Annotated in this window: 52 protein-coding genes, 3 rRNA genes and 1 riboswitch (2 of these 56 running past the window's edge); of the genes, 16 read left to right on the top strand and 39 right to left on the bottom strand. The window is 70.9% G+C overall.

Going from position 1 to position 56,430, the window contains the following annotated elements:
- The 11 genes from ACRRSS_RS12300 to ACRRSS_RS12250 all read right to left on the bottom strand — a co-directional run.
- On the bottom strand, positions 1–300 hold the 5' portion of the coding sequence (locus ACRRSS_RS12300; RefSeq protein WP_435971235.1) for an alpha/beta fold hydrolase. Its footprint begins 348 nt before the window's first position; the window shows 300 of its 648 coding nt (coding positions 1–300); the start codon lies at positions 298–300; the stop codon falls past the left edge of the window.
- Positions 297–1,133, bottom strand: a complete 837-nt coding sequence (locus ACRRSS_RS12295; RefSeq protein WP_435971234.1) for a DUF1295 domain-containing protein — start codon at positions 1,131–1,133, stop codon at positions 297–299. The genes ACRRSS_RS12300 and ACRRSS_RS12295 overlap by 4 nt, the downstream gene beginning before the upstream one ends.
- The gene (locus ACRRSS_RS12290; protein WP_435971233.1) at positions 1,130–2,497 is read right to left on the bottom strand and encodes a class I SAM-dependent methyltransferase; all 1,368 of its coding nucleotides are present in this window, start codon (positions 2,495–2,497) and stop codon (positions 1,130–1,132) included. Before ACRRSS_RS12290 ends, ACRRSS_RS12295 begins: the two co-directional genes overlap by 4 nt.
- Positions 2,494–3,504, bottom strand: a complete 1,011-nt coding sequence (locus ACRRSS_RS12285; RefSeq protein ID WP_435971232.1) for a DUF1365 domain-containing protein — start codon at positions 3,502–3,504, stop codon at positions 2,494–2,496. The genes ACRRSS_RS12290 and ACRRSS_RS12285 overlap by 4 nt, the downstream gene beginning before the upstream one ends.
- Positions 3,501–4,757 (bottom strand): NAD(P)/FAD-dependent oxidoreductase, encoded by a 1,257-nt coding sequence (locus tag ACRRSS_RS12280; protein ID WP_435971231.1) that lies wholly within the window; start codon positions 4,755–4,757, stop codon positions 3,501–3,503. Before ACRRSS_RS12280 ends, ACRRSS_RS12285 begins: the two co-directional genes overlap by 4 nt.
- Positions 4,758–4,988: 231 nt before the next feature.
- Complete coding sequence (locus ACRRSS_RS12275) at positions 4,989–5,690, bottom strand: DUF6230 family protein (RefSeq protein ID WP_435971230.1); 702 nt, start codon at positions 5,688–5,690, stop codon at positions 4,989–4,991.
- Positions 5,687–6,289 (bottom strand): hypothetical protein, encoded by a 603-nt coding sequence (locus ACRRSS_RS12270; RefSeq protein WP_435971229.1) that lies wholly within the window; start codon positions 6,287–6,289, stop codon positions 5,687–5,689. The genes ACRRSS_RS12275 and ACRRSS_RS12270 overlap by 4 nt, the downstream gene beginning before the upstream one ends.
- 113 nt (positions 6,290–6,402) lie before the next feature.
- A complete protein-coding gene (locus ACRRSS_RS12265; RefSeq protein ID WP_435971228.1) occupies positions 6,403–6,789 on the bottom strand; it encodes a DUF6114 domain-containing protein in 387 nt (128 codons plus the stop codon).
- Positions 6,790–6,794: 5 nt separating this feature from the next.
- Positions 6,795–7,601 carry a DUF6230 family protein gene (locus tag ACRRSS_RS12260; protein WP_435971227.1) on the bottom strand — a complete coding sequence of 269 codons (807 nt, stop codon included), beginning with the start codon at positions 7,599–7,601 and terminating at the stop codon, positions 6,795–6,797.
- On the bottom strand, positions 7,598–8,260 hold the full coding sequence (locus tag ACRRSS_RS12255) for a DUF6114 domain-containing protein (protein ID WP_435971226.1): 663 nt from the start codon (positions 8,258–8,260) through the stop codon (positions 7,598–7,600). Before ACRRSS_RS12255 ends, ACRRSS_RS12260 begins: the two co-directional genes overlap by 4 nt.
- Before the next feature lie 97 nt (positions 8,261–8,357).
- A complete protein-coding gene (locus tag ACRRSS_RS12250; protein ID WP_351909080.1) occupies positions 8,358–9,038 on the bottom strand; it encodes a DUF6230 family protein in 681 nt (226 codons plus the stop codon).
- Between the two features lie 188 nt (positions 9,039–9,226).
- On the opposite strand from ACRRSS_RS12250, the gene ACRRSS_RS12245 reads away from it, so the two are divergent.
- The gene (locus ACRRSS_RS12245; protein WP_435971225.1) at positions 9,227–9,844 is read left to right on the top strand and encodes a TetR family transcriptional regulator; all 618 of its coding nucleotides are present in this window, start codon (positions 9,227–9,229) and stop codon (positions 9,842–9,844) included.
- 7 nt (positions 9,845–9,851) lie between these two features.
- Here ACRRSS_RS12245 and lepB read toward each other — a convergent pair whose 3' ends face one another.
- Positions 9,852–10,460 (bottom strand): signal peptidase I, encoded by a 609-nt coding sequence (gene lepB / locus ACRRSS_RS12240; protein WP_435971224.1) that lies wholly within the window; start codon positions 10,458–10,460, stop codon positions 9,852–9,854.
- Between the two features lie 103 nt (positions 10,461–10,563).
- Positions 10,564–11,703, bottom strand: coding sequence for an AraC family transcriptional regulator (locus tag ACRRSS_RS12235; protein ID WP_435971223.1), 1,140 nt, complete (start codon positions 11,701–11,703; stop codon positions 10,564–10,566).
- A 267-nt stretch (positions 11,704–11,970) separates the two neighbouring features.
- On the opposite strand from ACRRSS_RS12235, the gene ACRRSS_RS12230 reads away from it, so the two are divergent.
- Entirely contained in the window at positions 11,971–12,372 is a 402-nt protein-coding gene (locus ACRRSS_RS12230) for a Rieske (2Fe-2S) protein (protein WP_435971222.1), read from the top strand.
- Here the strand turns inward: ACRRSS_RS12230 and ACRRSS_RS12225 are convergent.
- Entirely contained in the window at positions 12,359–13,093 is a 735-nt protein-coding gene (locus ACRRSS_RS12225; RefSeq protein ID WP_435971221.1) for a cysteine hydrolase, read from the bottom strand. The genes ACRRSS_RS12230 and ACRRSS_RS12225 overlap by 14 nt on opposite strands.
- Before the next feature lie 78 nt (positions 13,094–13,171).
- Between ACRRSS_RS12225 and ACRRSS_RS12220 the strand changes: the two genes are divergently transcribed.
- Complete coding sequence (locus ACRRSS_RS12220) at positions 13,172–13,639, top strand: pyridoxamine 5'-phosphate oxidase family protein (RefSeq protein ID WP_435971220.1); 468 nt, start codon at positions 13,172–13,174, stop codon at positions 13,637–13,639.
- 185 nt (positions 13,640–13,824) lie between these two features.
- Here ACRRSS_RS12220 and ACRRSS_RS12215 read toward each other — a convergent pair whose 3' ends face one another.
- The gene (locus ACRRSS_RS12215; protein WP_351909094.1) at positions 13,825–14,727 is read right to left on the bottom strand and encodes a LysR family transcriptional regulator; all 903 of its coding nucleotides are present in this window, start codon (positions 14,725–14,727) and stop codon (positions 13,825–13,827) included.
- Positions 14,728–14,800: 73 nt separating this feature from the next.
- Between ACRRSS_RS12215 and ACRRSS_RS12210 the strand changes: the two genes are divergently transcribed.
- Entirely contained in the window at positions 14,801–15,886 is a 1,086-nt protein-coding gene (locus tag ACRRSS_RS12210; RefSeq protein ID WP_435971219.1) for a DMT family transporter, read from the top strand.
- 36 nt (positions 15,887–15,922) lie between these two features.
- Here ACRRSS_RS12210 and ACRRSS_RS12205 read toward each other — a convergent pair whose 3' ends face one another.
- Entirely contained in the window at positions 15,923–17,257 is a 1,335-nt protein-coding gene (locus ACRRSS_RS12205; RefSeq protein WP_435971218.1) for an aminotransferase class I/II-fold pyridoxal phosphate-dependent enzyme, read from the bottom strand.
- Positions 17,258–17,280: 23 nt separating this feature from the next.
- Between ACRRSS_RS12205 and ACRRSS_RS12200 the strand changes: the two genes are divergently transcribed.
- Both ACRRSS_RS12200 and ACRRSS_RS12195 read left to right on the top strand, forming a co-directional pair.
- Positions 17,281–17,964, top strand: coding sequence for a pyridoxamine 5'-phosphate oxidase family protein (locus tag ACRRSS_RS12200; protein ID WP_435971217.1), 684 nt, complete (start codon positions 17,281–17,283; stop codon positions 17,962–17,964).
- 55 nt (positions 17,965–18,019) lie between these two features.
- The gene (locus ACRRSS_RS12195; protein WP_435971216.1) at positions 18,020–18,661 is read left to right on the top strand and encodes an FMN-binding negative transcriptional regulator; all 642 of its coding nucleotides are present in this window, start codon (positions 18,020–18,022) and stop codon (positions 18,659–18,661) included.
- A 67-nt stretch (positions 18,662–18,728) separates the two neighbouring features.
- On the opposite strand, the gene ACRRSS_RS12190 is transcribed toward ACRRSS_RS12195, so the two are convergent.
- The 3 genes from ACRRSS_RS12190 to ACRRSS_RS12180 all read right to left on the bottom strand — a co-directional run bounded on the left by ACRRSS_RS12190 (position 18,729) and on the right by ACRRSS_RS12180 (position 21,682).
- Positions 18,729–19,700 carry a DMT family transporter gene (locus ACRRSS_RS12190; protein ID WP_435975308.1) on the bottom strand — a complete coding sequence of 324 codons (972 nt, stop codon included), beginning with the start codon at positions 19,698–19,700 and terminating at the stop codon, positions 18,729–18,731.
- A gap of 225 nt (positions 19,701–19,925) precedes the next feature.
- Positions 19,926–21,008 (bottom strand): EamA family transporter, encoded by a 1,083-nt coding sequence (locus ACRRSS_RS12185; RefSeq protein WP_435971215.1) that lies wholly within the window; start codon positions 21,006–21,008, stop codon positions 19,926–19,928.
- A 41-nt stretch (positions 21,009–21,049) separates the two neighbouring features.
- Complete coding sequence (locus ACRRSS_RS12180) at positions 21,050–21,682, bottom strand: Clp protease N-terminal domain-containing protein (protein WP_435971214.1); 633 nt, start codon at positions 21,680–21,682, stop codon at positions 21,050–21,052.
- Positions 21,683–21,878: 196 nt separating this feature from the next.
- Between ACRRSS_RS12180 and ACRRSS_RS12175 the strand changes: the two genes are divergently transcribed.
- Together ACRRSS_RS12175 and ACRRSS_RS12170 are read left to right on the top strand one after the other, a co-directional pair.
- Entirely contained in the window at positions 21,879–22,103 is a 225-nt protein-coding gene (locus ACRRSS_RS12175) for a hypothetical protein (protein WP_384119045.1), read from the top strand.
- A 69-nt stretch (positions 22,104–22,172) separates the two neighbouring features.
- Positions 22,173–22,604 (top strand): type II toxin-antitoxin system Rv0910 family toxin, encoded by a 432-nt coding sequence (locus ACRRSS_RS12170; protein ID WP_435971213.1) that lies wholly within the window; start codon positions 22,173–22,175, stop codon positions 22,602–22,604.
- A 69-nt stretch (positions 22,605–22,673) separates the two neighbouring features.
- Here ACRRSS_RS12170 and ACRRSS_RS12165 read toward each other — a convergent pair whose 3' ends face one another.
- Positions 22,674–23,303: a PadR family transcriptional regulator gene (locus tag ACRRSS_RS12165; protein WP_435971212.1), complete on the bottom strand. Its 630-nt coding sequence runs from the start codon at positions 23,301–23,303 to the stop codon at positions 22,674–22,676.
- A gap of 174 nt (positions 23,304–23,477) precedes the next feature.
- Here ACRRSS_RS12165 and ACRRSS_RS12160 point away from each other — a divergent pair, with 174 nt between their 5' ends.
- Positions 23,478–24,287 (top strand): PhzF family phenazine biosynthesis protein, encoded by an 810-nt coding sequence (locus tag ACRRSS_RS12160; protein ID WP_435971211.1) that lies wholly within the window; start codon positions 23,478–23,480, stop codon positions 24,285–24,287.
- Positions 24,288–24,367: 80 nt separating this feature from the next.
- Here the strand turns inward: ACRRSS_RS12160 and ACRRSS_RS12155 are convergent, their stop codons facing one another.
- Both ACRRSS_RS12155 and ACRRSS_RS12150 read right to left on the bottom strand, forming a co-directional pair.
- A complete protein-coding gene (locus ACRRSS_RS12155) occupies positions 24,368–25,150 on the bottom strand; it encodes a CPBP family intramembrane glutamic endopeptidase (protein ID WP_435971210.1) in 783 nt (260 codons plus the stop codon).
- Positions 25,151–25,325: 175 nt separating this feature from the next.
- On the bottom strand, positions 25,326–26,825 hold the full coding sequence (locus ACRRSS_RS12150; protein ID WP_435971209.1) for a glutamate--cysteine ligase: 1,500 nt from the start codon (positions 26,823–26,825) through the stop codon (positions 25,326–25,328).
- Positions 26,826–27,303: 478 nt separating this feature from the next.
- Between ACRRSS_RS12150 and ACRRSS_RS12145 the strand changes: the two genes are divergently transcribed.
- Positions 27,304–27,894, top strand: coding sequence for a hypothetical protein (locus ACRRSS_RS12145; protein WP_435971208.1), 591 nt, complete (start codon positions 27,304–27,306; stop codon positions 27,892–27,894).
- Positions 27,895–28,236: 342 nt separating this feature from the next.
- A complete protein-coding gene (locus ACRRSS_RS12140; protein WP_188266675.1) occupies positions 28,237–28,443 on the top strand; it encodes a DUF5999 family protein in 207 nt (68 codons plus the stop codon).
- A 103-nt stretch (positions 28,444–28,546) separates the two neighbouring features.
- On the opposite strand, the gene gcvP is transcribed toward ACRRSS_RS12140, so the two are convergent.
- A complete protein-coding gene (gene gcvP, locus ACRRSS_RS12135; RefSeq protein ID WP_435971207.1) occupies positions 28,547–31,432 on the bottom strand; it encodes an aminomethyl-transferring glycine dehydrogenase in 2,886 nt (961 codons plus the stop codon).
- Positions 31,433–31,609: 177 nt separating this feature from the next.
- A riboswitch (glycine riboswitch) is annotated at positions 31,610–31,709 on the bottom strand.
- A gap of 112 nt (positions 31,710–31,821) precedes the next feature.
- On the opposite strand from gcvP, the gene ACRRSS_RS12130 reads away from it, so the two are divergent.
- The gene (locus ACRRSS_RS12130; RefSeq protein ID WP_435971206.1) at positions 31,822–32,196 is read left to right on the top strand and encodes a PRC-barrel domain-containing protein; all 375 of its coding nucleotides are present in this window, start codon (positions 31,822–31,824) and stop codon (positions 32,194–32,196) included.
- 56 nt (positions 32,197–32,252) lie between these two features.
- Here the strand turns inward: ACRRSS_RS12130 and ACRRSS_RS12125 are convergent, their stop codons facing one another.
- From ACRRSS_RS12125 to ACRRSS_RS12065, 13 genes are all read right to left on the bottom strand, one after another.
- Entirely contained in the window at positions 32,253–33,656 is a 1,404-nt protein-coding gene (locus ACRRSS_RS12125) for a DNA polymerase IV (RefSeq protein WP_435971205.1), read from the bottom strand.
- Positions 33,657–33,737: 81 nt separating this feature from the next.
- On the bottom strand, positions 33,738–34,403 hold the full coding sequence (locus ACRRSS_RS12120) for a MerR family transcriptional regulator (RefSeq protein WP_435971204.1): 666 nt from the start codon (positions 34,401–34,403) through the stop codon (positions 33,738–33,740).
- Between the two features lie 192 nt (positions 34,404–34,595).
- Positions 34,596–35,069, bottom strand: coding sequence for a bifunctional nuclease family protein (locus ACRRSS_RS12115; protein ID WP_017238433.1), 474 nt, complete (start codon positions 35,067–35,069; stop codon positions 34,596–34,598).
- A gap of 198 nt (positions 35,070–35,267) precedes the next feature.
- The gene (gene ftsR, locus ACRRSS_RS12110) at positions 35,268–36,011 is read right to left on the bottom strand and encodes a transcriptional regulator FtsR (protein ID WP_435971203.1); all 744 of its coding nucleotides are present in this window, start codon (positions 36,009–36,011) and stop codon (positions 35,268–35,270) included.
- A gap of 29 nt (positions 36,012–36,040) precedes the next feature.
- On the bottom strand, positions 36,041–36,982 hold the full coding sequence (locus tag ACRRSS_RS12105) for an FHA domain-containing protein (RefSeq protein WP_435975307.1): 942 nt from the start codon (positions 36,980–36,982) through the stop codon (positions 36,041–36,043).
- An 81-nt stretch (positions 36,983–37,063) separates the two neighbouring features.
- Entirely contained in the window at positions 37,064–37,816 is a 753-nt protein-coding gene (locus ACRRSS_RS12100; RefSeq protein WP_435971202.1) for a DUF881 domain-containing protein, read from the bottom strand.
- Positions 37,817–38,136: 320 nt separating this feature from the next.
- Positions 38,137–38,469: a small basic family protein gene (locus ACRRSS_RS12095; RefSeq protein WP_033211936.1), complete on the bottom strand. Its 333-nt coding sequence runs from the start codon at positions 38,467–38,469 to the stop codon at positions 38,137–38,139.
- Positions 38,466–39,395, bottom strand: coding sequence for a DUF881 domain-containing protein (locus tag ACRRSS_RS12090; RefSeq protein ID WP_435971201.1), 930 nt, complete (start codon positions 39,393–39,395; stop codon positions 38,466–38,468). The genes ACRRSS_RS12095 and ACRRSS_RS12090 overlap by 4 nt, the downstream gene beginning before the upstream one ends.
- 101 nt (positions 39,396–39,496) lie before the next feature.
- Complete coding sequence (locus ACRRSS_RS12085; protein ID WP_351909136.1) at positions 39,497–41,992, bottom strand: mannose-1-phosphate guanyltransferase; 2,496 nt, start codon at positions 41,990–41,992, stop codon at positions 39,497–39,499.
- 116 nt (positions 41,993–42,108) lie between these two features.
- Complete coding sequence (locus tag ACRRSS_RS12080; RefSeq protein ID WP_351909138.1) at positions 42,109–42,717, bottom strand: CDP-alcohol phosphatidyltransferase family protein; 609 nt, start codon at positions 42,715–42,717, stop codon at positions 42,109–42,111.
- 150 nt (positions 42,718–42,867) lie between these two features.
- Positions 42,868–42,984, bottom strand: a 5S ribosomal RNA gene (gene rrf, locus ACRRSS_RS12075).
- A gap of 74 nt (positions 42,985–43,058) precedes the next feature.
- Positions 43,059–46,183, bottom strand: a 23S ribosomal RNA gene (locus ACRRSS_RS12070).
- 288 nt (positions 46,184–46,471) lie between these two features.
- Positions 46,472–47,997: ribosomal RNA gene (locus tag ACRRSS_RS12065) — 16S ribosomal RNA — on the bottom strand.
- The 16S, 23S and 5S rRNA genes sit together here, the layout of an rRNA operon.
- A 681-nt stretch (positions 47,998–48,678) precedes the next feature.
- Here ACRRSS_RS12065 and ACRRSS_RS12060 point away from each other — a divergent pair.
- Together ACRRSS_RS12060 and ptsP are read left to right on the top strand one after the other, a co-directional pair.
- On the top strand, positions 48,679–49,128 hold the full coding sequence (locus ACRRSS_RS12060) for a PTS sugar transporter subunit IIA (protein WP_435971200.1): 450 nt from the start codon (positions 48,679–48,681) through the stop codon (positions 49,126–49,128).
- 80 nt (positions 49,129–49,208) lie between these two features.
- Entirely contained in the window at positions 49,209–50,879 is a 1,671-nt protein-coding gene (gene ptsP / locus ACRRSS_RS12055; RefSeq protein ID WP_435971199.1) for a phosphoenolpyruvate--protein phosphotransferase, read from the top strand.
- A 73-nt stretch (positions 50,880–50,952) separates the two neighbouring features.
- Here the strand turns inward: ptsP and ACRRSS_RS12050 are convergent, their stop codons facing one another.
- Positions 50,953–51,849 (bottom strand): hypothetical protein, encoded by an 897-nt coding sequence (locus ACRRSS_RS12050; RefSeq protein WP_435971198.1) that lies wholly within the window; start codon positions 51,847–51,849, stop codon positions 50,953–50,955.
- 22 nt (positions 51,850–51,871) lie between these two features.
- Positions 51,872–53,158, bottom strand: coding sequence for an MFS transporter (locus ACRRSS_RS12045; RefSeq protein ID WP_435971197.1), 1,287 nt, complete (start codon positions 53,156–53,158; stop codon positions 51,872–51,874).
- Between the two features lie 46 nt (positions 53,159–53,204).
- Here ACRRSS_RS12045 and ACRRSS_RS12040 point away from each other — a divergent pair, with 46 nt between their 5' ends.
- Positions 53,205–54,524, top strand: coding sequence for an aminotransferase class I/II-fold pyridoxal phosphate-dependent enzyme (locus ACRRSS_RS12040; RefSeq protein ID WP_435971196.1), 1,320 nt, complete (start codon positions 53,205–53,207; stop codon positions 54,522–54,524).
- Positions 54,525–54,585: 61 nt separating this feature from the next.
- On the opposite strand, the gene ACRRSS_RS12035 is transcribed toward ACRRSS_RS12040, so the two are convergent.
- The gene (locus tag ACRRSS_RS12035) at positions 54,586–56,232 is read right to left on the bottom strand and encodes a serine protease (RefSeq protein WP_435971195.1); all 1,647 of its coding nucleotides are present in this window, start codon (positions 56,230–56,232) and stop codon (positions 54,586–54,588) included.
- A gap of 122 nt (positions 56,233–56,354) precedes the next feature.
- Between ACRRSS_RS12035 and ACRRSS_RS12030 the strand changes: the two genes are divergently transcribed.
- A protein-coding gene (locus tag ACRRSS_RS12030) for an RNA polymerase sigma factor (RefSeq protein WP_435971194.1) crosses the window boundary here: on the top strand, positions 56,355–56,430 show its beginning. Its footprint extends 695 nt past the window's final position; the window shows 76 of its 771 coding nt (coding positions 1–76); it begins with the start codon at positions 56,355–56,357; its stop codon lies off the right edge, out of view.

Here is a 56,430-nt window from a genome sequence, read left to right as displayed (position 1 = left end):
CCGTTCCCTGAGGCTCGCCAGGGCGGCCTCCGCGTCGCGGGCGGCGTCGGCCCGCGGGCCGTTCCAGCCCCGGTGGCGGTACCGCACCTCCGCGATCAGCACGTTCCGGCCCCGTACCGCACGGGTCACGGCACCGACGAAGGGACGCATCCGCAGCGCGGGAAGGTTGAGGGCGGGCGGCGGCCCGGACCCGTCGGCGCGCCCTCCGTGCAGCACCAGCACGGCCGCCGTGGGCACGGCGGGCACGCTGCGGACGAGCAGCGCGCCCGGGTCGGCGCGTCCGGTGCGGCAGTAGGTCATCGCGAGGTCGCCCCGTCCCCGCTCCGGCGCGGTGGCCGGGGGAAGAACCCGCTCGTGCGCGCGGTGTAGGCCGCGTATCCGGGCCGCTGCGCCATGTGGGCCTCCAGGAGTCGCTTGCCGCTTCCCTTGATGAGCAGGCCGCTCATGACGAGAGGGGAGACGACGGTGAGGGCCGCAGTCTGCCAGGTCGCGCAGGCCGTGAGGTACAGCCCCCACCAGACGAGGAAGTCCCCGAAGTAGTTGGGGTGTCTGGTCCAGGCCCACAGCCCCCGGTCCATGATGAGCCCCCGGTGCGCGGGATCCGCCTTGAATCGGGCGAGCTGCCGGTCGCCCACGGCCTCGAAGCAGAGGCCCACGGCCCAGATCGCGAGCCCTGCCCAGGCCAGGGCGTCGAGCGAGCGGGGCAGGTACGCCGCCGCCTGGACCGGCAGGGAGACGAGCCAGACCAGCGATCCCTGGAGAAGGTAGACGGTGCGCAGGGCGTAGAACGTCAGGTTGCCCGGGGCGCGGGCGAGCATCCGGGCGTAGCGGGGGTCCTCACCGTGGCCACGTCCCCTCCGAGCGATGTGCGCGGCGAGACGTAGTCCCCATACGACGGTCGCCAGGGCGACGGCGGTCCTGCGCCCGTCGTCGCCGTACCCGGCCGAGAGGAACCAGGTCGTCACGGCGACCGCGGCGAAGGCGATGCCCCAGGCGACGTCGACGATCCTGTGCAGGCCCTTCACGGTGCCGATGACGAAGGTCAGCAGCATGACGGCGAGCGCGACCCCGGCGCAGACCGCGAGGTTGAGTTCGAGGGCGCCGGCGTCGAGGCTCTGGGCGAGGACGTTCATGACAGCCTGCCCTCGCGCGCCTCGGCCGGGGTGGGCAGCGGGGTAGGCGCCGGGGTGAGCAGGATCTGCCGTACGTCGAGGTACCGGGCGCGGAATCCGGCCTCCGAGTACGCCAGGTAGAGCTCCCACATGCGGCGGAAGACGTGGTCGAACCCGAGCGCCTCCACCGCCTCGCTCTGCGCGTGGAACCGTTCCCGCCACAGGCGCAGGGTCTCGGCGTAGTGCGCGCCGTAGCCGGTGTCGTGGGTGACCCGCAGTCCCGCGGCGGCGCTCTCGCGGTCGATGGCCTCCCGGGAGGGGATGAGGCCGCCGGGGAAGACGTACGTGCTGATCCAGGTGTGGGTGCGGGCGGTGGCGAGCATCCGCTCGTGGGGCATGGTGATGGCCTGGAGCGCGACGCGTCCGCCCGGGGCGAGGAGGCGGCGCAGGGCGCCGAAGTAGTCGGGCCAGTAGTCGGCTCCGACCGCCTCGATCATCTCGACGCTGACGACGGCGTCGTACTCCCCCTCGATCTCGCGGTAGTCGCGGAGTTCGACGGTCACCCGGTCGGAGAACCCGGCGTCGGCGATCCGCCGGAGGGCGAGCGCGCGCTGTTCGGCGGAGAGGGTGACGGTCAGGACGCGGGCCCCGCGTGCCGCCGCCCGGACGGCCAGCTCACCCCAACCGGTGCCGATCTCCAGGAGGTTGGTCCCGGGACCCACCTCCGCGAGGTCGAGCAGGCGGTCGATCTTGCGGTGCTGGGCGGGGGCGAGGCGCTCGGGCGTGGCGGGGAAGGCGGCGAACACGCCCGAGGAGTAGCTGAGGGTCGGGTCGAGGAACAGGCCGAAGAGCTCGTTGGACAGGTCGTAGTGGCGGTGGATGTTCTCGCGGGCGCCGTCGAGGGTGTTCCGGTCGCGGGCGGGCCTGCGGCGGACCCAGGCGCCGCGGAGCCGGCGCAGGGGGGCGGGAACCAGTTCGTCGACGCGGGAGGCGAACACGGTGAGCAGACCGACGAGGTCGTCGCTGTCCCACTCTCCCGCCATGTACGACTCGCCGAAGCCGATGAGACCGCGGGCGCCGATCCGCCGGTGGAAGGCCGCGGGGTCGTGGAGGGTGAGGGTGGGCTGTGTGCCGCCGTGCCGGGCGGGTGCGGGGATCCGGGGGTGGGCGTTCGGTCGGCCCTCGTACCGGACGCGGATCGGCAGGCGCGAGAAGGCTCGTTCCAGGATCCGCCGGGCGATGGCGGTGCGCGGGGCGGAGGCGCGCGGGAGGCGCGCCACCTCGGGCCATCGCGCCGGGTCGACGGTGACGGGGCCGGCGGAGTCGGCGGTGGGTTCGCCGTGCGCGGCGCCGGTGGGACGGGAAGAGGGGAGGGAGAGCGTCACGACATGCCTTCTCGGGAGGACAGGGGGCGGACCGGGGTCGGGTTCTGGGCCTGGGGTGAGGTCGTCGGTGCCGAAGGCGGCACACACGCCGGGTCCGGTGGACGCGGTCGTACGCGAAGTCCCTTGAGGTAGAGGCGGATTCCGTGCAGCCGGATGCCGAGCGAGACGGCGGCGGTGGACCACGGCCTGCGCAGCGCGATGCCCAGCAGGGCGCGCGCCGTCGCGGGGCGGTGGTGTCCCCGGACGGTGGCGGTCAGGGGCCGGGTGCCGTCGTCGTGGCACAGCTGGACGGTGACGTCGAGGCGGTCGTCGGGGAGCGGCAGTCGCATCCGGTACCAGCCTTCGACGTCGAAGAAGGGCGAGACGTAGAACTCCTTCGCCACGGAGACGACCGACGAGGCAGCCGCGGCAGACGAGGCCGCCTCGGCCGGTGTGCGGGGCGAGGACGGCGTACCGGATGAGGACGCCGTACCGCCGGAGGAGGCCGACGTACTGCCGGACGAGGCCGACGTACGGCCGGGCGCGGCCGGCGCGTCACCGGACGCCGCTCCCGTACCGCCGCTCCTCAACAGGTAGCAGTGGCGCCCCCCGTACGTGTTGTGCACCTCGGCGACGACACAGACCGGGCGGCCGGCCCGGTCGTGGCACCAGTACAGGGTCAGCGGGTTGAACACGTACCCGAGCACGCGCGCGTGGCCGAGCATCAGGACCCGCCCGTCCGCGTTCGGTACGCCCTGGGACGCGAGGTATCCGTCGAGGGCGGCGCGCAGGGTCGGCGCCGTGCCGTCGAAGTGGTCGCGGGGGTCGAAGCGGGCGAGGGGGCGCAGGAGCCGGGGCAGTCGCGGCAGCGCGTCGAGGTCGACCAGCCAGAAGTAGGTGCGGTGGCGGAACCCGTACCGCACCGGGCTCACGCGCGTGTGGACGACCTCGGACAGGTAGAGCGCCGGGACCCGGGTCGATAGGGCGGGGGTACGGGCGACGGCCGGTTCGGCGGCGTGGGTGGTCACCACCTCACCCCCAGGGCGCGGGCCGCCTCGACGCCGGAGCGGCAGCCGTCCTCGTGGAAGCCCCAGCCGTGGTGGGCTCCGGCGTAGGCGGTGACGGCGGTGCGGAGACCGGGGAGTTCGCGCTGGGCGGCGACGGACTCCGGCGTGTAGACGGGGTGTTCGTAGGTCATGCGGGCGAGGACGGTGGACTCGTCGACCCGGTCGTCGGCGTTGAGGGTGACGAGGTGCGGCTCGGTCACGCGCAGCCGTTGGAGCCGGTTCATGTCGTAGCTGACCTGGACGGCGTCGGGTCGCGCCTCGCAGGAGGGGAGCCGGTAGTTCCAGGACGCCCGGGCGTGCGGCGAGCGGGGCAGCACGGAGGTGTCCCGGTGGAGCACGGTGGCGTTGCGGGAGTACCGGAAGGCACCCAGGACGCGCCGCTCGTCGGCGGTGGGGTCGGCGAGGAGCCGCAGGGCCAGGTCGGCGTGGACGGCGATGACGACGGCCGCGTGGGTGGTCGTCTCCCCGTCCTCGGTGGTCACGCGCGCGTGGTCCGCTCCGCGCGTGATCGCGCGCACGGGGGTGGCCGTACGGACCGAGGAGATCCCCTTGGCCACGCGTTCGACGTAGGCGGCGGACCCGCCGGTCACGGTCTTCCACTGCGGGGAACCGGTGACGGAGAGGAGGCCGTGGTGGTCGAGGAAGCGGAAGAGGTACGCGGCCGGGTAGCGCAGTGCCTGGTCGGGCGCGCAGGACCAGACGGCGGAGACGAGCGGAACGGCGAAGTGCCCGGTGAAGTAGGGCGAGAACCGGTGCTCGGCGAGGAAGTCGCCGAGCGTCCGCGTGTCGTCCCCCGTGGTGAGCAGTCGCCGGGCGGCCCGGTGGAATCGGGACACGTCGGCGAGCATGCGCAGGTGGCGACCCCGCCGGAGGTTGCCGCCGCCGAGGAGCCCGCGGACGCCCCGGGCACCGGCGTACTCCACTCCGCAGCCGTCACACCGGACGGACATGCTCATCTCGGAGTCCTGCGTGGCGACGCCCAGTTCGCGGAAGAGACGGAGCAGGTGGGGGTAGGTGCGCTCGTTGTGCACGATGAAGCCGGTGTCGACGCGGACGGTGCCGCCCTCGCGCGTGGGCAGCTCGTGGGTGTGCGCATGGCCGCCGAGCCTCCCCTCGGACTCGTACAGCACCACGTCGTACGCCCGCGACAGCACGTGTGCGGCGGTCAGACCCGCCACGCCCCCGCCCACCACCGCGATGCTTCGCCCGTCCATCGTCTCCGCCGCCCTTCGGGTCCGGGGTCCCTCGGCGCTCCGTGACGCGCCGCCCCGTCTGTACTTCGTAGCCGCGGGCCCGTCGGACGGGTGACCGGCCGAGCGACACGCGGGCGGGGCTCGCCTGCTCCCGGTTCCCCCACCGTCGGCCGGACGGTGGAGGCTGCTCAACTCGCATCGTTCATGCGTCGTATCGGGCGATGGTCGTACCGGGGCGTTCGCGACGGTCGGTCAGGGCGTCCCCGGTGTCCCCGTGGGCGCGGCCGGGGCGGGGCAGGCGACCGTGCCCGGGCGGACGGAGAGCTTGAGCCTGGGGGTGGTGAGGAGGCCGGGGATCTGGAAGTCCTGGGCGGTGCCGACGATCCGGTCGAACTTGGCGTACCGCGCCTGGATGCCGAAGCGGTGCTGGGGGCTGTTCAGCGGGTTGACGACGTACGCGCCGGTGGCGTCCTTGACGGTCTTCACGTCGGCGCCGTTGGTGTTGAGGTCGACGACGCCGTCCATGTCGAGGACGCCGGTGGCGTTGCGCAGGTCGAGGACGGTGTTCTTCGTCCTGATCTCCCAGGAGCCCGGATTGTCGTCGCCGAGGGTGAGGAGCATCGTGTACGTGGCTCCCGCGATCTGCTGGCGCCGGCTCAGGCAGAGGCCGTTGATCATGCCGTCCGCGAAGCCCATGCGGAGGACCCGTACCGTTCCGGTGCTTCCGTCGGGCCGGACGACGGCCTGGTCGACGACGGCGGCGCCGTACTGCGTCCCGTACAGGCTGCTCGTGGTGAAGTCGACGGGCCGGTCCTGGATCTGAAGGCCGACGGCCAGCGCGCCGCTCGCCATGGCGGAGCCGAGGCCCCCGGCGACGAGGAGCGCGGGCACGGCGACGGCGAGCGACCGGCGCCAGTGGGTCCGCCCTTCCGGACCGCGGTTATGGGCGCTCATGGGGTGGTCACCGTGATGGTTCCGGGAAGGTGGACGGGGTTGTCGGTGGAGTCGAGGGCCGCGTGATCGTCGACCGTACGGATCGCGTAGATGTCGCCGACGAAGTCCTCGGCTCCGGCGGTGAGCGGGATGAGGGAGCCGAAGAAGTCGAGGAGGCCCTGCACTCCGCAGATCTTGACGAGGACCCGGACGCAGACGTGGGAGATGTTCCCCCACATCGTGGTGGTCTCGGGCTTCCCCGCGCTGTCGTAGCCGCCGAGGGAGCCCTCGTCGGGGACGTCGATGGTGACGGTGTGGCCGGCCGCCCGCTGGGTGACGTTCATGTGCGAGCGGATCTTCAGTTTGGTGAAGGTGTACTGGTTGGTGACGCGGGTCGTGCCGTCGGAGAGCCGGATGGTGACGTTCTTCTCCACGGTCATGGAGACGGCGACCATGCTGGCGATGGTGACGTGCAGCGGGTCCGGGGAGGGCAGGAAGGGCGCGCCCATCGGCTGGACGGCGGCGGTCACCCCGGCGGCGCGGCTCGGCTGCCCGGACCAGACGGCCGTCACCACGGCGAGGACGAGGGCCACGGCCACGGCCACGGCTTCGCGCGGCACGAGAGCGGCGGCCCTGCGCGGGGCGTGGGCCGGACATGGTGCCGGGGCGCGGGCCGGACATGGTGCCGGGGCGGCGAGGGCGGCCGCCGGGCACGCGCGCGAGGAGGCCCCCTTCACCCCTCCACCTCCACCGCTGCTCGGCGGCGGCGCGGCCGCTTGGCACCCCAGCCGACCATCATGGAACCGCCGAGCACTCCCAGCGTCATGCCGAGCAGGAAGCCGCCGAGGTTGGAGACGACGAGCGAGACGACGGCGAGGACCACGCCGATGAGCCCGAAGGTGTACCGCTGGCCGGGCAGTGCCAGCGGGATGAGCCCGCAGAGGATCATCCCGCCGCCGACGAGGTAGCCGGCCACTCCCCCGAAGCCCGTGCTCACGATCAGCTGCAGGGAGCTGAGGGAGAACTTGAGGACGGTCCACCCTCCGGCGACCAGCCACACCCCGCCCCAGAACGGCCGGGTACGACGGAAGGCCCGGAACCACCCGGACGCGGCCCGCACCCGCCTCAGCATGTCGTGGCCGTTCCGGCTACGACCCTGATCTTCAGGTCCGGCAGGACGAGCGCCCCGGCCATCTCGGCGTCGTACGCGGTCGCGTTCAGCCCGTGCAGCTTGATGGAGCTGCCGCCCTCGCCGCCCGCCGAGCCGAGCCCGAACCCGCCGGGCAGTGCGCCCGTCAGCGGTTTGCCGGCCACGGTGACCTGGTCGGCGGACTGGCCGAGCACCGCGTTCTGGAGGGTGGTCGGCCCGTACGCCTGGAGTTCGGTCGCCTGGATGTACAGGTTCGAGGCGTCGATGTCGGTGGTGAAGCTCGCGGGCGGGGTGGCCGTCACCTTCTGGCCGCCCGTCAGGAGCAGCGAGTACGGGACTCCCGCGATCGTCTGGTGGACGATGCCGCACAGCCCGGCGAGCCCGGCGCTCGCGAAACCGACGCGTGCCATGGCCGTGTTGGTGGTCGTGGTGCCGTCCGGGCGTCCGACGGCGGGGGTGTTGACGATGGCGCCGAAGCCGCTGCCCTGGATGCCGTTGGACGTGAGGGTGAACGGCTGCCCCGCGACGCTGAAGTTGGCGGCGAGCGCGCCCTGTGCCAGCGCGCCGCCGAGGGCTCCGACGGCGAGGGCCGAGGGGATGAGGGTGAGCGCGCCGCGCCCCCAACGGGTGCCGCGCCGGGTGCCGTCAGCCGCTTCGGCGAGCATCCGGGCGTTCCAGTCGGCGGTGGCGCGGGAGCCGGTCGTACGGATCCGGGCGCCGGCGTCACGCGTCCGGGCGAGGACCGTGCCGACGAGGGGCGCACGGGAGAAGAGGTGGGTCATACGGAGCCGCTCCCCACGGATACGGGCGGTACGGAGGTTCCGGCGGTCGGCCGCGTTCGGCGCAGGAGGCCACCGCGCCGCTTGGCGGGCTTCTCGGGGAGCCAGCCGAAGGCCATGCACCCGCCGAGGATCGAGAGGACCATGCCGACGAAGAGGCCGCCGAGGTTGGACAGGGGGAACGAGGCGACCCCCGCGATGACCGCGATGACACCTGCGGTGTGGCGCTGGCCGGGCAGCACCAGCATGAGCAGGGCCATCGCCATGAGGACGACACCGCCCGCCATGCCCGCGATGCCACCGACGCCGACCTGGAGGATCTTGCCGAGCGGCGCCATCGGCAGGAAGAAGATGACGAATCCACCGAGTCCGGTCCAGACGGTCGCCCAGAACGGCCGGGTACGACGCCAGCTCCGGAACGCGGCTCGCGTTCCCCGGGGCCGCGGGCCGAGGGCGGTGGCGGTGGCAGGCGCGGCGGCGGTGGCATGCGCGCCGAGGGTGGCGGTGGCGTTCGCGGCGAGCACGTCGACCTCGGGAGTGGGCTTGGGGGGCGAGGCCGGGGCCGGGGCCGGGCTCGCCCCGGCCGGCGGCTCGGCGTTCGGCTCGGCGCTCGGCTCGGCCATCGCCTCGGCTCTCGGCTCGGGCGGCGGATCGGTGGTCATCTGGGCCTCACAGCTGACGGTGGGTCGGGGGTGATGGGGGCCGGAGCCCACGCCCGCATCGGGGCGCGGGCCCCGGTCCGTGGCACGCGGTTCCGGCTCAGCAGCCCTTGTCGCCGTGAGCGATGCCGATGGCGAGGTCGGGCAGGGTGATCGCGCCGGAGATGGTGGCGCCGTTGGCATCGGCGTTGAGGTTCCTGATGTCGGTCCGGCCGCCGGTGGCGTCGAGGCCGAACTGGCCCGGGGTGCCGTCGGTGATGCCGGTTCCCTTGATCCCGGCGCCGTCGGCGGCGGCGCCGATGACGTTCGGGGTCGCGTCGCTCGCGTTGAGCGTGGCCGTGGCGGCCTTGAGCGACTGGGCGTCCAGGACCAGCTTGTTGGCCTGGAGCCCGGCACCGGCGACGAGTTGGTCGCTGGTGAGCGGGGTGGCCGCCGCGGGCGAGGAGATGTTGAGCGACCAGGTGCCGAGGCTGCCGATCACCGGAAGGTTGACGGACTGGACGGCGTGGACGCAGATGCCGTCGAGTCCCGCCTTGGCGATGCCGACCTCGGCGGCCCCCTTGGCCCCGCCGGCGTCGATGGTGTGCATGACCGCGCCGATGCCCTGCGGCGCGGCCACCGTCTTGGAACTGAGGGTGAAGGGGACGCTGGTCAGCGAGAGGTTCGCGGCGAGGGCGCCCTGCACCATGGCCGTGGCCATGGCGGCGACGGCCGCCGTGGCGGGCACGGCGAGGAACGCCGATCTGCGCCAGCGGGTGACGCCTCTGGTCTCGTGCTCCATGTGATCTCCAACCGTCGTCCCGCACGAGCCGCGCGGGTGGGGATGTGAACAGCCGTGCGTCCCGCGGCCGGATGGTCGGAGACGGATGACACTTTGCGGCTGCCTGTACGAGAATTAGACACTCTCAGGTTGAGTGTCAACACTTCGGACCATGCTGGGGAGAATGACCGCTGGACTAGGCTTGGCCGATGCCACGCTTCAGGGAGACGGTCCGGACGCTGCTGCGCGAGCGCCTGTTGGACGCCGCGTACGAGGCGGTCGCGGACCGCGGCTTCGACAAGCTGCGCATGGCGCACCTGGCCGGCGCGGTCGGCGTCAGCCGCCAGACGCTGTACTCGGAGTTCCCCTCCAAGGAGGCGGTCGGCGAGGCGCTCTTCCAGCGCGAGCTGGAACGCTGCCTCGTCGGCATCCAGCAGGGCCTGGACGCACACCGGGACGACCTGCGGGCCGCCGTCGAGGCCGCCGTCGGTTTCACGCTCACGCTGGCCGGGCGGAACCCGCTGATCAGGGCCATGCTGACGAGCACCGGCGAGGACGGACTCCTGTCGTACCTGACGACCCGGTCGGCGGCGGCGTTCGACCTGGCGACCGAGATGGCCGACGCGTACGTCAACGAGGCCTGGCCCACGGTCGATCCGGTCGCGCGCGAACTCGCCGTCGACGCGGCGGTCCGGCTGACCGCGAGTCATATCGTCCAGTCCTCCTCCTCGCCCGAGGAGTCGGCCCGCCGCGTGGCCGACACGGTGGTCCGGGTCGCACTGAGCACCGGCCACGAGCAGGCCCCGCCCACGGGCCGGGCCCGTTAGACGCCCCCTACGGGCTCGGCCCCCGGTGCTCCTCGAGAACGGGTCTGTTGCCGAGCTCCGGTGACGCGGAGACCGGGAAGGCCCGCACGCCGACCCTGCCCTCGACCCGGGCGATCTCGCCCCAGCCGTACGCCCGCGAGTCGTCCGAGAGATCGGGGTTGTCACCCAGGTAGAAGAACGAGCCCTCGGGGACGGTCCGCAGCTCGGTCCGCGCCGACCGGGTGCCGTCCGGTCCGCAGCACGCGCCCGTACGGTGGGCCTGCGCCGTCCACTGGGGCGCCACCACCCGGCGGACCGGGCCGGCCCCCCGCTCCTGGAGGAGGACCTGGAAGGGCTCGTCCGGCGTCGAGACGATCGCGACCCGGTCCCCGGGCAGCCCGATCACCCGCTTCACCAGGAGGCTGTCCCTCCCGGTGGCCCTCAGCAGCACCACGTCGAACCGGTGCGCCTCCCCGGCGGAGCCCGGCGTCATCAGGACACGGTCGCCCGCCCGGAGGGTGGGGGCCATGCTGGCGCCGTCGACCCGTACGCCGAGAGCCGTCACGGCCACCACCGCGACGAGGCAGAGCACGCCCCCGGCCCCGAGAACGGCGCCGACCGTCCGGCGCGGGCTCATAGGGCTCGGGTGGGGTCCGGGGGCCACAGGGCGCCGGACCGGTCGATTTCGGTCATGGCCGGACGGTAGGACGGGGGGCGGACGACGGCTGTGACCGTACCGCTCAGGGTTGTTGACCGAGTGAACGGGATCCGGACCCTGGCTCCGCCCCCGACCCGGCACCGGCACCGGCACCGGCACCGAATCGAACCTGGAAGGCCTTGGGCGTCTCACCCGTCCAGCGCCGGAACGCCCGGTGGAACGCGCTGGGTTCGGAGAACCCCAGCCGCCGGGAGAGCCCCTCGATCGATGTCCGGCCGCCCGCCAGCTCGGCGACGGCGTGGTCGCGCCGCACCTGATCACGCAGCCGCTGGTACGTCGTTCCCTCGGCGGCCAGTTGGCGGCGCAGGGTCTGCGGGCTGACGGACAGCCGGTGGGCGAGTTCATCGGGCGTCGGGACCGGCCCGGCGGGCAGGGCCCGCCCGATCAGGTGCCGTACGCGGCCGGTCGCCGTACTGCCGTAGTCGGCGCGGACGAGGACGTCGCCGGGGGCGCGGCGGAGGAAGACCCGGAGCGCGGCCGCGTCGCGCAGGACGGGTTCGTCGAGGTCCGCCCGGTCGAAGACGGCCGCCGTCCGAGCGGCGCCGAACACACAGGGGGCTCCGAACAGGAGGGCGTACTCGGGGGCGTGCCGGGGCTCGGGGTGGACGAACTCGACCCGCCGCAGGCCGATCCGGCGCCGGACGAGCCAGCCGGCGAAGCGGTGCGCGACGAGGACGGTGGACTCGGCGCCGAAGTGGAGCGGGTCGTCGTACCCGGAGACGTCGAACTCCATCCGTGCCTCGTCCACGCCGTCGGCGGCCCCTCCCGAAGCGGGTCCCGCCACCTCCGGCACCACCGCTCCCGGCCCCACCACCTCCGGCTCCACGAGCCGGAAGCGCGGGCCGGCCGGGAAGAGGGAGTAGAAGGTCTGGGCCCGGCGGAGCGCCTCGCGCAGGTCGCGGCTGCCATGCACGGCGACGTGGGCCATCATCGCGAAGGTCCCGACCTTGCTGGGCGCGCCGCCGAAGCCGATGAGCTCGTCGTCGAGGATGGCCCACAGCATTCTGACGAGCTGCCCGAACCGCTCCGCCGGGACCCTGGCCGCCGTCCGGGGGTCCTCCAGGAGCGTGGCGGGCAGGCCGGCCCGGGCGAGGAGCGGGCCGGGGGCCACTCCGCCGCGCTCGGCGCCGAGCAGCACGGCCCGTACGTGATGGGCACTCACCGACCACGTCGGCATCCCCGTCGCCCCCGTTCCCGCAGCGTCCCGTCCGACCCGGCAACCTGGACACTTTCACTGTCAGATGTCCACGATCCGACACTCTACCCAGAACTGTAAGGCTCCGGAGCGGCCAACCTGTGAACGGGACACAGCTCACAGCCGTACCGTCGGGCCGACGCTCCAGTGCGCCGCACACGCGCAGAGCACGCGTCGAGTGCGCACCGAGCAGACCGAACAGACCGGTACACACCGAGGGAAGAGGGACGACGCATGAGCGGAGTGGCACGCCGGACGGTGGTCGCGGCGGCGGGTGGCGCGGGCCTGACAGCGGCGCTCGCCGCCTGCGGTGGCGGCGGCACGGACGACGGGACCCCGGCACCGGAGGGCACCGCCCTCGCACGGACCGGGGACATCCCGGTGGGCGGCGGAAAGGTGCTCGCCGACAAGGGCCTGGTGATCACCCAGCCCAAGGCGGGCGAGTTCAAGGCCTTCTCCTCGAAGTGCACCCACGCGGGCTGCGCCGTGAGCGGCGTCAAGGACGGGGTGATCGTCTGCCCGTGCCACCAGAGCCACTTCGACATGTCGGACGGCAGCGTGAAATCCGGCCCGGCGACCGCGCCGCTGCCGCCGGAGCCGATCCAGGTCGTGGGCGAGGAGATCAGCCTCGGGTGACCGCGTCACCGGGGCGCGCGGAGCTCCTGGGGGCCTTCCAGCACCCCAGCACCTCGTCGGTCGTGGTGATCGTGGCGACGAGCGCGAGGGTGTGACGGATCATCGCGGGGGTGTAGTCGGCAGGCACCCCCGCGATGGCGTCGCCGGGCACGACGACCGTGTAACCGAGGTTCACTGCGTCGAAGACCGCGTTGGGCACGGCCACGTTGGCGGAGACGCCGGTGACGATCAGCGTCCGGCAGCCGAGGTTGCGCAGCAGCGGATCGACATCGGTCCCGGCGAGCGGGGAGAGCCCGTGCAGGCGCCGTACGACGAGGTCCTCCTCCGCGACCTGGATCGGTTCGGCGATCCGCACCGCCGTGCTGCCGCTGTGCTGCTGTACGGGGAGGCGGGAGGCGGCCCGGAAGAGCCGGGCGTTGCTGTTGGCGCCCCGCCCGTCGGGACGCCGCTCCGCGACGGCGTGGACGACCTGGACGTCCGCCTCGTGCGCGGCGGCGACGAGCCGGGCGACGTTCCGCAGGGCCCCGGACGCGCGGGCCACGGCGGCCAGTTCGGGCAGGGCGCTGTCCGGGCCCACGACCCCCTGCTGGCACTCGACGGTGAGCAGCACGACCCCGCCGTCGGCGCGGATCAGCTCCCCGAGCCGCTCCTTGGAACTGCGCCCCCGCCCCGACCCCTGACCCCGACCATGCCCCTGCCCCTGCCCCTGCCCCTGCCCCATGGTCACTCCTCTTGCACGCGCGCGAATGGCCCTCCATGCTTTCTGACGTTTCATCAGAAATCCAGAAGGGTGCGGACGATGACCGTCACACAACGCCGTGGACGCCGGATCATGATGACCCCGGCGGAGCTCGACTCCTACCTCGCCGAACAGCGCACCTGCCGGGTCGCGACCGTGTCCGCCGACGGCCGGCCGCACGTGAGCGCGCTCTGGTTCGCCTGGGACGGCTCCTCGCTCTGGCTGTACTCGCTGACGCGCAGCCGCCGCTGGGCGGAGCTGCGGGCCGATCCGAGGGTCGCCGTCGTGGTGGACGACGGCGAGGAGTACGGCGAACTGCGCGGTGTCGAGCTGTCGGGCACCGTCACCTTCGTCGGCGAGGCTCCGCGTACGGGCGAGCCGTGCCCCGAACTCGACGTGCCCGAGCAGCTGTTCGCCGCCAAGAACTTCGGCCTGGACGCCATGCCGCACGACGGCCGGCACGCCTGGATGCGGCTGACACCGGACGCCGTCGCCTCCTGGGACTTCCGCAAGCTCGGGGGCTTCTGACGGGAGCGGAAGAACGCGGCTCCTCGACTTCCCACCGAGACGCCGGCCCATCAGGGGTCCGAGCCCCGGCGCGCTTGCCCATCAGGGGTACGACCCCCCGGGGCGATCGACCCACCAGGGGTCCGACCCCCGGGGGCCCGGCTCCCCAGAGGCTTGGCTCCGGGCGGCCCCGGCTCCTCGGCGCCTCAGCTCCCCAAGGGCTCGGCGGCCGCCCGCAGCGCCCCGACGACCGCCCGCACCGAGGGCCGGCGGCCGGCGTCGGCGCGCCAGGTGGCGTAGATGTGGCGCCGCACCTTCTGCCGTACGGGGACGAAGACGACGCCGTCCGGCACCGGCCGGCCGAGCCGGGGCGTGACGCACACGCCGAGTCCGGCCGCGACCAGGGCCAGTTGCGTGTGGTGCTCGCCCGCCAGGTGCCCGATGCGCGGCTCGATGCCCTGCGAGCGCAGGGTGAACATCAGCCAGTCGTGGCAGAACTCTCCCTCGGGCCAGGAGACCCACTCCTCGTCGGCGAAGTCCACCAGGTCGGCCGTCTCCCGTCCGGCCAGCGGGTGCCCGGCGGGCAGGGCCACGTCCGCTGTGTCGTCCAGCAGGTGGGCTCGCTCCAGGCCGCCGGGGACGGGCGCCCGCTTGTTGCTCCAGTCCAGGACGAGCGCGAGGTCCGCGTCGCCGCGCAGCACCGCGCGCACCCCGTTCTCGGGCTCCAGCTCCGTCGTACGGACCCGGAGCTCGGGGTGACCTTCGCGCAGGGCCGCGAGCGCGGCGGGGAAGAGCCCACGGGCCGCCGTCGGGAAGCCCGCGACCCGCACCTCGCCCACGACCTGGCCGCGCTGCGCCTCGATGTCGGCCTGGGCCATCTGGACCTGGGAGAGGATCCGGGCGGCGTGCTCGGCGAGCAGCTGCCCGGCGTCGGTGAGCCGGACGCCCCGGCCGTTCTTGGCGAGCAGTTGCTGTCCCACCTCGCGCTCCAGCTTGGACAGCTGCTGGGAGACGGCCGAGGTCGTGACGTGCAGACCGTCGGCCGCGCCGCTGACCGAACCGTGCCGGGCGACGGCGTCGAGGGTGCGCAGGCGCTCCAGATTCAACATGTAAGCGATTCTAAGGGGAGGGGTCGAGGAATTCTCGCTTGTTCTACGAGGTCGGTCCCGTCACCCTGAGTGCATGAGCCCCGCAGCCCCGCCCTCCCCGCCGTCCCCCACCTCCCCTCCCTCCCCCGCCTCACGTCTGCTCGACTGGCGTGTCCGCTTCGGTGTGCTGGCCCTGATCTGGGGCTTCAGCTTCCTCCTCATCAAGGTCGGCACGGAGGGCTTCGCACCGTTCCAGGTCACCTTCGGGCGGCTCCTCTTCGGTACGGCGGTGCTCGCCGTCGCGATGGCCGTGAAGCGTGACCGCCTGCCGCGCGGCGCGCGAGTCTGGGGTCATCTGACGGTCGCGGCCCTCCTCCTGAACGCGCTGCCGTTCTCCCTCTTCGCGTACGCGGAGCTGACCATCCCGTCGACCCTGGCGGGCATCTGCAACGCGACGACGCCGCTGTGGGGCATGCTGCTCTCCCTCGTCGCGCTCTCCGAAGACCGTCCGACCCGGGTCCGCGCGGCCGGTCTGGGCATCGGCTTCATGGGCGTGCTCACCGTCCTCGGAGCGTGGCAGGGGTTCTCGGGACTCGACGTGACGGGCACGGCGCTGGCCCTGCTCGCCTCGTTCAGCTACGCGGTCGGCTGGATCTACGTCCGCAGGACGCTGAGCGGCACGGGCGTCTCGAACCTCTCGCTCGCCGGTTCGCAGGTCGGGCTCGCCACCCTGCAACTGGCGATCGCCACCCCGCTGTTCACCTCGCTCCCGGAGTCGGTGGAGGTGGTGCCGCTGCTGGCCGTGATCGCGCTGGGCGCGCTCGGCACGGGGTACGCGATGCTGCTCCAGTACGGCGTGGTGGCGGAGGTCGGCCCGACGACGGCGGCGATGGTCACGTACTTCATCCCGGTCATCGCCACGGCGGCGGGCGTCGCGGTCCTGGACGAGCAGCTCACCTGGAACACCCCGGTCGGCGCCGTCGTCGTCCTCGCGGGCGCGGCGCTCACCCAGACCCGCACCTCCCGCCGCCGCGCGGTCGCGACGCCCCTCCCGGTGGAGCGGGCCGCCGCCCCGGAGACGGACGGCCAGGAGCGGAAGGCCGGCCCGGACACGGCCTCCCGGGAACGGGCGGCCGATGCCGGGAGGGCCCCTGGACGGCGGACCGGCACCCCGGTCTGACCCGGGAGCGGCCCCTGCTCCGCACGGGTCCGGCCGCTACCCGTAGCTCCGAGCCGCCACCGGTCCCGCCGCCCGCGCCAGGGCGTCGGCCAGGGGTTCGACGTCCGCGACCGTGAGGCCGGAGACGGTGACCCGGACGGCCGGCCCCGTGTTCATCCGGAACCGCGCGCCCGGCGCCACCGCCCACCCCGAGGCGATGAGGCGCGCCACCGCGCCCGTCTCGTCGGCGACCGGCACCCACACGTTCATGCCGGAGCGCCCGTGGGCCTCGACACCCCGGCGGGCCAGCGCGCGTACGAGTCCGTCGCGCCGCTTCCCGTACGCGCGCGCGACGACGGCCGGGTCCACGGACTCCGTGGCCCAGAGGCGGGCGACGGTCCCCTGGAGGAGCCGGCTGACCCAGCCCGGGCCGAGCCGCTGCCGCCCGAGGACCCGGTCGACGGTCTCGGCGTCGCCGGTGAAGGCGGCGATCCGCAGGTCGGGCCCGTAGGCCTTGGCGACCGAGCGGATCAGCACCCAGTGGTCGGTGCCCCCGGCCAGCGGGCGCAGCGGCTGCGCGACGATGCCGTGCCCGTGGTCGTCCTCGACGAGGAGCACGCCCGGATGCCCGGCGAGGACCCTCCGCAGTTCCCGCGCCCGGCCCTCGGTCACACTCGCCCCGGTCGGGTTCTGCGCCCGGTCGGTCACGATCACCGCCCGCGCCCCGTCCTTCCGGACGGCCCGCTCGACCTCCTCCGGCAGGGGCCCCTCGTCGTCGACGGCCATCGGCACGGGGCGCAGCCCGAGCGCGGGCACCAGGTCGAGGAGGCTGCCCCAGCCCGGGTCCTCGACGGCGACGGCGTCGCCCGGCCTGAGGTGGACGGCGAGTACGCGCTCGACGGCGTCGAGGGAGCCCGAGGTGACACCGATGGGCCCGTCCGGCACTCCGTCGGCGTCGAAGGCGGCGCGCGCGAGCCGCCCGAACTCCTCGTCGATGGGCGTCTCTCCGTACATGCCGGGCCGCTCGGCGTACCGCCGCGCCACCTCTGCGAAGGCCTCGCCGAGCGGGGGCAGCAGGACGGGGTCGGGACTGCCGTTGCTGACGTCGCGGACCCCCGCGGGGGCCTCGACCCGGATCGAGCCGCGCGCGGTCGTGGCGGGGCGCGGGCGCACCCGGCTGCCGCGCCGCCCGTCGGTCTCGATGACCCCGCGCTCGCGCAGGGTGCGGTAGGCGGCGGCGACGGTGTTGGGGTTGACGCCGAGGTCGCCGGCCAACTCCCTCATGGGCGGCAGCAGTTCACCGGGCTGCAGGGACCCGTCGGCGACGCCTCGCTCCACGCTCGCGGCGATGTCCGATGCGCGGCGACCTTCGATCCGATACTCTCCTAGCACAAAGCCAAGTATGCACTAGTGCAATGGAGTACGCAATGACCGCCGCCGCCGACACGTACACGCCGACCGACCGGACCGTGCCCACCCGCTCCCGCGCACGCGCCTCGTACGACAAGGCACTGGTCCACTCGATACTCGACGAGGCCTACGTCTGCCACCTCGGCTTCGTCCGCGACGGAGCCCCGGTCGTGCTGCCGACGCTCTTCGGCCGCGTCGGCGACCGCCTCTACGTGCACGGCTCCACCGGCTCCCGGCCCCTGCGCGCGGCCGGCGACGGCGTGACCTCGCCGGGGCTGCCGGTCTGCCTGACCGTGACCCACGTCGACGGCCTCGTCCTGGCCCGCTCCGCGTTCCACCACTCCCTCAACTACCGCTCGGTCGTGGTCCTCGGCACCGCCCACCAGGTCACCGACCCCGACGAGCTGCGCACGGCCCTGGACGCCCTGGTCGACCACGTCGTCCCCGGCCGCTCCGCCGACTCGCGCCCCGCGAACGCCAAGGAGCTCGCCGCCACCGCCGTGATCCGCCTCGACCTGGACGAGGTCTCGGCGAAGGTCCGCACCGGCGGCCCCAACGACGACGCCGAGGACCTGGACCTCCCGTACTGGTCCGGTGTGGTCCCGGTGCGCGGCGGCTACGGCACACCGGTGCCGGCCGACGACCTCGACCCGGCGGTCGCCGTGCCCGCGTACCTGACCGCGCTCTGAGCCGATCCCCGAACCGTACGCACGAGGGAACGACGGAAGGACGGAAGGACGCACGATGCTGATCCACCCCTGGGACGCCGCACAGGACGAGGGCGAGTGGCGCGACTGGCTCTCCCGGCACGACTTCGGACAGCTCGCCGTGAACGGCCTGCCCGGAGACCCGCCGTGGGTGCAGCCGGCGCACTTCCGGTACGAGGCCGAGCCCGGCCCGTACGGCCGCGTACTGACCCACCTGGCCCGCCCCAACCCGCTGTGGCGCGCCCTGGAGGCGAACCCGACGGTGCTGCTCAGCGTGGTCGACGACCACGTCTTCGTGCCGGGCACGTGGACGGCCCCCGAGGGCACGCCGTCCGCCCACGGCACCCCGACGTCGTACTACGCCGCCGTCCAGCTGCGCTGCACCGCGCACGTCGTCGACGACCCGGCGGAGAAGGCCGAGCTGCTCAACCGGCAGGTCGCGCACTTCCAGCCGGACGGCGGCACCGCCCCGGCCGTCCCGGGCGAGGCCCCTTTCGGCCGCCTCCTGTCCGGCATCCGGGTGCTGCGCCTGGAGGTGACCGAGGTGCGGGCCAAGTTCAAGTACGCGGGCAACAAGCCGCCGGAGGTCCAGGACCGCGTCATGGACCGGCTCGCCGAACGCGCGGGCCCCGGCGACCTGGCGGCCCGGACCCACCAGCAGCGCCGCCGCGTCGGCTGACACCGACGGGCGGCGGACGCCTGCCGGAGACAGGGCGCCACCGGCGGCAGGCAGGGCCGCGGGCGCGCTACGCGGCCACCGCCTCCCGCCTGCGTTCCGCGGCCGCCGCCCGGGCCTCGGCGAAGGCGAGCCCCGTGACGGCGGCGAGCAGCAGCAGCGTGCCGAGCACGATCGCGGCGGTGAGGCGCTCACCGAGCAACGAGACCGCGATCACGGCGGCGCTCACCGGCTCCAGGAGCATGATCACGGAGACGGTGGCGGCCCGGACGACCGCCGCCCCGGCGAAGTACAGCGCGTACGCCAGCGCGGTCGGCACGGCCGCCACGTACACGAGGAGGAGCACCACGCTCACCGGCGCGTCCGTGTGCGGGAGGAGGCCCTCCACCAGCGCCGCCGGCAGCAGCCCGGCCGCCCCGATCGCGAACGCCCAGGTGGTGGTGGCCAGGGCGTCCGTACCGCCGCCGTCCCGGCCGAGCCACCGGGTGAGCAGCGTGATCGCCGCGTATCCGGCCGCCGAGACGACCGCGAGGACGACACCCAGCGGCCGCACCTCCGCCGCCCCGCCACCCAGGACGAGGACGAAGAGCCCGGCGAGCGCCCCGACGACGGCGGCGACGCCGCCGCGCCCGAGGCGCTCGCCCATGGTGAGCCGGGCGCCGAGGGCGATGAGAACGGGGCCCGCCCCCAGGGTCACGACCGTGCCGACCGCCAGGCCGGTGGCCTGGACGGCGGCGAAGTAGGCGCTCTGGAAGACCGTGAGGCCGATGCCGGTGCCGAGGATGCGGGCCGTCCGACGGCCGCGCGGTTCCCCGGCCGTACGGGAGACCTCGCGCCGGGGACGCAGGGCGAGCGCCCCGAGGAGCAGGACGAGGCCGCCGACGCAGCGCCAGAAGGACAGCGCGAGCGGGCCCATGTCGCTGATGCGGAAGATCAGCGAGGCGGCGGCGCCCGCCGTGCCCCAGGCGACCCCGGCGACGATCAGATAGAGCAGACTCCGCCCGACGGACAGGGCGGACCCGGGCAGGACGGACCCCGGCAGGGCGGATCCGTCCAGGGTTCCGGACAGGGCGGTTTCCGAAGTGTTCGACACGTGACTTCTCCGTGGAAGACAGGAGGGAAAGGTGGTCGCTCGGCTCCGCGCGCGGGCAGCGACGAACCGCTCGGGGGCGAGGAGTCGCCCGGCCGAGCCCGGTCTTCGTCGAGGAGGGTCGCCGCGCGCTAGGCGGCGGGCGGCGGAAGGACGGTCGAATGCATGATCGGCACCCTAGGGGGCGCTCTGCCCGGCGGACAACTCGGTATCCCGGCCCGACCCGTCGGCACCACGGGCATCACGGGCAGCACGCGCATCACGGCCGTCACCGGTTTCGCCGACATCGCCCGCGTCACCGCCACCGCCGACCGACCCGGCGACCGACCCGGCGACCGGCACCGCCACCGGCGCCTTCGGCGTCGAGGACTGGGCGATGAAGGCCCCCATCAGGACCACCGCGCCACCGATGATCTGCGGCGCGTCGAGGTGTTCACCGAGCAGGACCCAGGCGAGGACGGTCGCGATGACGGCCTCCAGACAGGCCACGACACCCGCCACCTGCGGGGAGAGCCGGCGAACCGAGATGACCCCGGTGACGTACGCCAGCACCGTGGCGATCAGCACGATCCAGCCGAGCAGCAGCCACGCGGGCACGGCGCTGCCGTCCATGTCGGCGCTGCCGCCGAGGAGCGCCCAGTCCATGCCCCACGGGCGCGCGACGACGGTCAGGACGAGCGCGCCGATGAGCAGCCCGTACGCGATGACGCCGAGCGGATCGGCCGGCTCGGCCTCGTCGGAACCCTGGTCGGAGAGGACGAAGTAGCCGACCTGGCAGCAGGCGGCGGCGAGCGCCAGGAGGAGGCCGAAGAGGTCGAAGGTGAGCCCGGACCAGACCTGGACGACACAGGCGAGGCCGCCGACGGCCAGGACGACGCCGAGGGCGGCGGCGCGGGTGACGGGCCTGCGCTGGACGAAACGGACCCAGCCGAGGACGAGCGCCGGTGCGAGGTACTCGATGAGCAGCGCGACCCCGACGGGGATGCGGGAGATGGAGGCGAAGTAGAAGGCCTGGACACCGGCGACGGCCAGCAGCCCGAAGCCCACGAGGAGAGCGGGTTTGCGGCGCAGGAGGTCGCGGTGGCGCCAGGCCACCGGAAGCATGACGAGCGAGGCGCCGGCGACCCGGAGCCACACCACGTGGAGCGGGTCGAGTCCCGCTTCGATGAGTGGCTTGGCCGCCACTCCTGAACCGCCGAATGCGAAGGCCGAGGCCAGGGCGAGTCCCAGGCCGGCGCTTCTCCCCTGAGACGCGTGCATCGGGCCATGATGACAGGGCTCGGTCAGGCGCGTAACCCCCGTCACACCTGTTGAGACGACCCGCCCTCACACCGCGGAACGGACCCTTCCGTACCGGCCGCCCTTCCGGCGGCCGCACCACCGCCGATCCGCGTGGCGATACGGGCGACCAGCGCGTCCGGATCGACCCCCGCGCGGCGCAGCACCTCGACGGCCCGGCTCTCGGGGTCGGCCGCGATGACGGCGAGGAGGTCGAGGCCGCGGGCCTGGGCCTCACCGCGCTCCGCCGCCCGCCGGAAGGCCTCCTCCAGGGCGGCGGACGCGGCCGGCGACCAGCCGGACGCCCTGGAGTCACGCGACTCGGCCCCCCGCGCGGCGGGCAGCAGGCGCCTGGTGCCGGTGTCCTCGACCGAGCGCTGCCAGCGCAGGCCGTAGCCGATGGAGCGCTGGACGAGATATCCGAGGACGCGGGCGAGCCGGCGGCCGCCCTCGAAGACGGCACCGGCCTCGGCGTCGGAGTCGAGGAGCGAGTGCAGCAGGTGGGCGGTGTCGATCTGGCGGTCCCCGTCGCGGAGCGCTCTGCGGCGGGCACCCGTCACGACGGTCACGAGAGACGGCGTGAGGAAGGGCGCGAGCTCCGCGCGCGTGGCGGCGGGCTGCCGGGGTGACGGGGGAAGCGGGACGGGACGGTGCACCCTCCCACCTCATCAGGCCCGGGCGGTCCGGGCATCGCCGGGGAGGAGCATGTCCGCATCCCACCGGAGTCGGGCACGTGCGCACGGTTCCTCCTCCTTACGGATGAGATCGCGCACGTTGCCCCCACGGGGCGCGCGCCGCCTTGCTTTGCGCCCCCGACGCAACCACGGACCCTTCCCCGAACGTCCTCCGGTCGTGTTCTGGATGGTGGCCCTGCTCGCGCTCGACGGGCGGCAGTACGTCTACCGGGTGTACGCGCCCCGGGAGGCCCTGCCGGCCGATCTGTTCTGGGCGGCGTTCCACTGCCACGAGGAGGACGGCGCGCCCCGCGCCTCCGACAGCTTCGACGCGGCCGAGATCTGGTGGATCGGCGACAGCGCGGGACCGGCCGCCGCGGAACTGACGGTTCATCAGTATTGAATGTTCACGACCGTACCGCTACGTTCCGCGACACCGGAACCCAGTTGGCACGCGTGAAGGGGTGGTCTCATGGCCGAAGTCAGCGCGGAGGCACGGATCGAGGCGCCGGCCGGGAAGGTCTGGGCGCGGCTCACGGACTTCTCCTCGTACGGCGAGTGGAACGCCACCCACACCAGCTTCCCCCACGGCGGCCCGGAGACCCTGGAGGCGGGCGCCACCTTCACCGAGAACATGAGACTGATGGGCTTCCCCGCCGAGGTGCTCTGGACGATCGAGGAGCTGGAGTCCGAGCGGGCCTTCGCCATCCAGGGCAAGGGCCCGATGGGCGTCCTCGTCACCACCCGCTACTCGTTGGCGGCGGCGGACGGGCACGCGACGACCGTACGGATCGACGGCGCCTTCACGGGCGCGGCGGTCTCCCTGATGGCGGGCAGACTCAAGGACTCGGCGACGGCGGCCCTGACCGAGTCGCTGCGCAGGCTCTCGGGCCTGGTCGCCTGAGGCACGGCCCGTCACCCGAGTACGGGGAAGAGCCCCGCGGCATCAGCCGCGGGGCCCTTCCCCGCATCCTCAGTCCTCGTCGGCGAGGATCAGGTACAGCTTCTTGCGCGCCTCGTTGATGACGCCGACCGCCTTCTGACGCTGCTCGGAGCTGCCGGTCTTCCAGACCTGCCCGAACGCCTCCATCAGACCGAAGCCGGCCTGCCGGATCTCGTTCACGGCCTCCCAGTCGACACCGCGCCCGACCTCCTCCCAGGGGGCCTCGGGGCCCTCCTCGGCCTCGGCGCGTCCGGTGTCGGTGAGCGTGAACAGCTTCTTGCCGCCCTCGCTCGCGCTGGTGATCAGCCCCTCGTCCTCCAGCATCTGGAGGGTCGGGTAGACCGAGCCGGGACTGGGCTTCCACGCCCCGTCGCTGCGCTCGCCGATCTCCCGGATCATCTCGTAGCCGTGCATCGGGCGGTCCTTCAGGAGCGCCAGGATCGAGGCGCGCACGTCACCGCGCCGCGCCCTCCCCCGGCCGCCACCACCGCGGCCGCGGCCACCGCCGAAGGGCCCGCCCCCGAAGGGGCCCCCACCGAAGCCCGGCCCGAAGGGGCCGAACGCGGCACGCCGTCCCTCGAAGTCGCCGCGAGGCCCGGGGCCACAGCCTCCGCGGCCGGCCCCGTGTCCGTTTCCGTACTCGTGTCCATGTGAACGCATCGCAACGCTCCTTCCATCGGGATTTACTCGCTGAATGGTCGCGATGCGTCAACGATATATCGGAACTGTTCACCGAGCAAGCCGTTCGACTGACCTGCCGCTGACCCCGACCCGGTCCAGTTCTCCGCGATTGGCCTTGGCCCGCCGCTTTCCGCCCCCGGTACGGTCGGCGGCATGCGGATCCGAATCGTCGACGCCTTCACCGACCGGCCCTTCTCCGGCAACCCGGCCGGAGTCCTGCTCCTCGACTCCTTCCCGGAGGACGCCTGGCTCCAGAAGGTCGCCGCGGAGGTCAACCTCTCCGAGACGGCCTTCGCCCACCCCCTACCCGCCGGCGGCGAGGCGGGGTGGGCCCTGCGCTGGTTCACCCCCACCACGGAGGTCGACATGTGCGGCCACGCCACCCTGGCCACCGCCCATGTCCTGCACGCCACCGGAACGGCGAGCGGCGCCGTACGCTTCGCGGCCCGCTGCGGGATCCTCGGGGCCACCGCCGAGGCCGACGGCACGATCACGATGGACTTCCCCACCTCCTCCCTCACCCCGGTCCCCGCCCCGGACGGTCTGGAGAAGGCGCTCGGCGCCGAGGTCCTCGCCGTCCACGACACGGCCGCCCACATCGGCGACCTCGTCGTCGAACTGCGCGACGAGTCCACCGTGCGCGCGCTCACACCGGACTTCGCCGCCCTGAAGGGCCTCTCCTCGCGCGGCATCATCGTGACCGCCGCCGCGGAACGCCCCGACGGCGGCTACGACTTCGTCTCGCGCGGCTTCTTCCCCGCCGTCGGCATCGACGAGGACCCGGTGACCGGCAGCGCCCACACCGCACTCGCCCCCTACTGGTCGGCCCGGTTCGGCCGCGACGACCTCGTCGGCTTCCAGGGCGGCACCCGCACGGGCATCGTCCGGACGCGGCTGCGCGGCGACCGCACCCTCCTGAACGGCCACGCGGTCACGGTCATCGAGGGCGACCTCCACGCCTGACGACCGGGGCGGGAACACGGGAAGAGGGCGTACGGACCATCCGTACGCCCTCTTCCCGTGACGGCCGCCTCATGACCGCCTCACACCGTCGGCAGCCAGCCCACCTTCCCCGCCAGCAGCCCATATCCGACGAAGGCCACGATGTCGAGCAGCGCGTGCGCCACGACGAGCGGCCCGACCCGACCCCAGCGCCGGTACAGAAGGACGAAGACCACGCCCATCACCACGTTGCCGATGAAGCCGCCGATGCCCTGGTAGAGGTGGTACGAGCCGCGGAGCACCGAGCTCGCCACCAGCGCGGCCATCGGCGTCCACCCCAACTGCCCGAGCCTGCGCAGCAGATAGCCGACGACGATGACCTCCTCCAGGACGGAGTTCTGCACCGCCGAGAGGATGAGGACCGGGTACTTCCACCACACCTCGGGCAGCGACTCGGGCACCACGGTCAGGTTGAACCCGGTCGCCCGCGCCGCGAGGTAGAAGGCGAGCCCCGCGCTCCCGATGCCCGCCGCGACCAGCGTCCCGCGTCCGAGGTCGGACCACGGACGGGTCCGGTCGAAGCCGATGGCCCGCAGTCCGGATCCCTCGCGCAGCAGCAGGTGCGCGACGAGGACGACGGGGACGAGGGCGGTGGCGATGCCGAAGAGCTGCCAGGCCAGGTCGAGCCACGGCCGCCCGGGTGCGTACGAGCCGTTGAGCGTCGCCGCCTGCTCCTTCAGCGCCGCGTCCCTGGTCAGGGAGCCGATGAAGCTGATGAGGGACGACACCGCGCTCGCGCCGAGCGAGAGCGCGAGGACGATGAGCGTCTCGGAGCGCAGGACCCGGCGGGACAGACCGTCGGGAGGCAGGGCGGCATCACTCACTCGCTGTTCCGACACCACACCTGTCTCCACTTCGCGGTCGCGGACGGACGCCGACCCGGCGGGCACCGTCCCGCACACGCCGTCCCGGCGGACACCGTCCCGGCGGCGCCCCGACCACTGTGCCATGATCAGCCGCCGCCCCGCCCCCGCCCGCGAGGCTCCGGGGGGATCGGCCTCAGTCGATCCCCACCGGCCAGGTGTGCACGGGCTCCCCGGCGTGCATGAGGGTCCGGTAGCGGCGGGTGGTCGCGGCGAGCGCTGCCTCGCGGTCGAGCCCCGACTCCAGCGCCTGGTGGAAGGTGTCGGCCTGCCAGGAGGCGCCGTTCACCTTCCGCAGACAGCGCTGTTCGATCACACCGAGGTAGAAGTCCCGGTCGGCGGGCTCGATGTGCCAGGCGTCCAGCCCGGCGGCGGCGAGCGGCAGCAGTTCGTCGAGGACGAGCCGTACCGCCGGGACGGTCGCCATGCCGCCCGCCCGGCCCGGGCGGGGCCAGCGCAGCTCCGCCTCGATGCCGTGGCGGCAGGCCGTGTCGAAGTTGGCCTCGGCGTCCTCGAAGGCCATCCGCTTCCAGACCGGCCGGGGGTCGTCGGCGAGGGCGCGCACGAGCCCGTAGTAGAAGGCCGCGTTGGCGATGACGTCGGTGACGGTCGGCCCGGCCGGCAGCACCCGGTTCTCGACGCGCAGGTGCGGGACCCCGTCGACCCAGCCGTACACGGGCCGGTTCCACCGGTAGACGGTCCCGTTGTGCAGGACGAGTTCCTGGAGGCGGGGCACCCCACCCTCGTCGAGGACGAGCTGCGGGTCCTCGTCGTCGCAGATGGGCAGCAGGGCGGGGAAGTAGCGGACGTTCTCCTCGAAGAGGTCGTACACCGAGTCGACCCACCGCTCCCCGAACCAGGTGCGCGGCCGGACGCCCTGGGCCTGCAGCTCGGGCGGCCGGGTGTCGGTGGCCTGCTGGAAGAGGGGCGGCCGGGACTCGCGCCACAGCTCGCGGCCGAAGACGAAGGGGGCGTTGGCACCGAGGGCGATCTGGACCCCCGACACCGCCTGCGCCGCGTTCCACACGGCGGCGAACCGGGCCGGCGTCACCTGGAGGTGCAGTTGGACCGAGGTACAGGCCGACTCGGGCACGATCGAGTCCGAGGTGCACCGGAGCCGTTCGACGCCGTGGATGTCGAGCGTGAACTCCTCTCCCCGGGCGACGAGGATCTGGTCGTTGAGGAGCGTGTAGCGGTCGGCCGTCGACAGGTTCTCGAAGACCAGGTCGTCCTGGGTGAGCGTGGGCAGTATGCCGATCATGACGACGCCCGCGTCGAGTTCCGCCGCCTTGCGGTCGGCATATCCGATTCCGGTTCCGATCTCCTCCGCGAGCCGGTCGAATACGCGCCCGCCGAGCTGGTGGGGTGCGATGTTCACTTCGAGATTGAACATTCCGAGTTCCGTCTGGAAATCGGGGCTCGCGATCTTTTCGAGAACCGGACCGTTCAGCATCCGGGGCAGTCCGTCGGCGCCCGCGAGATTGAGTTCGATCTCCACGCCCATGAGATTGCGCGGGCGGTCGAACCTCTTCTCCGCCAGGAGCCTCGCGAGCCCCGCGAGGCACTGCTGGAGCTTTCTCCGGTACTGCTGCCGGTCGGACGGGCCGAACCCGTCGGCCACGACCTTCTCCCCCATCGAAGCGTCCCTCCCCAGTGGGCGGCCGCCATGACGGCCGCGCGTCACGATCGATGATGCCCACCCGACTGATCCATAACGCCTGCGGAGGAAGCCTGTCGGAGGATAGGCTGGATGCAGTGCACCACTGTCACGTCCCAGAGGCATACGACAATCGACATATACCAACGTCCTATTGCCTCGGAAGTCGGGATCGAAATCCAGCCGTCCGCCTTCGCGAGGAATACGCAGGTGGGAGCGACATCGTCACGGGATTCCGCTTCGACTCCCCTCGATTTAAGACCTGATGACGCCTTGCCAGGAATATCGGCGACGTCTAGCGGAAACACTGTGTGAACACGTGTCGTATAAACTCCGCGGACGAGGCAGAGTGTTGGCGCCCCGCCATGGCCTCATGGCCCTCTCTGGCCCCGCCGCCGACAGCGCCGTCGTACCCGCCCACGCGTCAACGTGTCTCCTGAGTGAGAGGCGACCCACCATGCTCCGACCCTTCCCGGCCCCCGCGCCGGCCCTCCGCAGTGTCCTCGCGGCCCTCGGCTCTCCGACCGCCGTACGCGAGGCGCGAACTCCCGCCCTACGGGCGGCGCAGGGACCGCTGAGCCCCGAACTCCCCCTGCCCGTACACGTCCTCGGAGTCGCCGGGACACCGGGCCACGCGCCCCGAACCCGACTCGCCGGCTGGCGTTTCCTGATCCGGAACGGGGACCGGGCGATCGCCGCGGCGGACACCATGCTCACCCCCGACGGCTGGTCCTTCTCGCACTTCTTCGAGGGGCCGTACGTCACCGCCACGGAGCGGGCGCTGCTCCAGGCCGAGGCGCTGCCCGTCCCGTACCAGCCGCGACTGCTCTCCGTACCGGAGCTGTACATGCTGACCCTCTGGCTGCACGCCGAACCGGAGGCGGACGGGGCCACCACGTCCCCGGCCGCGGCCGATCTGCTGGTGCCGCTGGCCCCCGCCCCGCCGGGGATCGCGGCCCACCGCGCCTATCAGGTCGCCGACCTCCTGCCCGTGCTGAGTACGCGCCTCGCGCCGCCGCCCCTCCTGGGCTCGGCGGCGCCCGCCTGATGCATCGCACGTGCGTCTCCGCCCCGTGACCCACCCGGGTCACGGGGCGTACTGCTGTCCGAGCCCCCCGCCCGAACGCTCCACCCGAACACCCCGCCCGGACGGACTAGCCCACTGGGACCACCCCGAACCACCCGAAGAGACGGTGCAGTTGACCTGAACCGCCCCTGCGGGTGATGCGTCTTACCGGGAAAGGACGAGCTGCCGCCAAATACCTGCGGAAGAGCGTCCATGGGGCAAGACTGGGACCGGACCGGACCGGAACCGAACCGACCGACGGGGGCGGCGATGAGCACCAAGAGCCGCAGGACATCCACCACGACGCAGCGAAAGAACCCACCCATGTGCCAGCACCAGCCTGCCTGTCCCACCGCCGACTCCGCCGACCGCGAGGCGGCCCGCCTGACGGCACACCACCCGGAGCAGGGCTGGAGCCTGCTGTGCAACGGCGTCCTGCTCTTCGAGGACACCGGTGAACTGCTGCCGGACGGGCAGATCATCGCCCCGCACCGGCCGCTGACCGCGGGACAGGTGACGGCCGCCGCCTGAGCGGTGCGGAGCCGACACAGACACCGACACCGACACCACGCGAGAGCGGAAAAGCCGAGGGCCGGCCCGGAGGAACTCCTCCGAACCGGCCCTCATGCCTTGATCAGTTGTCGTACTCGTCCAGCGGCGGGCAGGAGCAGACCAGGTTCCGGTCGCCGAAGGCACCGTCGATGCGGCGCACCGGCGGCCAGTACTTGTCGGCGGCCGAGACCCCGGCCGGGAAGACGGCCTCGTCGCGCGTGTACGCGTGGTTCCACTCGCCGCCCAGCGCGGCCGCGGTGTGCGGCGCGTTGTGCAGCGGGTTGTCGTCGGCGGGCCACTGGCCCGAGGAGACCTTCTCGATCTCGGCCCGGATCGCGATCATCGTGTCGCAGAAGCGGTCCAGCTCGGTCAGGTCCTCGGACTCGGTGGGCTCGATCATGAGCGTGCCGGCCACCGGGAACGACATCGTCGGCGCGTGGAAGCCGTAGTCGATGAGACGCTTCGCGATGTCGTCGACCGTGACGCCCGTCGCCTTGGACAGCGGGCGCAGGTCCACGATGCACTCGTGGGCGACCAGACCGGCCGGGCCGGTGTAGAGCACCGGGAAGTGCGGCTCGAGGCGCTTGGCGATGTAGTTCGCCGCGAGCACGGCGACCTGGGTGGCGCGCTTGAGGCCCTCCCCGCCCATCAGGCGCACGTACGACCACGAGATCGGCAGGATGCCCGCGGAGCCCCACGGGGCGGCCGAGATCGGGCCGACGCCGGTCTCCGGGCCCGCGGTGGGCTGGAGCGGGTGGTTCGGCAGGTACGGCGCGAGGTGGGCGCGGACGCCGACCGGGCCGACACCCGGACCGCCGCCGCCGTGCGGGATGCAGAAGGTCTTGTGCAGGTTCAGGTGCGAGACGTCGCCGCCGAAGTGGCCCGGCTTGGCCAGACCGACCAGCGCGTTGAGGTTGGCGCCGTCGACGTACACCTGACCGCCGGCCTCGTGGACCTCGGCGCAGATGTCGGCGACGTGCTCCTCGAAGACGCCGTGCGTGGACGGGTAGGTGATCATCAGCACGGACAGCTCGTCGCGGTACTGCGCGATCTTGGCGCGCAGGTCCTCGACGTCGACCTCGCCGTCGTCGGCCGTCTTCACGACGACGACCTTCATGCCGGCCATCACCGCGGAGGCGGCGTTGGTGCCGTGCGCGGAGGACGGGATGAGGCAGACCGTGCGCTGCTCGTCGCCGTTGGCGCGGTGGTAGGCGCGGACGGCGAGAAGACCGGCCAGCTCGCCCTGCGAACCGGCGTTCGGCTGGATCGAGACCTTGTCGTAGCCGGTGACCTCGGCGAGGCGCTCCTCCAGCTCGGTGATGAGCGTGACGTAGCCCTGCGCCTGCTCGACCGGGGCGAACGGGTGCATCTGGCCGAACTCGGGCCAGGTCACGGACTCCATCTCGGTCGTCGCGTTCAGCTTCATCGTGCAGGACCCGAGCGGGATCATGCCGCGGTCGAGCGCGTAGTCGCGGTCGGCGAGCTTGCGCAGGTAGCGCAGCATCGACGTCTCGGAACGGTGCGCGTGGAAGACCGGGTGGGTCATGTACGCGTCGGAGCGCAGCAGACCGGCGGGCAGCTGGTCCTCGGCGTCGGCGTCCAGGGCCTCGACGTCGGCGGTGACGCCGAAGGCGCCCCACACGGCGGCGAGCTGGGCGCGCCCGGTGGTCTCGTCGCAGGACATCGACACGTGGTCGGCGTCGACGCGGTAGAGGTTCACACCGGCCTCGCGGGCGGCGGCGACGACCTCGTCGGCCTTGCCGGGCACGCGGGCGGTCAGGGTGTCGAAGAAGGCGCCCTGGGTGAGCTCCACGCCTCCGGCGGTCAGGCCGGCGGCGAGGATCGCGGCGTACCGGTGGGTGCGGCGCGCGATGCCCTTGAGGCCCTCGGGGCCGTGGTAGACGGCGTACATGCCGGCCATGACGGCGAGCAGCACCTGAGCGGTACAGATGTTGCTGGTGGCCTTCTCGCGGCGGATGTGCTGCTCGCGGGTCTGCAGGGCCAGGCGGTAGGCGCGGTTCCCGTCGGCGTCGACGGACACACCGACCAGACGGCCGGGCAGGGAGCGGGCGTGCTTGTCCTGGACGGCCATGTAGCCGGCGTGCGGGCCTCCGAAGCCCATCGGCACACCGAAGCGCTGCGTCGTGCCCACGGCGATGTCCGCGCCCAGCTCGCCCGGCGAGGTGAGCAGGGTGAGCGCGAGCAGGTCGGCGGCGACGGTGACGATGGCACCGAGCTCGTGGGCGGCGTCGATCAGCGGCTTGATGTCGCGGACGGCGCCGGAGGCACCGGGGTACTGGAGGAGCACGCCGAAGACGCCGCGCTCGGCGATCTCGGCCGGGATGCCGTCGCCGAGGTCGGCGACGACGACCTCGACACCGGTCGGCTCGGCGCGGGTCTCGATGACGGCGATCGTCTGCGGCAGGGCGTCGGCGTCGATGAGGAAGACACCGTTCTTGACCTTGCCGACGCGCCGGGCGAGCGCCATGGCCTCGGCGGCCGCGGTGCCCTCGTCGAGGAGGGAGGCGCCGGAGGTGGGCAGCCCCGTCAGGTCGGCGACGACGGTCTGGAAGTTCAGGAGGGCCTCGAGGCGGCCCTGCGAGATCTCCGGCTGGTACGGGGTGTACGCGGTGTACCAGGCGGGGTTCTCCATCACGTTCCGCAGGATCACCGGCGGGGTGAAGGTGCCGTAGTACCCGAGGCCGATCATGGGCGAGAGGACCTGGTTGCGGTCGGCGAGCGTGCGCAGCTCGGCGAGCACCTCGGCCTCGGTGCGCGCGGCCGGCAGGCCGAGCGCCTCGGCGTTCTTGATCACGTCCGGGACGGCGGCGGCCGTGAGCTCGTCGAGGGAGCCGTAACCGACCTGGGCGAGCATCTTGGCGCGCGCCTCGGCGTCGGGCCCGATGTGCCGCTGCTCGAACGGAATGCCCTGTTCGAGCTCGGAGAGCGGAATGCGGTTGGCGGTCATGTACGGAGGCCTCCTGGTCGTCACGACCTGCGAGGGGCACCACGGCGCGGGTACCCGGACGGCCTCCCCCTCTGTCATCTCAACCTGAGAGTTTCACCGGCATGCTTCGCGGCACGCCGGCTTTCACCGTCGGTGAGAGCGCATGCCGTCGGACACCGCTCTGCTTTCCAGAGTGACCTCGTCCGCGCGGTACAGGGGCCTGAGAGATTCCGGGGAGGATTTGCTCCTTCGGCGCCCACCGGAAGGTTTCTCCGGGGGACTCTCCCGCACAGGGTCGACAGCCACAGCCAGCCTACCAGCGAGGTTGCGGCTCCCATCGCTCAAGTGGCCGACATCCCAGATGTGCACTTTCGTAGGGTGTAGAGCAGTTGCGACCAGTTGGAGGGACCGTGCAGACCGATATCGATCCGCGCAGCCTGATCGGCCGCAAGGCGTACGACCGGAGCGGGCACAAGATCGGAACCGTGGACGAGGTGTACCTGGACGACGCGACCGGCATCCCCGAGTGGGCGGCGGTCCGCACGGGCCTGTTCAGCCGGGACGCCTTCGTCCCCCTGGAGCCGAGCGACCTGCTCGACGACGGCCTCCACATCCCGTACGAGCGGGCGCTCATCAAGGACGCCCCCGACTTCGGCGTGGGCCGCCATCTCTCCCCCGAACAGGAGCTCCAGCTCTACCGCCACTACAGCCTCGCGCTCCCCCCGCCCCCCACGGACACCCCGGACACCGACTTCGGCCGCCTGGCGGGCCAGGACGGCCCGTAGCCCCTTCCCGCGGGGCGGCACGGGCGGTCCCACGCCCGTCCGCGGGCCGCCGCCCCCTACTCCCCGCCCACCAACGGCAACGCCTCCCCGGGCACGAGCTCGGGATCGTCCACCGCGAAGGTCCGTACCCGGCCCGGCTTCGACCCGGGCGACTCGAACCGCACCGTGACGCGCCCCACGCCGCTCCCCTGGACCCAGCCGGCCCCGTACACCGCGTGCCGCACGTCGTGCCCGGGCGACCAGTGCCGCTCCACGGCCCCCTCGGCCCCCGGCCCGGCGGGGGCCACGACCGCCGTCACGGCCCCGACGCCCTCCGCCGCCTCCCCCGAACCGGGGGAAGCTCCGGCCCCCGCCTCGGCGGCTGCCCCGGCCTCGGCCACCGCCTCCGCTTCGGCCTGCGCGAACAGATCCTCCTGCGTGTAGTCGGCCAGCCCACTCACCCCGACCCCCAGCAGCCGCACACCCCCCGTCGTGTCGACCCCCTCCAGCAGCCGCCCCGCCGCCTCCCGCACCACACCCGGGTCGTCCGTGGGCCCCCGGAGCGTCTCGGACCGCGTGAGGGTGGAGAAGTCGAACCGCCGGACCTTGAGGACGATGGTCCGTCCCGAGTGCCCCGAGGCCCGCAGCCGCCCCACGCACCGCTCCGCCAGCCGCTCCACCTCGGTCCTGATCCGCACGCGGTCGTGCAGGTCGACGTCGAAGGTGTCCTCGACGGACACCGACTTGGCGTCCCGCTCGGCCACCACGGGCCGATCGTCGTACCCCTGGGCCATGCGGTGGAGGGAGGCCCCGTGCGCCCGCCCGAGGAGCCGTACGAGCTCGTCCTCGCCCGCCTCCGCGAGATCGGACACGGTGGTCATCCCGGCCCGCCGCAGGTGCTCCCCGGTCGCCGGCCCGACCCCGGGCAGGATCCGCACGGAACGCGGCCCGAGCAGCTCCCGCTCGGTCCCTGGCTCGATGAGGACGAGTCCGTCGGGCTTGGCCTCCTCGGAGGCGATCTTCGCGATCATCTTGGACCCGGCGAGCCCCACCGACCCCGTCAGGCCGGTGGTCGCCAGGATGTCCACCCGCAGCCGCTCGCCCGCGGCGCGCGCGCTCGCGCTGTCGTCGGCCACGCCTCCGGCCTCCAGGTCCACGAAGGCCTCGTCGAGGCTGAGCGGCTCCACGAGCGGGGAGAGCCGCCCGAGCAGCTCCATCACCTGCTCGCTGATCGACCGGTAGAACGCGAAGCGGGGGACGAGGTAGGCGGCGTTCGGTGCGAGCCGCCGCGCCTGGCCCATGGGCATCGCCGAGTGCACCCCGAAGCGGCGTGCCTCGTACGAGGCGGTGGCGACGACACCCCGGGGCCCGAGACCACCGACGACCACGGGTTTGCCGCGCAGGCTGGGCTTCGACGCCTGCTCTGCGGCGGCGAAGAACGCATCCATGTCGAGATGCAGGATGGTGGGCGCGGCTCTCACGCGTCCGATGCTGCCTCACACCACTGACAACGCGACCGCACCGACCCGCCACCGGCCCGAGGACCGGGCGGCGGCAGGCCCTCAGACGGCCCTGTCGCGGCGGCGCCGCGCCAGCTCGTCCCCCGGGTTGTTCCCCACGAGCGTCTCACCCGTGTCGACCCGTTCGCCGTGCAGCTGCGAGAGGGCCGCCTCCACGTCCCTCCAGACCACGCCCACGGCGATGCCGAAGACGCCCTGTCCGCCCTGGAGCAGCTGGACGACCTCGTCGGGCGAGGAGCACTCGTACACCGTGGCCCCGTCGCTCATGAGCGTCATCCGCTCCAGGTCGCGGAAGCCCCGGGCGCGCAGATGCTGCACGGCGGCCCGGATGTTCTGCAGGGCCACCCCGGTGTCGAGGAAGCGCTTGACGATCTTCAGGACGACGACGTCGCGGAAGCTGTAGAGCCGCTGCGTCCCCGACCCGTACGCCGGCCGCACGCTCGGCTCCACGAGCCCCGTGCGTGCCCAGTAGTCCAATTGGCGGTAGGTGATCCCGGCCGCCGCGCAGGCCGTGGGGCCGCGGTAGCCGACCACCTCACCGGCCTCGCCAGGACCGGAGCCCTGTCCGGCCACCTGTCCCGTGCCCGAGCCGGTCCCCGCACCGGCGTCCGTACCGAAGTCGCCCCCACTGCCGTGAAGCGGATACGGACCGCTCTCCCCGGACGCGCGTCCGAGCGAGCTCCCTGCCGTACCGTCCGCGCTGCTCATCACGCCGACCCTCCGTCCTTGACCTGCCCACACGAAGGTAGGCAGTCACTCGGGGTGCGTCAACGATCGCCACACTCGGCACGCCGAGTGATAATCACCCTGAGAGTGGTTTCCCATGTCTCTCGCCGGGGAAAGGCTACTCGAATGCCCTGACAGCACCCCGTGAACGGCATGCGGCCGCGCCGCTTCGGCTCACTGACTGTTGGTCCCGAAATCCTCCGGTGAGATCTGGTCGAGGAACTCGCGGAACTTCTCCACCTCGTCCTCCTGCTCGTCCGGAATCGCGATGCCGGCGTCGTCCAGGACACCGTCACTGCCGAAGATCGGCGTTCCGGTCCGGAGGGCCAGTGCTATCGCGTCCGACGGGCGCGCGCTCACCTCGACGCCGCTGGCGAAGACCAGCTCGGCGTAGAAGACCCCGTCACGCAGATCCGTGATGCGGACTTCGGTAAGTTCCTGCCCCACGGCCTCCAGCACGTCCTTGAACAGGTCGTGCGTCAGCGGCCGCGGAGGCGCCATCCCCTGCTGGGCGAAGGCGATCGCGGTCGCCTCCCCCGGTCCGATCCAGATGGGGAGGTACCGATCGCCTCCCACTTCACGCAGGAGCACGATCGGCTGGTTGGAGGGCATTTCCACCCGGACACCCACAACGTCGAGCTCGTTCACACAGCAACCCTAGGACGTGCCCGGCCGGTTTGGATAGTCGGGCCCGCCCAAGGACGTGCCGAACCGACCGCCGGACCCGTACGGAGGCCGCTCGCGGACGGCCCTCCGAAGCCGTGGCGAGGGGGTGTCCGAGGTCGGGCGGAGCCGCGTCCGAGGCCGCGTCCGACCGTTCCGAACCGGTCCCGGGCCCTCACGGGGTCACTGGAGCCGAATTCCCAGAGCGGTCTGGACGAGCGCCGCGTGCAGCCGCACCGACTGCGCGGCCAGCTCCTGCGCGGTGGCCTCCGCATGCGCCCTGGTCTGCGGGTTGCGGTGGCGGCGCAGCGGCGCGACGACCTGCTCGATCAGCCCGGCCTCCCGGTCCGCGGCCGCCTTGACGGCCCGCAGGTGCCGGGGCTCCAGTCCGAACCGCCCCAGATCCGCGACCAGCCGCGCGACGGTGACGGTCTCGGGGTCGTAGCCCCCGGCCTCCGTCTCGGAGATCAGACCGTACGACTCCCAGGCGACGAGATCGGTCTCCGTCACCTCGGCCGCGGCCAGCAGTTCGGCCCGCCCGATCCGCACGGCGGTCGGCGGCTCCGCCTCCTGCTCCCAGGCACCCTCGATCAGGTCACGACGGCGCCCCGGGGCGGGGAGCGGGATCTGCTCCCCCCTCGCGAGGGCGTCGAGGTGCTCGCGGATGACCTTCAGCGGAAGATAGTGGTCCCGCTGCATCCGCAGGATCTGAGCGAGCCGCTCGACGTCCTGCGCGCTGAACTTCCGGTACCCGGAGGCCGTACGCCGGGGCTCCACGAGCCCCTCGGCCTCCAGGAACCGGATCTTGGAGATGGTCACTTCGGGAAATTCGTCGCGCAGCTGGTTCAGCACCGTGCCGATGCTCACCAGCCTGTCGCCCGCGGTGGCGGCGCCGGACCCGGCACCGCCCGTCGGTGTTCGCAGCATGGACCTTCCCTGAAGGCTTCTCCGAGGCGTCACACGCCCCGCTGGCTCGAGTGGAAGACCAGCCGGTACTTGCCGATCTGCACCTCGTCGCCGTTGGACAGAACGACCGAGTCGATCGGCTCACGGTTGACGTACGTGCCGTTGAGGCTGCCGACATCGGAGACGGTGAAGCTGCCGTCCTGGGCCCGCCGGAACTCGACATGCCGCCGGGAGACCGTGAAGTCGTCCAGGAAGATGTCGCTCTGGGGGTGACGGCCGGCGGTCGTCAGCTCACCGTCGAGCAGGAACCTGCTGCCGGAGTTGGGACCACGCCGCACCACGAGGAGCGCGGAGCCCAGAGGCAGCGCCTCCACGGCCGCCAGCGCCTCGGGAGAGAGCGAAGGCAGCTGCGTCTGGCCGGTGACCTCCGCGTCGTAGGCCTCCAGGCCCGAGATGGAGATCGTGGACGTCGTCTCCGACGCGCGCTCGGGGGCGACCCCGCCCCTCAGCGGCGTACCGCAGTGGGAGCAGAAGCGACTGTCGGCCGCGTTGCGGTGACCGCACCTCGTACACACCGGCATGGACGCATCCTCCTGCCGCGGCTGCCCCGCCGAGGTCTGTGTCGCGTACGGATCGGGGGCAAACCCTCCACCCGTACTTGAGGTTGATGGTTCTCCGAAACCTATGCGGGCGGCCCCGGCGGGGTCAACAGACGACGCGCCCTGAGTGCCCGGAATGTCACCGCCCTGGCCACCGACCTCGTCGCGGAAGAGGGGGCGCTCGCCACCCTGCTCCTCGCTCTGGGCATGGCGCGGTGCGCGGTGCCTGGCGTTGCCGCCGTCCTCGCGTGCGCTCTTGCCGAACAACTTCGCAAACAACTTCACGGGCGATTCCCCTTGACCGAAACAGACCCGCCCGTGGGGCAGGACGAACCGAGATCCATCACACCTGCCGACCCGGACACCTTCACAACGTCCGTATCCTCCGGACAGTTTCCACCACGCACCACCGTTGTGGTGCGCCGACCCCCCGCAACGTCGTACCCATGTCGCGGGACCCCCCTCGTCCCCCTCTCACTGGGAGGACGACTGAGCGTAGTCAGGCCGCTTCGCGGGTCGCAAGGCGTCGACGACGATCTTCGCCGACCGCTCCACCGTGGCTGTGGCCTGCTCCTTCTCCAGGGTCTGCACGACACCGCCGGGGATGTTGAGCGCGGGCTCGAGATCCTCCGGCTTGCCGATGACCTTGAAGACGTACGGAGCGGCCACCTTCGTTCCATCGATCCGCATGTCTTCACCGCCACCGGTGAAATAACTGTCCGCGACCACTCGCACACCGTTGACCTGGATCGCCTCGGCACCCGCCGCGCGCAGCTCCTGGATGGCATCGAGCAGCATGTCCGACTCGACGGCACCGGTGGGGTCGCCGACGGTCAGGGTGATACCGGGCCCCTCGGCGGCGACGGTGCCGGCGAGGATTCCGAGCTGCCGCTCCTTCTCCTGGGTCTGCTTGCGCGCCTCCTCGGCCTGGTCGGAGCTGGACTCCAGCTCGGTCCGCTGCTTCTCGAGCCGGGCCTTCTCGTCCTCCAGGCGCTGCGTACGGTCGTCGAGCTCGTCCAGGATCCGCACCAGGTCCTCCTGGCGGGCCCCGCGCAGCGCGCTGTTCTCGCTGGTGGAGGAGACCTGGATGGCCAGTCCGAGACCGAGGACGAAGAGCAGCAGCGCAACGATGAGCTGGGCGCGGGTCACACGGGGCGGCCACAGCGCGGAGGCCAGCCTGCGCCGACCGCTGGACTCGGCCACGGGAGCGGGCGGCGTCACCGGCACCCGGACGTCGTGGTCGGCGGTCCCGCCGTAGACGGAACCCGAAGGCGCCTCGGGCTCGGCCGGTGCGGCGCTCTGCGCGCTACCGGCATGCCCCGGCGTCTCCGCCCCCTCGCCCCCTCGCGGGTCGAGAGGCTTGCGCGACTCCTGAGGCGCACGCGGGTCCAGCGGGCCCTGAGGGCTGTGCGGACCCTGAGGAATCCGCGGGTCGTGGGAACTGTGCGACTCCTGGGGACTCTGCGGCTTCCCCGAGTCCTGAGGGGCATGCGGGTCCTGAGGGTCCTGCGGCTTCTGCGGTTCCTGCGGGTTCTCGCTCATCGGCCTCACGCCCGGAAGACGTGGCGCCGGATGGCGGCCGCGTTGGAGAAGATCCGGATGCCGAGCACGACGACCACGCCGGTCGACAGCTGCGCGCCCACGCCCAGCTTGTCGCCGAGGAAGACGATCAGCGCGGCCACGACCACGTTCGAGAGGAACGAGACCACGAAGACCTTGTCGACGAAGATCCCGTCCAGCATGGCCCGGAAGCCGCCGAAGACCGCGTCGAGGGCGGCGACCACGGCGATCGGAAGATAGGGCTCGACCACCGCCGGGACTTCGGGGCGGACCAACAGTCCCACCACGACTCCGACGATCAGGCCCAGTACGGCGATCACGATGTGCCCTTCCCTGTGTCGGCCGTGGCCCGACCGGAGGGCGTCGCCGCCCCGGCCCCCCTCGGCTCTGCGGTACGTACGCTCAGGCTCGGCGCGGCCGGCAGGCGTACGTCGCCCTCGGCCGAGATGCTGCTCCTGATCCCGAAGTTCTCCACCAGCGCGTGCAGGTACTGCCCGTCGGCGCTGTCCTGGAACGCTGTGCTCAGCCGCTGCCCGTCCCCGATCGCGAGGACGGTGTACGGCGGCACCAGCGGCTTGTTGTCGACCAGTATGGCGTCGCCGGCGGCCCGGATCGCGGACAGCGATGTCAGCCGCTGACCGTTGATGGCCACGGCCTCGGCGCCCGACTCCCACAGGCCGTTGATCACTCGCTGCATGTCCCGGTCGCGTACCCGGCCCGTGTCGGAGAAACCACTGCTCTCGCGCGGCCCGCCCCCACCGCTGTCGGTGCCCTTGGCGTCGTCGACGACGAGCTTCACCCCGGGCCCGTGGACCGGGGTCGCGCCGGAGAGGAGAGCGACGAGTTCGGCCTGGTCGCCACCGTGCTCCTGCAGTGCCTGCCGCTGGCGTTCGCCGACCTCGGAGCGGATGCGCTCGACGTCCTGCTCCAGCTGATCGGCCGTGGACGTCTCCGCCTCGATCCGGTCGATCAGTTCCTGCCGTTCCTTGGCGACGACGGGCGCGGAGATCCGCGCCTCGGCCGCGCCGATGGTCACCACGGCCGCGGCGAGCACGAGTCCGGCCGCGACCCCGAGCTTGGCCCGGAGGCTGCGCGGCAGCCCCCCGCCCTCGGCAGCGCGCCGGGCGGTCGCCTCGGCGTAGCCGTCGTCAAGGGCATGGTCGATCACGTTGTTCAGCAGCGACATGGACGCGTCCGGGCGCGGCGGAGGCGATCCGGTGCTCCGAACGGGGGGCTGCTGCGACATGCCGCACATCGTCGCACGTCGCACGGCCTACCGCCGAATGGCCCCACCACGGAGCCGGGAGGCACCCGAGCGGGCACCTCCCGGCCTCACGGTCCGATCCCTCAGCGACCTGCGCTCTCGACCACCTCGGCCCACTCGTCGAGCAGAGCCTGGGCGGAGGCGTCGTCGGGACCTTCCGCCCACAGATGGGTGACGGCCTCGGCCGGGTCGGGCAGCACCATCACCCACCGGCCGTCGGCCTCGACCACCCGCACGCCGTCGGTGGTGTCCACGGAACGGTTGCCCGCCGCCTCCACCACCCGGCGCATCACCAGGCCCTTCACGGCCCACGGGGTCGCGATGTCCCTCTTGAGGACGTGCGCCCGCGGGATCCGCGCGTCGATCTGGCTGAGCGTGAGCTGTGTCCTCGCGACCAGCCCGATCAGCCGCACGAAGGCGGCGGCCCCGTCGAAGACACTGCTGAACTCGGGCACGATGAACCCGCCACGGCCGTCGCCGCCGAAGATCGTCGACTCCTCGCGTCCGACTCTGGTGAGGTCGTCGGGCGAGGTGGTCGTCCACTCCACCTGTGTGCCGTGGTAGGCGGCGACCTGCTCGGCGATCCGTGTGGTCGTCACCGGCAGCGCGACCCGCCCGGAACGCCGCTCGGCGGCGACCAGGTCGAGCATCACCAGGAGCGCCCGGTCGTCCTCGATGATCCGACCCCGCTCGTCCACGAGCGACAGCCGCTCACCGACGGGGTCGAACCGGACACCGAACGCGGCGCGCGCCGACGCCACGATCTCCCCGAGCCGTACGAGCCCGGCCCGCCGGCTCTCGACCGACTCGGTCGGCCTGGACTCGTCGAGCCCGGGGTTGATCGTCAGCGAGTCGACCTGGAGCCGCCCGAGCAGGCTGGGCAGGACGAGCCCCGCACTTCCGTTGGACGCGTCCACGACCACCTTCAGACCGGCTTCGGCGATCCCTGTCGTGTCGACGTTCCGCAGCAGCGACCCGGTGTACGAGTCGAAGACGCTCGCCGGGAAGGAGAGGTCACCGATCTCTCCGGGGAAGGCCCGACGGTACTCCTGCCGGGCGAACACCCGGTCGAGCTTGCGCTGCCCGCCCTGCGAGAGGTCCGCCCCGCGTTCGTCGAAGAACATGATGTCCACGGAGTCGGGCACCCCGGGCGAGGTACGCACCATGATCCCGCCGGCGCTTCCCCGCGCGGTCTGCTGCCGCGCCACCGGCAGCGGTACGTTCTCCAGGTCCCGTACGTCGATGGCGCTGGCCTGCAGCGCCGAGATCACCGCCCGTTTCAGCGCCCGCGCACCACGGGAGTGGTCACGGGCCGTCGTGACGGTCGAGCCCTTCTTCAGGGTCGTGGCGTACGCCCCCGCCAGCCGGACGGCCAGCTCGGGCGTGATCTCCACGTTGAGGATGCCGGAGACCCCTCGGGCCCCGAAGAGATGGGCCTGCCCGCGGGACTCCCAGATGACCGAGGTGTTGACGAAGGCGCCGGCCTCGATCGTCTTGAACGGATAGACCCGGACGTTGCCCTGCACGATCGATTCCTCACCGACCAGGCACTCGTCCCCGATGACCGCTCCGTCCTCGATCCGGGCGGCCCGCATGATGTCGGTGTTCTTGCCGATCACGCAGCCGCGCAGATTGCTCTGCGGGCCGATGTAGACGTTGTCGTGGACGACGGCCTTGTGCAGGAAGGCGCCGCTCTTGACGACCACGTTCGACCCGATGACGGTGTGCTCGCGGATCTCGGCACCGGCCTCGACCTTGGCGTAGTCGCCGATGTAGAGCGGCCCGCGCAGCACGGCGTCGTGGTGCACCTCGGCGCCCTCGGCGACCCACACGCCCGGCGAGATCTCGAAGCCGTCGATGTCGACCTGGACCTTGCCTTCCAGGACGTCCGCCTGGGCTTTCACATAGCTCTCGTGCGTGCCGACGTCCTCCCAGTAGCCCTCGGCGACATAGCCGTAGATCGGCTTGCCCTCCTTCATGAGCTGGGGGAAGACATCACCCGACCAGTCGACCGAGGCATCGGCCTCGACGTAGTCGAACACCTCGGGCTCCATCACGTAGATACCCGTGTTCACGGTGTCCGAGAAGACCTGGCCCCAGGTGGGCTTCTCCAGGAAGCGCTCGACCTTTCCTTCTTCGTCGACGATCGTGATGCCGAATTCCAATGGGTTCGGCACCCGGGTCAGGCAGACCGTGACGAGGCCGCCCTTCTCCTTGTGAAAGGCGATGAGGTCGGAGAGGTCGAAATCGGTGAGTGCGTCCCCCGAGATGACGAGGAAGGTGTCGTCCTTCAACGCCTCCTCGGCGTTCTTCACACTTCCCGCTGTACCGAGTGGCTTCTCCTCGTTGGCATACGTGAGCTCCATCCCGAGCTCCTCGCCGTCGCCGAAGTAGTTCCTGACGAGGGAAGCGAGAAACTGCACGGTCACGACGGTCTCGTTGAGACCGTGCCTCTTGAGCAGTCGTAGGACGTGCTCCATGATCGGCCGGTTCACCACCGGCAGTAGAGGCTTGGGCATGCTCGAGGTCATCGGGCGAAGGCGTGTTCCTTCGCCACCGGCCATCACAACGGCCTTCATGTCGGAAGCGTCCTCCTTGAAGAGACGACGGTCCTGCCGACTTCGCCTGTCCGCTCAGGGGCCCTCGGACGTCCTCGTTGTTGCCGGCGACGCTGCTCGGCACAGGACGGACGGGCTCAATCGGCCGCGGTATCCGTCTTCACGAGTCGACGGACCTGGACCACGTAGAGGATCCCTGCCCACCAATACAGAGTTGTACCCCATCCGGCGAAGGCCCACCCGAAAACTTCAGCGAGTGACGAAAGCCAGCCCGTTCCGTCACTGAGAAGCAGCAACGGGAACGCGTACATCAAGTTGAATGTCGCAGCTTTGCCCAGGAAGTTCACCTGCGGCGGCGGGTAGCCGTGCCGACGGAGGATTCCCACCATCACCAGCAGCATGGCCTCGCGCGCCAGCAGGGCGGCGGTCAGCCACCACGGCAGGATCTCGCGCCAGGTGAGCCCCACGAGGGTGGACAGGATGTACAACCGGTCGGCGGCGGGATCGAGCAGCCGGCCGAGGTTGCTGATCTGGTTCCAGCGCCGGGCGAGCTTGCCGTCGAGATAGTCGCTGACGCCGCTGAGCATCAGGACGAGAAGCGCCCAGCCATCACTGTTGGGACCGCCGAACTCCGGACGGAGAATCAGCCACAGAAACAGCGGCACGCCGGCGAGACGCGCCATGCTGAGAATGTTGGGGATGGTGAGGACCCGGTCGGTCTGAACGCGGGTCTCCTGGACCTCCACCCGGGGGCCTCCTGGCTGGGAACGTATGGACAATGGCCCCCTGACCTTACCCTCAGCCACGAACCCCCGCGCACAGGGGTCACCGCCCCGCCCCAGAACGCAGAAATGCCTCAACCCCCGGACAGAGTCCGGGGGTTGAGGCTAAAAATTGTTCGGCGGCGTCCTACTCTCCCACAGGGTCCCCCCTGCAGTACCATCGGCGCTGAAAGGCTTAGCTTCCGGGTTCGGAATGTAACCGGGCGTTTCCCTAACGCTATGACCACCGAAACACTATGAAGTTAACCAACCGGAAATCGGCACAGTTCGTTACTTCAGAACTAACACAGTGGACGCGAGCAACTGAGGACAAGCCCTCGGCCTATTAGTACCGGTCAGCTCCACCCATTACTGGGCTTCCACATCCGGCCTATCAACCCAGTCGTCTACTGGGAGCCTTACCCTCTCAAGGAGGTGGGAATACTCATCTCGAAGCAGGCTTCCCGCTTAGATGCTTTCAGCGGTTATCCCTCCCGAACGTAGCCAACCAGCCATGCCCTTGGCAGGACAACTGGCACACCAGAGGTTCGTCCGTCCCGGTCCTCTCGTACTAGGGACAGCCCTTCTCAATATTCCTACGCGCGCAGCGGATAGGGACCGAACTGTCTCACGACGTTCTAAACCCAGCTCGCGTACCGCTTTAATGGGCGAACAGCCCAACCCTTGGGACCGACTCCAGCCCCAGGATGCGACGAGCCGACATCGAGGTGCCAAACCATCCCGTCGATATGGACTCTTGGGGAAGATCAGCCTGTTATCCCCGGGGTACCTTTTATCCGTTGAGCGACGGCGCTTCCACAAGCCACCGCCGGATCACTAGTCCCGACTTTCGTCCCTGCTCGACCCGTCGGTCTCACAGTCAAGCTCCCTTGTGCACTTACACTCAACACCTGATTGCCAACCAGGCTGAGGGAACCTTTGGGCGCCTCCGTTACCCTTTGGGAGGCAACCGCCCCAGTTAAACTACCCATCAGACACTGTCCCTGATCCGGATCACGGACCGAGGTTAGACATCCAGCACGACCAGAGTGGTATTTCAACGGCGACTCCACCATGACTGGCGTCACGGCTTCAAAGTCTCCCACCTATCCTACACAAGCCGAACCGAACACCAATATCAAACTGTAGTAAAGGTCCCGGGGTCTTTCCGTCCTGCTGCGCGAAACGAGCATCTTTACTCGTAGTGCAATTTCACCGGGCCTATGGTTGAGACAGTCGAGAAGTCGTTACGCCATTCGTGCAGGTCGGAACTTACCCGACAAGGAATTTCGCTACCTTAGGATGGTTATAGTTACCACCGCCGTTTACTGGCGCTTAAGTTCTCAGCTTCGCAAACCCCGAAAGGTCACTAACCGGTCCCCTTAACGTTCCAGCACCGGGCAGGCGTCAGTCCGTATACATCGCCTTACGGCTTCGCACGGACCTGTGTTTTTAGTAAACAGTCGCTTCTCGCTGGTCTCTGCGGCCACCCCCAGCTCACGGAGTAAATCCGATCACCAGACGTGGCCCCCCTTCTCCCGAAGTTACGGGGGCATTTTGCCGAGTTCCTTAACCATAGTTCACCCGAACGCCTCGGTATTCTCTACCTGACCACCTGAGTCGGTTTAGGGTACGGGCCGCCATGAAACTCGCTAGAGGCTTTTCTCGACAGCATAGGATCATCCACTTCACCACAATCGGCTCGGCATCAGGTCTCAGGCTATGTGCTGTCCGGATTTACCTGGACAACGCCCTACACCCTTACCCCGGGACTACCACCGCCCGGGCTGGACTACCTTCCTGCGTCACCCCATCGCTTACCTACTACCACCTTGGGTCAGCGGCTCCACCACTTTCCTTTCCCCGAAGGGTCCGGAACGGCTTCACGGCCTTAGCATTAATGGGCTCGATACTGGGCGTTTCAAAGCGGGTACCGGAATATCAACCGGTTGTCCATCGACTACGCCTGTCGGCCTCGCCTTAGGTCCCGACTTACCCTGGGCAGATCAGCTTGACCCAGGAACCCTTAGTCAATCGGCGCACACGTTTCTCACGTGTGTATCGCTACTCATGCCTGCATTCTCACTCGTGAACCGTCCACAACTCGCTTCCGCGGCTGCTTCACCCGGCACACGACGCTCCCCTACCCATCACAGTCCCCGTTGGGGGTATGTACTGCAATGACACGACTTCGGCGGTACGCTTGAGCCCCGCTACATTGTCGGCGCGGAATCACTTGACCAGTGAGCTATTACGCACTCTTTCAAGGGTGGCTGCTTCTAAGCCAACCTCCTGGTTGTCTCTGCGACTCCACATCCTTTCCCACTTAGCGTACGCTTAGGGGCCTTAGTCGATGCTCTGGGCTGTTTCCCTCTCGACCATGGAGCTTATCCCCCACAGTCTCACTGCCGTGCTCTCACTTACCGGCATTCGGAGTTTGGCTAAGGTCAGTAACCCGGTAGGGCCCATCGCCTATCCAGTGCTCTACCTCCGGCAAGAAACACACGACGCTGCACCTAAATGCATTTCGGGGAGAACCAGCTATCACGGAGTTTGATTGGCCTTTCACCCCTAACCACAGGTCATCCCCCAGGTTTTCAACCCTGGTGGGTTCGGTCCTCCACGAAGTCTTACCTCCGCTTCAACCTGCCCATGGCTAGATCACTCCGCTTCGGGTCTTGAGCGCGCTACTGAATCGCCCTATTCGGACTCGCTTTCGCTACGGCTTCCCCACACGGGTTAACCTCGCAACGCACCGCAAACTCGCAGGCTCATTCTTCAAAAGGCACGCAGTCACGACCCACTGAGTAAACTCAATGAGCGACGCTCCCACGGCTTGTAGGCACACGGTTTCAGGTACTATTTCACTCCGCTCCCGCGGTACTTTTCACCATTCCCTCACGGTACTATCCGCTATCGGTCACCAGGGAATATTTAGGCTTAGCGGGTGGTCCCGCCAGATTCACACGGGATTTCTCGGGCCCCGTGCTACTTGGGTGTCTCTCAAACGAGCCGTTAATGTTTCAGCTACGGGGGTCTTACCCTCTACGCCGGACCTTTCGCATGTCCTTCGCCTACATCAACGGTTTCTGACTCGTCTCACAGCCGGCAGACTGTGAAAGAGAGATCCCACAACCCCGCATGCGCAACCCCTGCCGGGTATCACACGCATACGGTTTGGCCTCATCCGGTTTCGCTCGCCACTACTCCCGGAATCACGGTTGTTTTCTCTTCCTGAGGGTACTGAGATGTTTCACTTCCCCTCGTTCCCTCCACATGCCCTATGTGTTCAGGCATGGGTGACAGCCCATGACGACTGCCGGGTTTCCCCATTCGGAAACCCCCGGATCAAAGCCTGGTTGACGGCTCCCCGGGGACTATCGTGGCCTCCCACGTCCTTCATCGGTTCCTGGTGCCAAGGCATCCACCGTGCGCCCTTAAAAACTTGGCCACAGATGCTCGCGTCCACTGTGTAGTTCTCAAGCAACGACCAGCCACCCATCACCCCACCCGCATAACAGGTGAGTTCACTGGGGCCGGCATCGCGAAGATACAAACCTTACGGCCGTACCCTCAGATACCCAACAACGTGCCAAGCACGACCACCAGGACCGTCATCACGTTCCACGCCGAAGCAGTACTTGTGAAGCGAACCTTGCGATCGTGCCAACTAATCAACGTTCCACCCATGAGCTGACCGTGCAGAACATTTGCCTGCAATCGGTACTGTGCTCCTTAGAAAGGAGGTGATCCAGCCGCACCTTCCGGTACGGCTACCTTGTTACGACTTCGTCCCAATCGCCAGTCCCACCTTCGACAGCTCCCTCCCACAAGGGGTTGGGCCACCGGCTTCGGGTGTTACCGACTTTCGTGACGTGACGGGCGGTGTGTACAAGGCCCGGGAACGTATTCACCGCAGCAATGCTGATCTGCGATTACTAGCAACTCCGACTTCATGGGGTCGAGTTGCAGACCCCAATCCGAACTGAGACCGGCTTTTTGAGATTCGCTCCGCCTCACGGCATCGCAGCTCTTTGTACCGGCCATTGTAGCACGTGTGCAGCCCAAGACATAAGGGGCATGATGACTTGACGTCGTCCCCACCTTCCTCCGAGTTGACCCCGGCGGTCTCCTGTGAGTCCCCATCACCCCGAAGGGCATGCTGGCAACACAGGACAAGGGTTGCGCTCGTTGCGGGACTTAACCCAACATCTCACGACACGAGCTGACGACAGCCATGCACCACCTGTATACCGACCACAAGGGGGGCACTATCTCTAATGCTTTCCGGTATATGTCAAGCCTTGGTAAGGTTCTTCGCGTTGCGTCGAATTAAGCCACATGCTCCGCTGCTTGTGCGGGCCCCCGTCAATTCCTTTGAGTTTTAGCCTTGCGGCCGTACTCCCCAGGCGGGGAACTTAATGCGTTAGCTGCGGCACCGACGACGTGGAATGTCGCCAACACCTAGTTCCCAACGTTTACGGCGTGGACTACCAGGGTATCTAATCCTGTTCGCTCCCCACGCTTTCGCTCCTCAGCGTCAGTAATGGCCCAGAGATCCGCCTTCGCCACCGGTGTTCCTCCTGATATCTGCGCATTTCACCGCTACACCAGGAATTCCGATCTCCCCTACCACACTCTAGCCTGCCCGTATCGGATGCAGACCCGGGGTTAAGCCCCGGGCTTTCACACCCGACGTGACAAGCCGCCTACGAGCTCTTTACGCCCAATAATTCCGGACAACGCTTGCGCCCTACGTATTACCGCGGCTGCTGGCACGTAGTTAGCCGGCGCTTCTTCTGCAGGTACCGTCACTTTCGCTTCTTCCCTGCTGAAAGAGGTTTACAACCCGAAGGCCGTCATCCCTCACGCGGCGTCGCTGCATCAGGCTTTCGCCCATTGTGCAATATTCCCCACTGCTGCCTCCCGTAGGAGTCTGGGCCGTGTCTCAGTCCCAGTGTGGCCGGTCGCCCTCTCAGGCCGGCTACCCGTCGTCGCCTTGGTAGGCCATTACCCCACCAACAAGCTGATAGGCCGCGGGCTCATCCTTCACCGCCGGAGCTTTTAACCAGCTCCCATGCGGAAGCCGGTGTTATCCGGTATTAGACCCCGTTTCCAGGGCTTGTCCCAGAGTGAAGGGCAGATTGCCCACGTGTTACTCACCCGTTCGCCACTAATCCACCCCGAAGGGCTTCATCGTTCGACTTGCATGTGTTAAGCACGCCGCCAGCGTTCGTCCTGAGCCAGGATCAAACTCTCCGTGAATGTTTACCCGTAATCGGGTGACACTCGCGTTGAGCGGGACAGTCAGACCGGAATAAGGCCGACTGTCCACAGCGTCCTCGCTGTGTATGTTGCCTACCCGCCACAAGGGCCGGCAGGACTTTCAAAGGAACCTCGCCATCCGAAGATGGACGGGGTATCAACTAATCTGGCGTTGATTTTTGGCACGCTGTTGAGTTCTCAAGGAACGGACGCTTCCTTTGTACTCACCCTCTCGGGCTTTCCTCCGGGCTTCCCTTCGGTATTTCGTGTTTCCAGCTTAGCAGACCCGATTTGCCGTTTCCGCCACCCGCTGGAGCGGGCTGCCGGAGTGGAATTCGCTTTCGCTTTTCCGTTCCCGGCGGGGTCAAACACTACCAGGCTTTCTCCGTCCCCCTGACCACGCTCCCTGCGAGCACGCAGAGGTGTAGACCACTGGGGTTAGGATCTGGCTTGATAGGTGCTGCCGACCCGCGACTCAAGGCCGCGTTGGGGTCAGGCAGGAGTACGACAGTACATCCCACCGTCAGTCGAGGCAAATCGTTTCTGGTAGTCCCTAGCTCCGCCCAACTGGTACGTCTCGTGCGGAACCGGGACTTCTTATGACTTACGCTTCAGAACAGTACGCCGTCCAGGACAGGTAGTGACGGCGCCTACACAATCTCCGCCCCTGGGAGGCTTCCCATGACATCCGTGACGTCGCCGCTTGCTGGACGCGCCATCGGTCTCGCCGCAGTTCCCGACCCGGTCTTCTCCGGTGCGATGGTCGGTCCCGGTACCGCCATCGATCCCGTACGTGAGCCCTCTGAGGCCGTCTCCCCCATCGACGGGGTCATCGTCTCCATGCACCCGCACGCCTTCGTCGTCGTCGACAGCGAGGGACACGGGGTGCTGACCCACCTCGGCATCGACACCGTTCAGCTCAACGGGCAGGGCTTCGAGCTGCTCGTCAACAAGGGTGACACCGTGACGCGCGGACAGGCCGTCGTGCGCTGGAACCCCGCTGAGGTCGAGGCCGCGGGCAAGTCCCCCATCTGTCCCATCGTGGCCCTGGAGGCCACCGCGGACTCGCTCTCCGAGGTCGTCGACAGCGGTGACGTGAAGGCCGGCGACGCGCTCTTCGGCTGGCACTGAGCCGGTTCGTCCCCGTGACGACCGCGAGTTCGACATTCAACGCGGCGGCGGGTGCCGCCGCTCTATGGGAGACGGGTGAGATGGAGACAACGCTGCGAGGCGTCGGCGTCAGCCACGGTGTGGCGATCGGCGAGGTCCGGCACATGGGCACGGCGGTCCTCGAACCGCCGGCCAAGCAGATTCCGGCGGACGAGGCGGAGCGCGAACAGGGGCGCGCCCGTCAGGCCGTCGAAGCTGTCGCCGCCGACCTGATTGCGCGCGGCAATCTGGCCGGGGGTGAGGCGCAGCACGTGCTGGAGGCCCAGGCGATGATCGCCCAGGATCCCGAGCTCATCGCCGATGTCGACCGCCGGATCGCCGTGGGCAGCACGGCCGAGCGCGGTATCTACGACGCGTTCTCGCACTATCGCGAGCTGCTCGCCGGTGCCGGTGAGTACATGGCCGGACGGGTCGCCGACCTGGACGACGTGCGGAACCGGATCGTGGCGCGCCTGCTCGGTGTGCCGATGCCCGGTGTTCCGGACAGCGACGAGCCGTACGTACTGATCGCGCGGGACCTGGCGCCCGCCGACACCGCGCTGCTCGACCCGACGCTGGTCCTCGGTTTCGTGACCGAGGAGGGCGGGCCGACCAGCCACAGCGCGATCCTGGCGCGTGCGCTGGGCGTGCCGGCCATCGTGGCGCTGCCGGGTGCGGGCGAGATCGCCGAGGGCACGCTCGTCGCCGTCGACGGTTCGACCGGTGAGATCTTCGTGGACCCGAGCGAGGAGAAGAAGGCGGAGCTGACCGAGGCCGCCGCCGCGCGCAAGGCCGCGCTCGCGACGTCGAGCGGTCCGGGCGCGACCTCGGACGGGCACAAGGTGCCGCTGCTCGCCAACGTCGGTGGTCCGGCGGACGTGCCGGCGGCGGTTGAGGCCGGGGCCGAGGGCGTCGGTCTGTTCCGTACGGAGTTCCTCTTCCTGGACGACAGCAAGCAGGCTCCGTCCGAGGAGAAGCAGGTCGAGGCCTACCGCAAGGTCCTGGAGGCCTTCCCCGAGGGCCGGGTGGTCGTGCGGGTGCTCGACGCGGGTGCCGACAAGCCGCTGGACTTCCTGACGCCGGCGGACGAGCCGAACCCGGCGCTCGGTGTCCGGGGTCTGCGCTCGCTCCTCGACCACCCGGAGGTGCTGCGGACGCAGCTCACCGCGCTGGCGAAGGCGGTCGAGGGTCTGCCCGTGTACCTCGAGGTCATGGCGCCGATGGTGGCCGACCGTACGGACGCGAAGGCCTTCGCCGACGCGTGCCGTGAGGCGGGGCTGCGGGCGAAGTTCGGTGCGATGGTCGAGATTCCGTCGGCCGCGCTGCGGGCGCGCTCGATCCTCCAGGAGGTCGAGTTCCTGTCGCTGGGCACCAACGACCTGGCGCAGTACACCTTCGCGGCCGACCGTCAGGTCGGTGCGGTGTCCCGGCTGCAGGACCCGTGGCAGCCGGCGCTGCTCGACCTGGTGGCGCTGTCCGCAGAGGCGGCCAAGGCCGAGGGCAAGAGCTGTGGTGTCTGTGGCGAGGCCGCCGCCGATCCCCTGCTCGCCTGTGTGCTGACGGGTCTGGGGGTCACCTCCCTGTCCATGGGTGCGGCGTCGATTCCCTATGTGCGGGCGACGCTCGCCAAGTACACGCTGGCGCAGTGCGAGCGGGCCGCGGCCGCGGCGCGCGCGGCGGACACGGCGCACGAGGCGCGCGTGGCCGCTCAGGCGGTGCTGTCCGGGGAGTGATCCCCGGCGTTCGCCACGTACGAAGGGGCTTTCCGTCACCAGGTGACGGGGAGCCCCTTCGTCGTGCGCGGGGTCAGTGGTGGTCGGTCCAGTCGTCGTCGGGGTCGGGGGCCAGGGGGAAGCCGGCCCGGTGGTCGACGCCCGGTTCCGGGGAGAGCGGTTCCCCGGTGGTGGCGTCGGTGCAGTAGGCGGCGAAGACCTCGGCCTCGGTGAGCGGGGCGAGGGTGCCGTCGGTGAGGCGCCAGCCGTGGAGCCGGTCGCGGGCGCCGGGGGTGGTGGTGCGCAGGACGAGTCCGCCGGGGGCCGCGAGGGCGATGCCGGCGGCGAGGACCGCGGTGAGTTCCGCCGCCGCGGCGTCCTCGGCGGTGGGAGGTGTGGTGCCGTGGACGTGGAGGACGGCGAGGAGTTGGTCGCCGGCCGCCCGGACGCTGCACACGAGGTGGTGGGTGCCGGGGCCCGCGGCTTCGAGGAGCCGGGCGAGGAGTCGCGCGGCCCGTTCGTGGGCGGCCCTTCCGATGTCCTTGCCGCAGGTGGCGCAGTCTCCGGCGGTGGCCAGGACGGTGGTGGCGTACTCCCAGGTGGCGTAACGGACGGCGGTGTCGACGAGCTCGGGGAGGAGGGTGCTGAGGGGCTGCCCGGTGTAGGTGACCCGGGCGCCGGTGACGGCGAGGTGGGCGGTGAAGCGGCTGCGGCTGGTGGGGTGGTCGGGGTCGAGGGCGGTCTCGGCGCAGTAGGCCGCGTACTCCTCGGGGTCGAAGAGGGCGACGGTGGTGTGGCCGCCCTGGGTGGCGAGGTTCTTGAGGAGGGCCTCGACCTGTCGGAGGTAGGTGGTGTGGTCGTCGAAGGCGAACGTCCGGTAGCGGCGCATGGCCGTGAAGTCGTGCTCGTCGGCGAGGAGGCCGACGGTGCTGGGTACTTCGCGGCGCAGGGCGCGGCGGAGGTGTGCCTGGGTGGTTCCGGTCCGTGTCATGTCTCCCCCTGTGACGGTCCGATCAGTGCTCACTCACCGTAACCTTCGCCACTGACAGTGACGGTTCGGGGAGGCGTCGGCGGACGAGGCGGTTCTGGGCGGCGCTGGTGGCGACGAGGACGGCGCCGAGAACGGGCCAGGCGAAGGGGCCCGCGGAGACCAGGCCGGTCATCAGGAGCGGACCGACGAACCGCTGGGTGGACTGGGCGAGGCCGTGGACGCCGAGGTAGGCGCCCTGGGCGTCGTCCGGGGCGAGGGCGACCGAGATCTCCCAGGAGGCGATGGTGTGGATCATCTCGGCGAAGGTGAGGACGACGGCCGCGGTGACCAGGGCGGCGATGGAGAGGGTCCGGCCGCCGAGGGCGGAGACGGCGAGGGCGAGCGTACCGACGGCGAAGAGGCCCGCGAGGGGGGCGAGGAGGCGGCGGGCGGCCTCGGTGGAGGAGCCGAAGCGCGAGAGCGGGACCTGGAAGACCACGACGAGGGCGCTGTTGGCGACCATCAGGAGCGGGGCGAGGCCGACGGGGGCGTCGGTGGCGTGGACGATCCAGAGGGGCAGGGCGACCTGGAGGATCGAGTCGTGGAGGAAGAAGACCGATTCCGCCGCGGTGAAGCCGAGGAAGCCCCGGTCGCGCCAGGGGCTGGAGGGCTTCGCCGTCGGGGTGGCGTCGGTGGACGCGGCGGAGATCCGGGAGGCGGCGGGGGCGGGGGGTTCGGCGCAGCGGAGGGTGAGGACCGCCATCACGAGGTACGAGAGGGCGTCGCCGACGAGCAGGAGCTGGAAGGCGGTGGTGGTGCCGACGGCGAGGGCGGCCGCGGCGCCGAGGCCGCCGAGGGTCCAGCCGATGTTGGAGGTGGTGCGATTGATGGCCTGGTAGCGGACGCGGTCGGGGCCGGCGACACGGGTGGCGTACAGCTTGGTGAGGACGTTGGTGGCGCGGTCGGGCAGGGCGCCGGCGGCGGAGAAGAGGACGAGCAGCGGGTAGTCGTCGGTGGTGAGGAGGGCGAGGAGGGCCGCCGCGCGCAGGAGTTGGGCGCAGATGATGACGCGGACGAGGGGGAAGCGGTCGGCGAGCCGGCCGCCGAGGGGGGCTCCGGCGATGCCCACGGCGCCGGAGACGGCGATGAGGAGGCCGACCTGGCCGAGGCCGAGGCCGGTGACGTAGGTGAAGTAGAGGGCCATGGCCGTGGACCAGAGTCCGGTGCCGCACTTGTCGATGAAGCCGATGAGGAGCATGCGGCGGCCGTCGGGGCCTCCGGGGATGCGGTCCTTGAAGGCTGTTCGGGTGGCGTGGGCGGAGCGGCTCAATGGGTCCCCCTTGCGAACTGCTTTGTATTGATACATACTTGACTACGTGGCAGCACAATATGCGATCGAGGGTACGACGGCCAAGGGGATTGCCTCGTCCGTGGAGCGGGGCGTGACCGAGGGCGGCCTCTCCCCCGGTGACGCCCTGCCGCCCGTGCGGCGGCTCGCCGACGACCTGGGGGTGAGTCCCGGCACGGTCGCGACGGCCTACAAGGAGCTGCGGCAGCGGGGGCTGATCGTCACGCGGGGCCGGGGTGGCACCGTGGTGGCGGAGGTCCCGTCGGTGGCCTCCCGGCGTCCGCCGCGCGTCCCGGACGGCCTGGTGGACCTGGCCGGCGGCCACCCCGACCCGGCTTTCCTCCCCGTACTGCGCCCGCCGTCGACGGTCAGCCCGGTGTACGGCTCGCATCGCGCCGCGCCCCGCCTGCCGGCGCTCGAGGAGGCGACCCGGGCGTGGTTCGAACGGGACGGGGTGCCGTCGCGTCACGTGACGTTCGCGCACGGGGCGCTCGACTGCATCGCGCGGCTCCTCTCGACGGAGCTGCGCCCCGGTGACGCGGTGGCCGTGGAGGATCCCGGCTTCCACCACCTGCTCGACCTGGTACCGGCCTTGGGGCTGCGGATGGTCCCGGTGACCGTGGACGGCGAGGGGCTCGTACCGGAATCACTGCGGGCGGCGCTGCGGAGCGGGGTGCGCGCGGTGGTGTGCAGTCCGCGGGGCCAGTGCCCGACCGGCGCCTACTTCAGCCGGGCACGGCGGGACGAACTGGCTTCGATGCTAAGGGAGTTCCCCGAGGTGCTCGTCGTCGAGGACGACCACAACGCGGAGGTCGGCGGGGCGGCGGCTTACACGCTCGCGGCGGCGGGGCTCGACCGGTGGGCGCAGGTGCGGACCTCGTCGAAGCACCTCGGCATCGACCTGCGGTGGGCCGGGGTCGCGTGCGACGCGGTGACGCTGGCCCGGCACGACGGGCGGATGCTGATGACCTCGGGCTGGGTCAGCCACGTCCTCCAGGAGACGGTGACCGGACTCTTCGCCGACGGGGCGGTGCGCGCGCTCGTGGCGGCGGGCGAGGAGGCGTACGCGGAACGGCGGGCGGCCCTGATCGGCGCGCTCGGAGTCCACCGGATCCGGGCGGTCGGGGCGAGCGGGCTGAACGTGTGGGTGCCGGTGCGGGACGAGTCGGCGGTCGTGAACGGGCTGCGGACGCGGGGCTGGTGGGTCGCGGCCGGGGCGCGGTTCCGGATCGCGGCCCCTCCGGCCGTACGGATCACGACGGCGACCCTCGCGCCCGGGGACGCGTCGCGTCTCGCGGCGGACTTCGCGGACGTGCTGGGCGACGCGCAGGCGACGTACGGGGGTTGAGCGGTGGACGTGTGTGAGCGCTCCGGGGCGGTTGCGCCGCTCCGGAGCGCTCACGGTCGGGTCAGCGGGTGCGGTAGGCGTTCGTCAGGGTCTGGGTGAGGGTGTTGCCCTGGGTGTCGGCGAGTTCGGCGCGGAGTGACACGGACCCGCCGGGGCCGGGGGTGCGGAAGCCGGCCCGGCCGTCGACGACGGGGACACGGCTCCAGGTGGTGCCGCCGTCGGTCGACGTCGACACGGTGAGGGACCGGACACCGGTCACGGCGGCCGCGCCCTGGACGGTGACCGGGACCCGGACCGGGGAGCCCGCCGGGGCGGTGCCGTCGAGGTCCAGGGCGGGGGCGAAGCGGACGGTGCTGAGGGGCAGCGTGGCCGGACGGGACGAGGCGGCGGAGGTGAAGGTCCAGGACGCGGTGACGCGTCCGCTCGTGGGGGTGCCGTCGCCGCGGGTCGCGGTCGCGGTCAGCCGGTACGAGGCCCGTCCGGGGGTGGTGGTGAACGTGGCGCGGCCCGGGTCGCCCTGCCGGGTGCCGACCAGGACGCCGTCGCGGTGGAGCGTGGTGGTGGCGCTGTGGAAGCGCGGGGAGGTCGGCACGTGGCCGTCGCCGTCGGCGAGGAGCGGAAGGTCGAGGGCGAGGGCCTCGCCGTCGCGGACGCCCGCCGGGCGGGCGCCGGGCGCCGTGTCGAGCGCGGGGCCGAAGACGGCGTTCTCGAAGGTGTGGGTGGTGGTGGCGCCCGCGCGGACCGCGAGGCCGTGCGCGACGTAGCGGTTGGGCGGGGTCTCGGGGGCGGCGGGGCCGCTGTAGGTGACGTCCCACAGGCCGCGCTCGGGCGTCACCAGGACGGTCACCGCGCCCGGTGCCTTCAGGGGCTGGTCGAGGCCGATGGTGGGGCCCGCGCTGGGCTGGACGGAGACGAACCCGGTTCCGGTGGCGCCCTCCGGCGCGGCTCCACGGACCTTGACGGTGGCCAGCGCGGCCGCCGACGGACGGCGGACGAGCCCGGTCAGGGCGCGCCCGGAGGTGAAGGTGTAGCCGAGTGCGTAGTCGTTGCTCGCGCCGGACCAGTAGGTGTCGAACCACTCCCTGACCGAACCCGGCTCGGCGGCGGGGCCGAGGTGGGCCACGCGCAGGCCGGTGCTCGACGTCATGACGTTGGCGGAGCGGGTCGTTCCCTCGTGGGTGGCCTCGACGAACCCGAGGCCGTTCAGGGGCCGGGCTCCCGGCTCCGGCGGGCGGACGTCCACCGGGGCGGTGGTGCGGGCGTCGACGGTGACCGTCATGTCGCCGGTCACGTCCAGGCGGGGCTGGACGATCCAGTCGGTTCCGGAGCCCGCCCCGGGTCCTGCCAGGGTCGAGTCGAGCAGGTAACGGCCCTTGGGCAGCCGGACGGTGACCGTGCCGGACTCGTCGTAGGGCGTGAGTTCCTCGGACGCGCCGGGGCCCGAGATGCCGGTGACGTGGGTCCGGTAGCCCTGGGTGGCGGCGCCGGCCCGGTCGAGGTGCCGGATGGTCAGGGTGTACGTCTCGGGGGCGCCGTCGGCGGTGGCGACCGGGGCGAGCGCCGAGAGGGAGGTTCCGGTGAGGGCGGCCGTCAGCGCCAGGGAGCGCAGGATCGTGCGGCGGTTCGTGGCGGGGGCCCGGGCCGTACGGCGGTTCGCGACCGGGGCCGGGGCCGGGGCCGTACGGCGGGGTGTCGAGGAATCGTTCATGCCCAGCACTGCTTCCGGCGGGCGGAGCGTTCCCGTGACCTGGGCCACATCTCCCGGCGGGTGTGGCGCGGGTCACGGGAACCGGGACGAACCACCGCCCAGTGCCTTGTGTGGAATCACCTATGAGAGATCGTTTCCGCGCCGGAGACCCCTCCGCGCTCGGCGAGGCGTACGACGAGCACGCACGCGTGCTGTACC

The organism is Streptomyces sp. Qhu_M48 (assembly GCF_051305195.1).
In the GTDB taxonomy this organism is placed as follows: Bacteria; Actinomycetota; Actinomycetes; order Streptomycetales; family Streptomycetaceae; genus Streptomyces.
Note: the sequence above shows the minus strand (reverse complement) of the source record. Positions and strands in the feature narration are given on the sequence as shown.

Excerpts from the sequence above, each read along its gene's own strand:
- ACRRSS_RS12195 (WP_435971216.1), top strand. The coding sequence starts at position 18,020 with ATGCTGATCCACCCCTGGGACGCCGCACAGGACGAGGGCGAGTGGCGC.
- ACRRSS_RS12215 (WP_351909094.1), bottom strand. The coding sequence starts at position 14,727 with ATGTTGAATCTGGAGCGCCTGCGCACCCTCGACGCCGTCGCCCGGCAC.
- ACRRSS_RS12145 (WP_435971208.1), top strand. The coding sequence starts at position 27,304 with ATGCTCCGACCCTTCCCGGCCCCCGCGCCGGCCCTCCGCAGTGTCCTC.
- ACRRSS_RS12160 (WP_435971211.1), top strand. The coding sequence starts at position 23,478 with ATGCGGATCCGAATCGTCGACGCCTTCACCGACCGGCCCTTCTCCGGC.
- ACRRSS_RS12185 (WP_435971215.1), bottom strand. The coding sequence starts at position 21,008 with ATGCACGCGTCTCAGGGGAGAAGCGCCGGCCTGGGACTCGCCCTGGCC.
- ACRRSS_RS12090 (WP_435971201.1), bottom strand. The coding sequence starts at position 39,395 with ATGTCGCAGCAGCCCCCCGTTCGGAGCACCGGATCGCCTCCGCCGCGC.
- ACRRSS_RS12295 (WP_435971234.1), bottom strand. The coding sequence starts at position 1,133 with ATGAACGTCCTCGCCCAGAGCCTCGACGCCGGCGCCCTCGAACTCAAC.
- ACRRSS_RS12280 (WP_435971231.1), bottom strand. The coding sequence starts at position 4,757 with ATGGACGGGCGAAGCATCGCGGTGGTGGGCGGGGGCGTGGCGGGTCTG.
- ACRRSS_RS12225 (WP_435971221.1), bottom strand. The coding sequence starts at position 13,093 with ATGGGGCAGGGGCAGGGGCAGGGGCAGGGGCATGGTCGGGGTCAGGGG.
- ACRRSS_RS12220 (WP_435971220.1), top strand. The coding sequence starts at position 13,172 with ATGACCGTCACACAACGCCGTGGACGCCGGATCATGATGACCCCGGCG.
- ACRRSS_RS12245 (WP_435971225.1), top strand. The coding sequence starts at position 9,227 with ATGCCACGCTTCAGGGAGACGGTCCGGACGCTGCTGCGCGAGCGCCTG.
- ACRRSS_RS12260 (WP_435971227.1), bottom strand. The coding sequence starts at position 7,601 with ATGACCCACCTCTTCTCCCGTGCGCCCCTCGTCGGCACGGTCCTCGCC.
- ACRRSS_RS12035 (WP_435971195.1), bottom strand. The coding sequence starts at position 56,232 with ATGAACGATTCCTCGACACCCCGCCGTACGGCCCCGGCCCCGGCCCCG.
- ACRRSS_RS12150 (WP_435971209.1), bottom strand. The coding sequence starts at position 26,825 with ATGGGGGAGAAGGTCGTGGCCGACGGGTTCGGCCCGTCCGACCGGCAG.
- ACRRSS_RS12275 (WP_435971230.1), bottom strand. The coding sequence starts at position 5,690 with ATGAGCGCCCATAACCGCGGTCCGGAAGGGCGGACCCACTGGCGCCGG.
- ACRRSS_RS12210 (WP_435971219.1), top strand. The coding sequence starts at position 14,801 with ATGAGCCCCGCAGCCCCGCCCTCCCCGCCGTCCCCCACCTCCCCTCCC.
- ACRRSS_RS12165 (WP_435971212.1), bottom strand. The coding sequence starts at position 23,303 with ATGCGTTCACATGGACACGAGTACGGAAACGGACACGGGGCCGGCCGC.
- ptsP (WP_435971199.1), top strand. The coding sequence starts at position 49,209 with ATGGAGACAACGCTGCGAGGCGTCGGCGTCAGCCACGGTGTGGCGATC.
- ACRRSS_RS12120 (WP_435971204.1), bottom strand. The coding sequence starts at position 34,403 with ATGAGCAGCGCGGACGGTACGGCAGGGAGCTCGCTCGGACGCGCGTCC.
- ACRRSS_RS12170 (WP_435971213.1), top strand. The coding sequence starts at position 22,173 with ATGGCCGAAGTCAGCGCGGAGGCACGGATCGAGGCGCCGGCCGGGAAG.
- ACRRSS_RS12255 (WP_435971226.1), bottom strand. The coding sequence starts at position 8,260 with ATGACCACCGATCCGCCGCCCGAGCCGAGAGCCGAGGCGATGGCCGAG.
- lepB (WP_435971224.1), bottom strand. The coding sequence starts at position 10,460 with ATGAGCCCGCGCCGGACGGTCGGCGCCGTTCTCGGGGCCGGGGGCGTG.
- ACRRSS_RS12140 (WP_188266675.1), top strand. The coding sequence starts at position 28,237 with ATGTGCCAGCACCAGCCTGCCTGTCCCACCGCCGACTCCGCCGACCGC.
- ACRRSS_RS12250 (WP_351909080.1), bottom strand. The coding sequence starts at position 9,038 with ATGGAGCACGAGACCAGAGGCGTCACCCGCTGGCGCAGATCGGCGTTC.
- ACRRSS_RS12230 (WP_435971222.1), top strand. The coding sequence starts at position 11,971 with ATGAGCGGAGTGGCACGCCGGACGGTGGTCGCGGCGGCGGGTGGCGCG.
- ftsR (WP_435971203.1), bottom strand. The coding sequence starts at position 36,011 with ATGCTGCGAACACCGACGGGCGGTGCCGGGTCCGGCGCCGCCACCGCG.
- gcvP (WP_435971207.1), bottom strand. The coding sequence starts at position 31,432 with ATGACCGCCAACCGCATTCCGCTCTCCGAGCTCGAACAGGGCATTCCG.
- ACRRSS_RS12085 (WP_351909136.1), bottom strand. The coding sequence starts at position 41,992 with ATGAAGGCCGTTGTGATGGCCGGTGGCGAAGGAACACGCCTTCGCCCG.
- ACRRSS_RS12200 (WP_435971217.1), top strand. The coding sequence starts at position 17,281 with ATGGAGTACGCAATGACCGCCGCCGCCGACACGTACACGCCGACCGAC.
- ACRRSS_RS12050 (WP_435971198.1), bottom strand. The coding sequence starts at position 51,849 with ATGACACGGACCGGAACCACCCAGGCACACCTCCGCCGCGCCCTGCGC.
- ACRRSS_RS12060 (WP_435971200.1), top strand. The coding sequence starts at position 48,679 with ATGACATCCGTGACGTCGCCGCTTGCTGGACGCGCCATCGGTCTCGCC.